Origin of the sequence: uncultured Tateyamaria sp., assembly GCF_947488715.1 — a bacterium.
Lineage (GTDB): Bacteria > Pseudomonadota > Alphaproteobacteria > Rhodobacterales > Rhodobacteraceae > Tateyamaria.
In genome coordinates this window covers 1-53,409 of sequence record NZ_CANLAG010000010.1, presented here as the reverse complement: position 1 = coordinate 53,409, position 53,409 = coordinate 1, and the positions used below count along the sequence as shown (strand labels likewise).

Sequence of the window (53,409 nt, the reverse complement as noted above, 5' to 3'; positions counted from 1 at the left end):
CGGGGGTAAGACGGAGCCTTGCGCCCTTGCGCCCAGCGCCGACTGGTCAGGTTTTCCCGACCTTGCCAGGCGGCGTTCGATCCCGCCACTTTGCAGGTAGGCAAGAACTCCACGAGCATCACGACGCCTCCGAAAGACAGGCAATGGATGATGGAGAACATGAACTGTGCTCTTTACCCCAACTCTGCATGGGAACGGCCCCGCCAGTCTCTCGTTCTATTGCCGACGCAACCTCGAGGCTGGGCGTTCGCAGACCAGACGAGAGCTGAGAGAGGTAGGCTCCGCTGATGCCAACACGCTCCGCAAACTGAGATCGGACCTGTGTCTTGAGGAAATCGGACAGAAGTGACATGCTCTGCATTTAGCTAATAGCTAAAGTCTTTTCAACAAGGAATTCGCCATTTGCAAATTCAACCCAACGCGCCGGGCTGCTATCAGCTTAGCATGCAGCTACAAATTCGTATCCGAGAGCTAAGAAACGCCAAGAGCTGGACGCTCGAAGAGATGGCTGGAAAGATAGGCATCTCAGCACCCCACCTGTCGGAAATCGAGCGCGGCAAAAAAAACCTAAACAACCACCTGATCGAGCGCATAGCGTCGGTTTTGCAGATCGAACACCACGAGCTTTTTGTGGATGATCAAAACCTGTCCGACGAGCTCGCGGAGGTTCAGTCTATGTTTGATGAGTTGAGCTCGGAACGTCAAACCCAGCTTCTCGAGTTCGCTCGCTTTCTTCGAGCGCAGCAAGACTCCGTAGATACCGAAGAAGATGTTGGCGGCACTGCGGGCTGAGCTTCAAATACAATTCTTCTAACTCGGCACTGGCCATAAAAAACTCCTGAACAAAGGCATTTTGCCACCTTGGCGAGTGTCGCTGTTTCGCGTCAAATCTCTTTTTTAGCCAATAGGCAATATTGCAAGAACTCAATCAGTTACTTGCCACAGCCTCTTGCTAAGGTTGCAAATTTGACTATAAAAAGGGGCATGTTTGATCTTGATCCATCCGACAGTCGCCCCACGTCGGTCCTCGCCGCCCGATTTAGGTCGGCCTTCCAAGCATCTCCATACAAGAGCCTGCGGCGCTTGTCAGACGACTGCAATTGCGCACACTCGCAAGCCCAGAAGATATGGTCCGGTGGCTTTGGTGACAGCAGTCACGGACCTGGCGTGATCTCGCTCTGGCGTTTGTGTACCGCGTTGGGGATCGGGTTAAACGATCTACTCCCACCTCCGCCTTCAACCGTTGACAGGCCAGGCGTCGGTGCATTCTTTTCAAGATACCAAGGCAATGAGACACCGATAGGGAACTTTGCCGACATCATCGACTTCTGCGACACTTACAGAAAACCGATCCGAGGCAAAACACGCCTGCAAAAGGTTGGGCCACGCTCATACTTAGCCGAGAAGGCACAGACTACAGATGCGGTCGTCCTTCAACTGGAATACGAATCGTGGCCGTTAGACAGACGTCGTCGCATATTTGAGTGGCATCGTAGAGCATGGTCAGCTGGGGCGACTAGCGAGCCAGACGGCACATTTATGGCGCTCTATCCTTCAAGCCCCCGCGTGATGCGCATTCCGCTACTTCGAGCGGCGTGCCGAGTTGTCGACAACTCCGAGCCGCTGCTTCTTATCTACTGCGAACCCCTCCCACTGCGGCAGGAGCTTGGCAGCATCGGCCAAGAGTGACGGTAGGCGTTCACGACGGGTTTGCATGATCCATTCTGGATTGCCGTCCTGGTAGATGCTACGGTCTGTTTCCCAATCGAAAGGCTCTCCTTCCAGGAAACCATAGCTGGCGCCTTTTGCCCGATCCTTAGCTCTCAAAAAACAGTAGTGGATGTTCGAACCGAAGTCCGTGAACGCTCGGTAGTGGGCATATGCAAACGTCAAACGTATGATTTTTCCGCCATCTGTGGCCAAGCCATTGCGCATGTTCGCTTTGAGATCGCCGAAGTACGCTGCCTTTCCCCAATGGCGACCTGCGAAAATGCTGAAGGCTGTCCTGGTGACCTGAACCCCAAAAATCACATGCAGCGAGCGAATGAGAAAGGCCTGCGCATCTTCATCGACCAAGTCGTCCATGCGAACAGCAAACCCCAGGATCGGGAGACCGTCCTTGGTGGCAAAAATCCAGAACGAGTTGGCTCTGGTCAACAACAAGCTCGCAGGATCCCCTGCCGGTCCCAAGTCCTTGTCGAGCTGTGCGAATTCGCCCCGGATTTCCTCGAAATTCTGTGACACCTGCAACTCGACGCCCATAGAACGAAGCTCTGCTCGACAGCCCACTGCGATCATCTCGAGTTCATCGTGCCGCATCTTTGACAGTCCCTGTTTCAATAGGCTTGCTGCTTGGAACCGTATCACCAAACCTCGATCAACTGTAGCCAAGCGCACAACATCAAGTGAGCAGGGTTTAGCCATTCCCATACTGAAAATCTCGTAATTAGCTATTAGCTAATTATTGTATTGCACGAAGATTAGCTATTAGCTAATACTGGCTTTCGAACACAGGAGGCCGCGATGCAGCACACCAACTTGATTTCAGGACAGACGCCAGATGGCGAGCACTCCCAGCACGGCAATGGCGAGGAACACGGTCAGGGCGGGATTGATGTAGATTGTCTCGATCATGAGGCGAAGGTCTCTCAGATGTTTCATTTTGCTCTTTCTTGGGTTGGGCGGAATGAAGCGAGTGACGGTGCTGATAACACCTTCGCTCACCCCGCGGGCGTGTCGTGCCCCCACGATGCCCCGCGGGTTTTCTCCTATCCTCTGGCGGTTTCCCGCACTCTGCTGGGGGCAACCTCATGAGCAGATCGCACCTCACCAACGTCCAAGCTGCCGCCCTGATCGACGCGCACAAGTCGATCAACCATGGGGGCTTGAAAGAAGTTTCCGCCCATCGCGGCACCGTTTGGGTCGGCCAGCACCCCGACTGCACCCAAGAGCACTCGAGCATAGTGGTGACCTGGTTGCGCTACGCCTGCCTCCTCGATCGGAGCGGACGCAAGCCGACACGCACAGCCATCATCACAAACGAAGGTCTCCTCGAGATCGACATGTTGGGGGCGGAGGCATGAGCATCTCTGTGAACATCGACACCATCCAAAACACGGTCACTCTCTTGCAGATGGTACCAGAGGGGAGCCGGTTGCTGGCGCTTCAGAACCTCTGCCAGAACAACGGCGGGCGTTGGGACTATGCGGCGGACCTGCCGACGCCCCATCGACCCTGCCTCTACGAAATTCAGGTCTTTGGTGTACCGGCGATGGCAGAGGACAGACAGGACCTGCCCCGGAACTGGCTGCGCGCCGCCTCAAACATCCTCGAAGCCGCGGGCATCACGCCGCCCGAGCCTGAGCGCCCACGCTGGGAGGTGGTGTCATGATGATGTTCCGCACCCGCTGGTTACCTGCCACCGCGTCTGAAATCACCACTTCGCCGCGCGGTACGCCTGCGCCCCCGAGCCTTGTGTCCTCGGCTTTGGGGGCGTCTTTTCCATTCCCCGAGATCGGCGATGAGGTCCGGTTTCAACGCTCTCCCACACACCACCCCGAGCGGGGCTTTGTCCGGGGCCGCGAGTTCGGCACCCGGGGGATTGATGTCGTGGACATGCGCGGCAAAGCCCTGCGGCTGCCCGCCGGTCAATACGAGCTGGTGTTGTCATGAGCGCTGGGAACGAACTGCCGACTACCACTCACGGACGGCAAGCGTCGCCGGTTGCAGGGTTCGCCCTGTCCGGCGACGTACAGAGCTTCGAGTGCCCACTCTGGCCCGAATGTGGCTGTCCGGGCGGCACGGTTCACCCGGATTGCCCAGCGCGCGGCGGCGACATCGAGGATGACGGGTTTATCACGATCTATCCCCCGATCGGGGGTGTGGCATGATGCGCATTCTCGTCGGATGTGAAACCTCGGGCATCGCGCGGAAGGCGTTCGCCGCATTGGGACACGACGTGTGGTCCTGCGATGTTGAACCAGCCGAGGACCGGTCAAACCGCCACATCGTTTGCGACATACGCGGCGGCATCCTCGAGGAGGGCTGGGATTTGCTGGCGGTTATGCATCCGCCCTGCACCCGCCTTTGCCGGTCGGGGCGTCGGTGGATGTCTGGCGCGGGAAAGTGGACGCCGCCAAAGAAACTGCCGAAGGGCCGCTCTTGGACCGACCTCAAAGAAGAGTTCGAGCTGGGGGTCAGCGTCTTCACCGCTTGCTGGGATGCGCCGATCGAGCGGGTCGCGATCGAAAACCCGGAAATGAATGACCTTGCGCGCGATCGTATGCCCGAAGATCTGCCGGCCCCGCAGATGGTGCAGCCCTTCTGGTTTGGCGAGCCACAGTACAAGTCAACGGGCTGGTATCTCCGCGGCCTCCCGCCTCTTCGCGAGACAGAGCGGCTGACAGAACCAGAGCGAGAGAGCCTCGAATGGCGGCCATGGAACAAGGTCCACCGTATGCCACCTGGGCCAGAGCGCGCCCGCCTACGCTCTCGCAGCTTTCCGGGGATGATGCAGGCCGCGGCTCAGCAATGGGCGGGCTCTGTCATGCTGGAGTATGCCGCATGAGCTGGGCGGACTTTCAACACCACTGGCGCGAGACACAAGTCGGGATCCTGAACCTGCCGACAGACGAGCCAGACGAAGCCGAGCTCGTCGATCAGGTCGTTGAGGACATGGCCGAGCTCTTCAACAAGCGGGCGGATCGGTCGCCAGACGCACCAAGCCACGAGGGTCGCGCATGACCACACCAGCCACATTTCGACCTAAACAAAGCGTCGGCGTCGTCGGCGTGAGCTCGAAAACGCTCTATCGGTGGGCCAAAGCCGGGTACATCCGCATCTACAAGAAAGGCGGTTGCAGCTTCTTCAAGACTGATGAAGTGGTCGCACACATCGAAACCGCTGGGGGATAGATTGGGGGATAAAACAGGGCATCCAGCACAACCCACTGTTTTGTCACATTCTCTGGTGCGGCCGAGAAGACTCGAACTTCCACGGGTGTTACCCCACAGCGACCTCAACGCTGCGCGTCTACCAATTCCGCCACGGCCGCACGCCTTGACTTGGTTTTTGCGTCTTAGCCCTGAAAGACGCAGATGCCAAGACCGAAATCTCAAAGAAAAACCGGAGCCGTGGGCAGCTCCGGTATCTTTGTGGCAATGAATGCGCTTACTCGCTGATAATGCCGAATGTGGGCAATGCGGCAGGCTGCACAGTCGGTTGGGCTGGTGCAAACCCGGATTGGTTGGTGCCGAGGCTCAGTGACGCCTTGCGCAGCAGTTCCGTGCGTTCTGGCTGACCGGGGGCGAACACTGTCGGCTGACCCTGATCCACAGCGCGCAGCCCTTCGGCATACCAAACACGTGCTGCGTCAACACGTTGGGACGTGCCAAACCCTTGCGCCAGATGGTGGCCCATCAACTCGCCATACACGTGCTGCCCCATCGCATAGAGCATCAAGGCAGAGCCGAGCGCGACATCCATGTCATCTGTCCGATACCCAACACCCATGCAAATCTGGGCCGTGCCCTGCAATTGCGCTGGTGACATGCCGGTTGTCAGAATGAACCCGGCCACGTCGCTCACGACTTCGCCCTGCGGTTTGAGCGCCAGCGCGGCAACGTGTTGCTGCATGGCGGGACCAAACTGTTTGCACTGGGTCGCGATCTGATCGCTTGTGAACCCTTGCACCTTCGAAATCATGTCCTCGCTCTTGGCGATGGCGTAGGTCCGGGCGAGGCAAAATTGTTCGTTCAACGCGACGTTTGGATCCGTCATGGCAGCCGCAGTCGTGAACCCGCCGTTCGAGTTGGTCAGCAACGACACCGTGTTGCAGTGCGATGCCAATGACTGTTGCGCCCCACCGCCAAGAAAGTTGGGCAAAGCCGTCGTTGCAGTTTCTGTCACCGTAGGCGCTATGGCCGGATTGACCGCCTGGGGTGCGGCCGCAATCACTGTTGTGGTCGTTGTGGTGCCGACTGCAGGTGCAGCAGGTTGAGGCGCCAGCACAATGGTCTGCGCCGGAGCTGCGGGTTGCCCGGCAAGTTCGGCACGGTAGTTTCTCAGCAGGCCACGCGTGCCTTCGGGATTGGCCGCGATCTGTTGCGTGACCGAGTAGCCACCGGCCTGTGCCCGGTTGTACGAACTGATGAGCAAGTTTTGCTCAAATGGGGTCAACGCGCCGGTCGAAGGATAGCCCAGATAAGCCTGGTAAGACGCAATCGCATTGCGCGAGCGCTTGCCCAATTGACCGTCGACCGAACCTGCATTGAACCCGAAATAGTTCAGCGATGCCTGTATCTCGCGCCCCTCCTGGGTCGATGGCAGGCGTGGTTTGTAGGTCTTCTTTGACGAATAGGAGCGCGTCGCCGCTTTCTTGCGCTGGTTCTGCTTGGTCGCAGCGTGTCCAACAAGCCCGCCGATGATCGCTCCGGCAACAAAATCGCCCGCATCTGCGCTGACGCGCGTCGCCGGGACAATTGCGACCGACATGGCAAGAACGGACGCAGCAATGGTCTTGGTCAGCATTAAATTCCCTCCAAAAAATATGAAAACAGCCTACCACCAACGCGAGATTCGCAAAGTCTCTAATTCCTTACCTTTGACTGGGCGCATGTTTGTGCGGTGGGCGGTTGAAAACCGTTCCGCCAGAGGTGATGTAAACGGCAACCCTTCGCATCCAGGACAAACCGATGACCGATACCGCCCCCGTCATTCAGATCGACATTGTGTCGGACGTCATGTGTCCATGGTGCATTGTTGGCTACCGGCAACTGGAACAGGCGCTGGCCAACACCGGTATGGGCGCGCGTGTGCGCTGGCATCCGTTCGAACTGAACCCGAATATGCCCGCCGAAGGCCAAAACCTGGCCGAGCATATCACCGAGAAATACGGTTCAACCGCCGAGCAATCGGCGCAAACGCGGGCGCATCTGACGGCTCTGGGGCAAAGCCTTGGCATCACCTTTGCGTTTTCGCCGGACAGCCGGATCGTCAACAGTTTCAAAGCCCATCAGCTTCTGGACTTTGCCCTGTCGCAAGGTGTGCAGCATCCGCTGAAACTGGCATTATTCGACGCCTACTTTGCCCACCAAAAGGACGTGTCCAAGGACGACGTGTTGCTTGATGTGGCCATCTCTGTCGGGCTGGACCGCGCCGCCGCCTCGCAGATATTGGACAGCGGAGAGTTGCAGGAAAGCGTGCGGGAAAAGCAGCAATTTTGGACGTCCCACGGCATCTCTGGCGTGCCGAGCATGGTGTTTGGCGGCAAATATCTGGTGACCGGCGCGCAGGGCGCCGACACCTATGCCGAGCTGTTGCAAAAGGTCGCCGCCGAAGAGGCGGCCTAGGCCATCGCCGCCTGCAAGGTTCGGCGGCTGCGCACACCGGCCCACACCAAACCGGCGATCCCCAGCGAAATGACCACGTAGCCCGCGTCTGGCATTTCCGGGAAAATCATCCGGTTGGTGGTGCGTCCGGGCAGAAAGTTGAACAACCCGGCAACACACAGCCCGCGCCAATACAGCGACCGCATCACGATCTGATGCATCGCGACCCGCCGCGCGAGGATGTGACGCATGCCTTCGTAGAGCGACCAAAGCGCAAAGAGCGACAACAGGTGGATCGGGCTGAACGGACCAATCACTGCAAAACTGTGAATGCCGAACGACGACAACGCAGTTATAGCCATCGCAATAACCCAGACATATCCCTGCACTTTGTGCCCCCTGCCCTTGCGCCGTCCATAAAGCGCGAATGGTCCCAACAGCAGCGCAAGGCATGCGGCACCAACATGCAACTGAACAATCGGGCTGGCATCCAAGAGAGGGAGCAAGGTCATGGTGTGGGTCTTTCCTGTTGCGGTTTCAATTGACCCTCAGCTAGACAAGCATCCACCGGCTATTCCATTGTGTTTGCGTGAAAAAGGGGCCTGCTTCGTGAATGACGGACAACCGCAATTCGCGCTTCGTGAATGGCGGACGCATATGGCGCATCCCGTGACACTGACCGCGTTGATCGGTGTGGGTTTGATCCTCGGGCTGGCTGGCCCTTTTGGCACGGACACCCGTTTGCGCTTTGCGCCGCGCGTTTTGTACTGGCTCGTAACCGTTGCTCTGACCTACGGCGTAGGCGCGTTCTGCGACCTCGCGCTGCGTGGCCTGTTGTCAAAGCGCCAAGTGTGGCTGCGCGTCCTGATCACAGCTGCGGTCAGCGGGATCGGCGTCGCCCTCGTTGTGGCGGCCATTAATTTCGTGGCGTTCGGTTGGATTCCCACTCTGGAATCGCTGCCCGGCTTTTTGGGGCCCGTCATTGCCATTGCCGCCATCGTGACTGCAGTTCTGACAATGATACGCCAACAGAACGCGCCACAAGTTGCCCCGCAAACGGCACTCGCTCCGGCGCAGATCCTCAAGCGTTTGCCCATCGACAAACGAGGACCTCTTGTGGCGCTTTCAGTCGAGGATCACTATGTCCGCATCCAGACCACCAAAGGCGAGGCGCTGGTGCTGATGCGGTTGTCAGATGCGATAAATGAGGTTGGCGACACCCTTGGCGCACAGGTACATCGGTCGCATTGGGCGGCATTTGATCAAGTCCGTGCCGCCACCCGCCTTGGTGATCGGGCGACGCTCACAATGACCAACGGCAACGACATCCCGGTTAGTCGCGCCAATGTGCCAACAGTCAAGGAGGCAGGGCTGCTGCCCTGACAGCCATGGTCGAATGGATAACGACACCGGGACTGACTGACTACCGCACTGCCGAAGCGTGGATGGAATCGCGCGCCAACGCCATTGCTGCGGGCGAAGCGGATGAATGTATCTGGCTGCTGGAACACCCGCCGCTCTATACCGCCGGCACATCTGCCAAACCTGCCGATCTGACGGACCCGGACCGATTTCCGGTCTTCGGCACACGGCGTGGTGGGCAGTACACCTATCATGGTCCTGGTCAGCGTGTGGCCTATACGCTCCTTGATGTCGGCAAACGCGGACATGACGTCCGGGCCTTTGTCAAAGACCTCGAGACCTGGGTGATCGAAACACTGGCCAGCTTCAACGTCCGGGGCGAGATTCGCGAGGGTCGCGTTGGGGTCTGGGTGGAACGACCGGAAAAGCCACCTCAACTGGATGGCTCACCCGCCGAAGACAAGATCGCAGCCATCGGTATCCGCTTGCGCAAATGGATCAGCTTTCATGGCCTGTCGATCAACGTCGAACCGGACCTGTCCCATTTTGAAGGCATTGTGCCATGCGGGATCAGCGACCATGGCGTCACGTCACTGGTCGACCTTGGACTGCCCGTTACAATGGACGACGTGGACGTGGCGCTCAAACAGAGCTTTGAGACCGTATTCGGGTCAGAAAGCCTGCTTTAGCCGATCATTCCCGCCAATGCGCGCGCCTCGTAGCCTTTCATGACCGGACGCACACAGCGGCTGGCACACATAAGAAGTTCCGGGAAGATCCGTGCAATTTCTGCCGCGACGGCTGCCTCATCGGAATCGCCGTATTCAACGGCTTCGGCATCTTCCTTGCTGAGGTGAAAGCTCTCTGTGGCGGCCCCTTCGGCATAGATGATCTCATGCCGGTCCATCAGGATATGGTAGTATGTCACCCGGGGCACCGGAGCACGGTAGATCAGATCGCCTCGCACGAGGTTGGCCGCACTGACCAACACTTCGTCCGCACCAAAGAGCATCTGAGCCCGCCAATCAGAGATCAACATGCGGTGCGCGGGCGATACGATCAGATCGCGGTCATTGTCCAAGGCGCCCGCAGAGATATGCACCGGGGCAAGGTCACCAGAGCCATCGACCGTACGGCGCAAAACAGCGCGCACCGGACGGTCACCGTTGTCATAGGTGCGCAGACGCATGCCCCGACGCAACGCTTCGACCGGCACAGGCCCATCAACCGTTTCGATCAAAGCGCCTTCGGTGAAACAGGCGACATTGGTGTTATCAAATGTCAGATCATTGGCACCCACGCCCGTCATGGTGATCGAGCCACCCAGCGCCGTGTTGTCCGAGAAGTCACCGACGGATTGGTTCAGAACACCGTCATCGGCAAGGTCCGAACGCAATTCGTGGATGTGCGAGTAGTACGCGCTCAGGTCGATGAAGTCGTTGTTGGTCTGATCATTGTCCGTGATCGACCCGCTGTTGCCAGCGTTGAAATCGGTGATGACGTCGTTGCCGTCGCCCGCGTTGAAAACATAGACGTCGTCCCCGGCACCACCGGTCAGGGTGTCGTCGCCCGTTCCGCCATTCAGCGTATCATCCGACGGTTCAATGCTTTCGACCACGAAGTTGTCGATGGCAAAGCTCTCGTTGTCCAAGGCCGAGTTCAGCGTGCTGCCGAACCCGATCTCCAACGCCGCCGGAGGGTTGTCGATGGTGATCGTCACGGCCATGATCGTGTCCACCGAGGACGAGATCGTCGATCCGGCAGCTGTCGAGGAATAGCCCAACTCGCCCGTTGCCGTATTGGCAAAGTCGAATGTGTAGGTTGCGCCGTCTGCGCCAACGAAACTCTGGCTCGCGGGTGCCGATGTGTCACCGGAGAGGTGCGAGAACCGCACTTCTTCACCATTTACGGTGATCACGAAATCCTCGCCGTCCCAACTGTCCAGCAGGAGGGCGTCAAAGTTCACTTCAACCTGATCTGCGTCCTCGCCCAGGTCGATGGTGCGTTGCGTGGCAATGATGCCATCGCCCGCGCCAAAACGGCCCAATGACGTGCCAAGGCTGGCGTCAGTCTCGGTCGAGCTGTCGGACCAGCCGTCTGTGCCACCTTCAAAATCGTCTTCGAAGAGGGTTGTGCGTTCTGATCCGCTGTCGCCCGTCAGGCTGTCGTCGCCTGCGCCGCCAAACAGGCTGTCAGAACCCGCACCACCGTTCAGAGTGTCGTTGTCGTCGCCGCCATAGAGTTCATCGGCACCGGAACCGCCATCCAGGCTGTCATTGCCAGCATCGCCAACCAGGGTATCTGTTCCGGACCCACCGTCCAGCGTGTCCGCACCACCATCACCGTCGACGAGGTCATTGCCACTGCCACCGGATACGCTGTCGTTGTCACCTTCGCCGAACAAGCTGTCGTTGCCACCGTCACCGGTGATCGTGTCGTCGCCTGCGCCACCAAAAATCTCATCGTCGCCTTCGACACCCGCAGGTGTGCCCGTGACCGAATACTCCGGCCCGGGCGGCAGCCCAATCATATCCGTGGTCAGCAGGTTTTCAGATACATTGCCCGTGTCCGGACCGCTGATCGTCGCGGCAAGCGTGTCGCCGCCACGGTTCTCCCAGTACCGGATCTGGATCGTGTATGTTTCATTCGGATCCAGCACCACATCGCCAAAGCGTGTCGTCGTTCCCTGGTGAAAGTCATTGTTCAGATAGTCCAGCATGCCGCCGGTCTGGTTGTTGAACTGAAGAGGATTGCCCTCAGAATCAAAGATTTGGATGGTTGAGCCGTCATCGGATGATGTGGTCAGGCGGTATGTCCCACCTGCCGCCACGTTCAGCGTGCTTGTATAGATGACGCCAAAGTCTTCGGGGTTGCCTGTGGTGCCACGCACCGTGTTGGTCAGCCCACCTTCGTTAAAGTCAGTGACATAGCCGGACCCTGTGCGCACACCGCTTTCGATGTCGAACGCCTGTCCGGCCGCAGAGGAAAAGTCAAAGTCGAACGTCTCAAAATGCCAGGCACCCTCAACCGGGCCGTCGCCGCTCAGGACGTCTGCCCCGGCTCCGCCGTTGATGGTGTCCGCACCAAACGCACCGGTCAGGGTGTCGGTGCCAGTTGTCCCGTTGATGACCTGATCACCCTCGGTGCCAGGATTGGTATTATCGTTCGTCGCCATGTGACTTCACTCGCTCCACAACGCTTTGCGCGCTTTCAGAGCCTGTTCATGACGGGAGAATCAGACGGTTCAGTGGACGAACCGTGCTCTCAAAGCCGCCAAATCAAGACCATTTTGTGAGATCACCCCCAATTTGGAAACGCGGCCCGGCAAACTGCATGGATCGTTTCGCTTCCGGAAACGGTTGCGGTTTATAGCCTGAGTGCAACACCGGAACTCAGGCAAAAGATGCAGAATGGTTCACACGCGACAATTCATCCCGGTTCCGATCACGATCTTCCATTGATGCGCGCGGGCCAAGACTTTAGAACCGCTCAAGAATCCGTGTGCGGACGGGAACCCCGTACGCGTTAACATCCCAAGCCAGGAGGCACCGCATGGCAGACGCAGCCATTCACGGGCACGAGCACGAAGACGATCGGGGCTTTTTCACCCGTTGGTTCATGTCCACAAACCACAAAGATATCGGTATTTTGTACCTGATCGTATCGGCCCTTGTCGGCTTTGTTTCGGTGGCTTTCACCGTTTACATGCGCCTCGAGCTGATGGATCCGGGCGTGCAATACATGTGTGCTGAAGGGGCCCGCCTCTTTGCATCCGACGACTACTGCACCCCGAACGGCCACCTCTGGAACGTTTTGATCACGGGCCACGGCATCCTTATGATGTTCTTCGTCGTGATCCCGGCGCTTTTTGGTGGTTTCGGCAACTACTTCATGCCGTTGCAGATTGGCGCGCCTGACATGGCGTTTCCTCGTATGAACAACCTGTCCTTCTGGCTCTATGTGGCCGGTACGACACTGGCGGTCTGCTCGGTGGTGGCACCGGGTGGCAACGGCCAGTGGGGTTCGGGCGTGGGCTGGGTGCTCTACCCGCCGCTGTCCACCAACGAGGCCGGTATGTCGATGGATCTCGCGATCTTCGCGGTGCACGTCTCGGGCGCCTCGTCGATCCTGGGTGCGATCAACATGATCACCACCTTCCTGAACATGCGTGCCCCCGGCATGACCCTGTTCAAGGTGCCGCTGTTCTCCTGGTCTATCTTTATCACATCGTGGCTGATCCTTTTGTCCCTGCCAGTTCTGGCGGGCGCGATCACCATGCTGCTGATGGACCGTAACTTTGGCTTTGCCTTCTTTGACCCTGCCGGTGGCGGTGACCCAGTGCTGTACCAGCACATCCTGTGGTTCTTTGGTCACCCAGAGGTGTACATCATCATCCTTCCCGGTTTCGGCATTATCAGCCACGTCATCGCCACGTTCAGCCGCAAGCCGGTCTTTGGCTACCTGCCGATGGTCTGGGCTCTGATCGCGATTGGTGTGCTGGGCTTTGTCGTGTGGGCGCACCACATGTACACGGTCGGCATGTCGCTGAACCAGCAGGCTTACTTCATGCTGGCCACGATGGTCATTGCGGTGCCCACAGGGGTCAAGGTCTTTAGCTGGATCGCCACCATGTGGGGCGGTTCGGTCGAGATGAAGACACCCATGCTGTGGGCCTTTGGCTTCCTGTTCCTGTTCACCGCGGGTGGCGTGACAGGCATCGTCCTCAGCCAGGCTGCCGTGGACCGCTACTATCACGACACATATTACGTGGTTGCGCACTTCCACTACGTGATGTCCTTGGGTGCCGTGTTCGCCATCTTTGCGGGGGTCTACTTCTACTTCCCCAAAATGACGGGCCGCATGTATCCCGAATGGGCAGGCAAGCTGCACTTCTGGGCCATGTTCATCGGTGCAAACATCACCTTCTTCCCCCAGCACTTCCTGGGCCGCCAAGGGATGCCACGCCGTTACATCGACTACCCCGAACAGTTCGCTTACTGGAATGAGTGGTCGTCCTGGGGTGCATTCCTGTCCTTCGCGTCGTTCCTGTTCTTCTTTGGTGTGATTGCCTATTCGCTGCTGCGCGGCGCCAAAGTAACCGAAAACAACCCATGGAACGAGTATGCGGACACGCTGGAATGGACACTGCCCAGCCCACCGCCAGAGCACACGTTCGAAATCCTGCCCAAGCAGGAAGACTGGGACAAACAGCCGGGCCACTAACGGCAAGGACTGATCTAAACCCAAAAAGGGCTCCGGTGGCGACCGGGGCCCTTTTTTCAAATCGGCAAAACGCGCAGGGCAGATGCTTCACACCCCGCTACTCGATACATTTTCAATCACCTGCATTCTGGTGCTGCTCGGATTGAGCGCGCTCATGTATCGACGCCACGTCTCCGCAACAAAGCACGCCTTCGCACTCGCCGGACTATGTAGGGCCGTGCTTGCGGCCTATATCGTGTCGGAAACGTTTACGCAGATCTCACCCACCGTCGAACGTCCGCCTTTTGCACTTGCAACGCGACCTCTCTCCGTAGTCGCCGAACTGACAGTCCCCCTCCTGATACTGCTCTGTCTCAGCGCCTGGCATGCGCTCACCAGCCGTTGGCTGGCAACGCCTCAACGCCTGCTCTCCTACTCAATGCACTGGATCATCATGTTTGGCTGGGTGGCCGTCAGCCTTCTGGAGCCTAACAACATCTTTGCCATGACAGGCACGCTGGCAGAGCTTCCACCAGAGGATTTTACAGCGCTCTTGCAGCAAAACACCGCCGCGATGCATTTCCATGAAAGGGCTGTTCTGGAGTATCTTGGGCTCACTGTCGCGCTCTTCGTTCTACCTCTGCTGGCCATCCTTCGCCGAACATCCTGATCCCCTTTGATCTAGCTGAACAAACTCCAGGGTTGCGGCCATGGCCGCAACAGAAATGCCGGAAAAACGGCAGCTCCACCTGCAGTGTTATGCAATATCACGCAACACATCCGGGCCATCTCCCGCCCAAGCCCCCAGCCAAACGCGCGAACCGCCGCCCACGCGCGCGCATAGGAGACAAAACACCTTCCGTGACCCGGTTCCCGCCTCATATGCCAGTTCCATAACCGCCTTGTGGACCGCGCTGCCCGAAAATTGCGACGCCAGGCCATACGCAGAAAGGAACCCGACATGTTGTCGACCAAACTCACATCCGCCGCACTTGCGGCCTCGCTCGCCCTCGTGCCCGCCACTCGCGTTGCGGCAGACAGCAAGGACTTTATCGCGGGCGCACTCTTGGGCGGCGTCGCCGGAGCGATCATCCAGAAAGAAGTGCGCAAGAAGAAAGCGCTGGAACAACAGCAGCAACAGCAATTGCGCGCCAGAACCCGCGCGCCTCAGGCGACTTATGCCCCGAAGCCGCGGAAATACGCACCGCGCAAAACGTACCGCCCCAGTATTCCAGCAACCTCCGAAGGCCGTGACATTCAATCCGCGCTGACCTATTTCGGGTTTGATGCTGGCACCGTCGATGGCCGCGTTGGCCCCAAGACGCGGTCGGCCATAACCGCCTATCAGCGCTACATGGGGTATGAAGGCACCGGGACGCTGACCAGCTTTCAAAGACACCTGCTCACATCTTCGTACCTGCGGGCAGAAGCCGGTGGCGCGACCACGCTGGGCCAGATTGCCGGTTTGCCTGACGGGACACGCGGATTGCTCAAGATCTACCGCGAAGACCTTGCATCTGGCACCACTCAGCAACGCACGCTGTCGCAGGTACCGTCGGCGGCATACACCGATCTGTAACGGGCACAGTTGACGCCCCCGCGACACCCTGTCCTTCGACATGTCGGGCGGGGTGCCTATACTTCGCCTATGCCTTATCGTTGGACCACAGAACCAGATGAACAGGTGCAAGAGCTGCGGCTCTGGCCGCACAATTCGCTGCCCCAGCACGGTATGGCCGCCTTTGTTCTTGCGACTTTTACGCTGATCCTGATCCCGGCCCTCCCCCTCTTGGGAAGTGTTGTGTTGTGGGGGTTGTTGCCGTTTCTGATGCTCGCGGTGTGGGGGGTCTATTTTGCTCTGCGTCGCAACAGACGCGCGCGCCAGATCATTGAGGTGCTGACACTGGATGACGACGAAACCCACCTGACACGCACCGAAGCCAACGGCGACGTGCAAACGTGGGATTGCAACCGCTATTGGACGCAGGTGACCAAGCACGAAGACAAAGGGCCCGTGCCGAATTACATCACGCTCAAAGGCAAAGGGCGCGAAGTCGAAATCGGTGCGTTTCTCAGTGAGGAGGAACGCCTGGCCCTGTTCGACGATCTGCAACGCGCGCTGCGGCGCCCGAACAGTGCGGCCTAAATCAGCGCAACATCCGGACTGACACACCGGACGTTACGAGGCGCAGAGGCGATCCTTGACCATCGGACCAACGGTGCCGAAATCCATCTGGCCGGTATATTTGGATTTGAGAACGCCCATCACCTTGCCCATGTCACGGATGCTGTCAGCGCCAACCTCGGCAATTGCGGCGTCCACGGCTTTGGCCCGCGCGCTGTCGTCCAGTTGTTGCGGCAGAAACTCTTCGATCACTTTGATCTCTGCCAACTCACGCTCGGCCAGGTCGAGCCGCCCGCCCTCTTCGTAAGTGCGGGCACTTTCCAACCGCTGTTTCGACATCTTTCCAAGGATACCAAGGACTTCGGCCTCACCTACGCCGTCATCTTCGCCAGCGGCGCGGGCATCAATATCCTTGTCCTTGATCGCGGCATTGATGAGCCGCAGTGTCGACAGACGCTCCGCATCCTTGTCTTTCATGGCCTGCTTGAGAGCGGCCGAAATCTTGGCGCGTAAATCCATTTTTGATGTCCATCCCCATGGGCACGTGTTGAACTTGGGACCATACTGAAAACCAATACGCGAGGCAACCCGGCTAAAATCACCTAACTGATTGTAAATATTGGGAAAGTCAAAATTCCGATCCGGCTTGACCACAGGGGCGCGCCACACTAGTTTCCGCGCAATTTGCCGCCCGTCATCACCGTTTCCTCCGCTGCCAAAGGTCCGCCCATGAACGCTGCCGCCTCCCCCACACCGACCGCCTGCCTCGCTTTGGCCGATGGCACCTTGTTTTTTGGACACGGGTTTGGCGCCACAGGCCAGACAGAGGCAGAGCTGTGTTTCAACACGGCGATGACCGGGTACCAAGAGATTATGACCGATCCGTCCTATGCCGGTCAGGTCGTCACCTTTACCTTTCCCCATATCGGCAATGTTGGCGTGAACCCCGAAGATGATGAAACTGGTGATCCGGTGGCGTCCGGCATGGTGGTCAAGTGGATGCCAACCGATCCTTCGAACTGGCGCGCTACGGAACATCTGTCGGGATGGCTGGCAGCACGCGGGCGGATTGCAATTGGTGGTGTGGACACGCGGCGGCTGACTCGTGCAATCCGCCAAGCGGGCGCGCCGCATGTGGCGCTGGCGCACAATCCGGATGGCATATTCGACACCGACGCATTGGTTGCAGCAGCACGGGGCTTTGCCGGCCTCGAAGGTATGGACCTGGCCAAGGAAGTGACGTGCGCGCAGTCCTACCGCTGGGACGAAATGCGGTGGGCATGGCCCGAAGGCTACGCCCCGCAAACAGCGGCCAAGCACAAGGTTGTGGCGATAGACTACGGTGCAAAACGCAACATTTTGCGCTGTCTTGCCTCGGCTGGCTGTGACGTGACCGTCCTGCCCGCAACCGCTACCGCAGAAGAGGTCATGGCACATGCGCCTGATGGCGTGTTCCTGTCCAATGGTCCCGGCGATCCCGCGGCAACCGGTGCATATGCAGTGCCGACGATTCAGGACATTCTGGGGCGCGACGTTCCCGTGTTTGGCATTTGTCTTGGCCACCAGATGTTGGCGCTGGCCTTGGGTGCCAAGACGATCAAGATGAACCACGGCCACCACGGCGCCAACCACCCGGTCAAGGATCTAGAGACCGGCAAGGTTGAAATCACCTCGATGAACCATGGTTTTGCCGTCGACGCACAAACTTTGCCCGACGGAGTGGTCGAAACCCACACATCGCTGTTTGATGGGTCCAATTGCGGCATCCGCGTTCAGAACAAGCCTGTCTATTCGGTACAATACCACCCTGAGGCAAGCCCCGGCCCGCAAGACAGCTACTACCTGTTTGAACGGTTCGCAGCCGCAATGGATGCCCGCTCGGGTTGAAATTACCCGAAAGCTGAACAACCTTAACGCTTCGTTAACTGGACACTTCCAAGGTGGTTCCGATCTATTTGTTCGGACCCCCTGATGAGCGATCCGCTACTGCGTCTTTCTTCACCCCGCCCTGTGCAGCGGCGGGCGCGCCCCTCATTGCCTGTGGGGCGGCAATTGGTGAATGCAGGGTTGATCACTCAGGCCACGCTGCTCGACGCACTGGCAAAGCAACACCAGTTCAATGCGCCGTTGGGGGAAATCCTTGTCGCGGATCAGCATGTGGCCCGTACCGATGTGCTGGATGCGCTCGCGGTGCAGTACGATGCCGATCGCGTGGACTTGACCCTGGATCCCCCCAGCCCGCTGATGGCACGGGCGCTTCCTGCGCGGCTTTGCCAACGCTTTGGTGTGGTGCCGTGGCGTTGGTTCGGAACAACGTTGCTGGTGGCCACGACACGGCCCGACCGGATGGATGACTTGCGCACAGCCATGGCCGGCAAGTCCATGGACATCCTGCCTGTGCTCGCCGATCAGGACCAAATCAATACGTCCATTGGCAAACTTCATGGCGCTGAACTGGCCCACCGTGCCGTCACACAGCTACCGGACGCGCTCAGCTGTCGGACGTGGTCGCCCAAGGCCGCTTTGGGCATGGGGACCATTGTTCTGGCCCTTGCGCTCTTGTGCGCGGCCATCGTCGCCTTCCCGCTCTGGGTCGCAACGCTTCTCATTGGATGGGGCGTTCTTACGCTGGCCATGACCACCACGCTCAAGGCTTTGGCGCTCATCACCCTGATGACAGACCGCGTCCCGGCCCAGCAAGAACCCCTGCCCAAAGCGCCCACAGGCCGGTTGCCCCGCGTGTCCGTCATGGTGCCTTTGTTCAAGGAAGAACGGATCGCGGAGGCGCTGATTGCGCGCCTGTCACGTCTGACGTACCCCAAGGCGCTGCTTGAGGTCGTGCTTGTCCTCGAAGCCAAGGACAGTGTCACGCGCGCCACTTTGGCCCGTACCGATTTGCCGCGATGGATGCGTGTGATCGAGGTGCCGGACGATGGCACCATCACCACAAAACCGCGCGCTCTGAACTACGCCTTGGACTTTTGCAACGGCGACATCATTGGCGTCTGGGATGCCGAAGACGCCCCCGAAACTGACCAACTGGAGAAAGTGGCCGCGCATTTTGCCCAAGCGGCACCGGACGTGGCGTGCCTGCAAGGCATCTTGGATTACTACAACTCGCGCCACAACTGGATCGCCCGCTGTTTCACCATTGAGTATGCAAGCTGGTGGCGACTGGTCTTGCCGGGGGTCGCCAAGATGGGATTGGTGCTACCGTTGGGCGGAACCACCCTGTTTTTCCGGCGGACCATCCTTGAGGAGTTGGGCGGCTGGGACGCGCACAACGTCACCGAGGACGCCGATTTGGGCATCCGATTGGCGCGCAACGGCTACCGCACCGAATTGATCCCGACCGCCACCTTCGAAGAGGCCAACGCCCGCGCCTGGCCATGGGTCAAGCAACGGTCCCGTTGGCTCAAAGGGTATTTGATCACGTATTTTGTCCACATGCGCAGCCCGCGCGCCCTGCTTGCCGACCTCGGATGGAAGCGTTTCCTGGGGCTTCAGGCCATGTTTCTGGCCACGTTCTCGCAGTTTGCCGCCCTGCCCCTGCTCTGGAGCTTTTGGCTCCCCACCTTTGGGTTGCCGCACCCGGTGACGGCCACCTTGGGGTCATCCATCGTATGGCCGCTGGCCTTTTTCTTTATCGCGACGGAGTTGCTGAACATTTTCATCGGTGTCTTGGCCACGTCCGATCGCGACCGGCGCCACCTGATCCCATGGGTCCTGACGATGCCGCTGTACTTCCCACTGGGCGCTCTTGCGAGCTACAAGGCGTTGTACGAACTGGTGACTGCGCCGTTCTATTGGGACAAGACCCAACATGGCACGGCCCAGACCTAGCCGTCTTCTTTGCGGGCCTCGGCGTCTTGCTTGAGGCGCGTCATGAACGCCACCGAGATATGATCGCGCAACGCGGTGCCCGCCTCGGCTTCGTCCTTGGCCTCAATGGCGCGAACAATGGCGTCATGTTCGCTTTGCGCGATACTTGTCCTACCAACAGCCGCCAAGGACGTGGTCGCCATCAGCGCCATGGTACGATGCACAAGGTCAAGCTGTTGCACCAGATACCGGTTGTGCGACGCAAGATGGATTTGTTGATGGAAACGGCGGTTCGCGCGCGCCATCGCCACGGGGTCCCCGATCAGTGCATTGTCCTCTTCGACCATGTCGCGCAGGATACGCACTTCTTCGGATGTCGCATGCCGCGCCGCCAGAGAGGCAGCCAAGCCTTCCAACTCGCGCCGCACCACGTAAAGCTCGGACATCTGGTTATGGTCCAGCGACGCCACGATCAGGCTGCGACCATCACGCGACAAAAGCGATTGTGTTTCCAGACGCTGCAATGCTTCGCGCACGGGTGTGCGCGACACGCCGAACCGGTCCGCCAGCTCACTTTCGACCAACCGGTCACCCGGCCGATACGTTCCGATGTCGATAGCCTCTAGGATCATCGAATAGGCATCTGTGTTGTTAGGGCGTGGGACAGGCATGCGGGCCTCGCAAGTCGTTGAATTATATTACTCTAGGGCGGGCCGCGCCGGACACGCAACCCCAGCCGCTTGCACCGCGCGCACAGCACGCCTAAGCAGTGGGCATGTCAGCCGATGATTTTGCACATGTCCGCGCCTGGGTGTTTGATCTGGACAACACGCTTTACCACCCTTCTGCGCGCCTCTTTGACCAGATCGAAGCCCGCATGACCGCCTATGTCGTGGCTACGCTGGGCGTTTCCCCAGCCGAGGCAGACCGCCTGCGCAGTCAGTACTGGCGCGAACACGGAACGACCCTTGCGGGATTGATGCGCGAACATGATCTAGATCCCCTGCCCTATCTCGAGGACGTGCATGACATCTCGATGGATCACCTTGTCCCCGATCCTGAACTCGCGTCCCACATCCGCGACCTGCCCGGCCGGCGTATTGTCTATACCAACGGTTGCGCGCCCTATGCCGAACGCGTGCTGGCCGCGCGTGGCCTCTCTGGACTGTTTGACGCCGTGTACGGTGTGGAACATGCGGATTTCCATCCCAAGCCGGATCAGGCGGCCTTTGACCGTGTGTTTGGTCGCGACGGCATCGACACGACGGTCGCGGCCATGTTCGAGGACGAGCCCCGCAACCTCGCCGTTCCACACGCCATGGGCATGAAAACCGTGCATGTCGCCGAAACCTCGAAGCCTGCGGATCACATCCACTATCACACCGATGACCTGACCCAGTTTCTGGCGACGCTGTCGGGGTAGGACAGGATGCCGCCTTGGCCGCGGCGCAACATGCCATAAGTTGACGGTCAAACGGAGGGTTCCATGTCAGAGATCACATCCTGCGATATTCTCGTGTCCGGCGGCGGCATTGCCGGTTTGACCGCAGCGGCCGCATTTGGGACCGCTGGTTTTTCGGTCATCTGCGTCGATCCCACGCCCCCCATTGTGGATCAAGACACGGATGGTGCCGACATGCGCACCACCGCCATGCTGCAACCAGCACGCACATTGCTGGAGGCGGCGGGGCTCTGGGATCAACTGTCACCGTATGCAGCGCCGCTCGAAGTAATGCAGATCGTCGATGCGGGCGGTCAGGATGGCACCGCGCGGGAAATCAAGGCGTTCCGTGCGTCGGACGTGTCCGATTTGCCCTTTGGGTGGAACCTGCCGAACTGGCGTTTGCGCCGCGCAATGGTCGACCGCCTGAATGCCCTGCCAAACGTCGACTTTCGCCCCGGCGTCGCAACGCGCAGCCTTCTAGGGCGCACCGCAGAGGCCCGCGTTGGCCTCACGGACGGCAGCCGCGTGTCCGCCCGCCTTGTGATTGCTGCGGATGGGCGCGCCTCGCCGATGCGCACAGCGGCAGGCATCGATGTCACCACACGGCGCTATGGTCAAAAGGCGCTGGCCTTTGCCGTCACCCACCCGATCCCCCACGAAAACGTCTCAACCGAGGTGCATCAAACCGGCGGGCCGTTTACCCTTGTGCCTCTGCCAGACCGCGACGGCATACCCTGTTCGGCTGTGGTCTGGATGGACGATGGCCCGAAATCTGTGCGGCGAATGTCTGCCGACCCTGTCGATTTCGAGGACGAGATGAGCACCCGCAGTTGCCACATCCTCGGCCCTTTGAAACTGGCATCGCGCCGGACGATCTGGCCCATCATCAGCCAGATCGCATCACAATTGACTGGAACCCGCCTCGCCTTGATCGCTGAGGCGGCGCATGTCGTGCCACCCATCGGCGCGCAAGGGCTGAACATGTCTCTCGCCGACACCAGCACCTTGCTGGCCCTCGCGACCGCCCAACCGGACAAGCTCGGCGATGACGCAATGCTGGCCGCGTACCAAACGGCCAGATACGCCGACATTCGCAGGCGCGTCACCGGGGTGGACCTGCTCAACCGCGCCAGCCAGGCGACATCCGTGTTTGCACGCGACGCCCGTGCGTTTGGTTTGAACGCGCTGCACCAGGTCACGCCGGTGCGCAAAACCCTGATGCAATTGGGACTGGGTACCCGTCGTGCCGGTTAAGGCACGCACGTTAGGCTACAGAACCTGATCCACCACGCGGGTCAGGCGCGCAACCGTCGAGTCAACGTCATACAACTTGTCCAAACCAAACAGCCCGATGCGGAAGGTCCGGAAATCAGCAGGCTCGTCGCATTGCAGCGGCACGCCAGCCGCAATTTGCATGCCTTGCGCGGCAAACTTCTTGCCGGTCTGCACATCCGGATCCGCCGTATAGCTGACCACAACCCCCGGCGCGCCAAACCCTTCGGCCGCAACAGACGTCACGCCTTTGGCCGCCAACATCGCGCGCACCGCATCGCCAAGCGCCCATTGCGCGGTCTTCAGCTTGTCAAACCCATAGGCCTGCGTCTCGCGCATCGTATCGCGGAAATCACGCAGCGCATCCGTGGGCATCGTCGCATGGTAGGCATGACCGCCGTTTTCATAGGCACCCATAATCTGGTGCCATTTCTTGAGGTCTATGGCAAAGCTGTCAGAGGTGGTGTCTTCCAAACGCGCAACGGCCCGCTCGGACATCATCACCAGACCGGCACAAGGCGAGGCACTCCAACCCTTTTGCGGCGCTGAAATAAGGACATCCACGCCGAGCGTTCGCATATCAATCCATGCACAACCCGACGCGATGCAGTCCAGCACCATCAACGCACCTACCTCATGGGCGGCGGTCGCCATCGCAGCAATATAGTCGTCGGGCAGGATGACCCCGGCACTCGTCTCGACATGAGGCGCGAAAACGACGTCTGGTTTCTCCGATTGTATTGACGCCACGACTTCGTCGATGGGCGCTGGCGTGAACGGTGATGGCGATGCATTGCCCGTCTGCCGCGCCTTGAGAACCGTGGTGCTGGCCGTCAGCCCGCCGGTTTCAAAAATCTGACTCCACCGGTATGAAAACCACCCGTTGCGAACGACCAAGACATCCGCACCGCGACCAAACTGGCGCGCCACGGCCTCCATCCCAAAGGTGCCGCCACCCGGAACCACCACAACCGCGTCGGCTGCGTAGACGTCCTTGAGCATGGATGAAATGTCGTTCATCACCCCCTGAAAGGCAGTGCTCATGTGGTTGAGCGACCGGTCCGTGAAAACGACCGAGAACTCTTCGAGACCCTGCGGATCTACAGTATCAAGCAATGCGGGCATGTCGGTGTCCTTTCCTGTTTGGTTTGGACATAGCGCCTGCGCGCGCCCACGACAAAGCCTATCACAGTATACTTTCGCCGCGATGCGGCAGCGCGTGACGCCAATGGGAACAGTTTTCAGCCGATGGGACCCGGACGGCGCTCTTCGCTCAGCAATACGTTGGCTTCAACCTCACCCGCCCCCGGCAATGTCATGATCCGGCGCCGCAACACGCGCTCAAAGTCCGGCAAATCCCGTGCCACAACACGCAACCGGTAATCATACAGCCCCAGGACATGTTCAACCGTCTGCACCTCTGGAATGGCAGAAACCGCGCGTTCGAAGTCTTCGAGGCTCACGCGCCCTTTGGTGGCCAGTTTGACGCCTAAAAACACCGTAACGCCAAAACCCAGCGCCTCCGCGTTCAGTCGCAGACGTTGTCCACCGATCACGCCTGCATCGCGCAAGCGTTTGATGCGACGCCACGCGGCAGGTTGTGACAAACCACATGCCCGGCCAATGGCCCCTGCCCCTTGGCTTGCGTCCTCTGCCAGCAATCGCAAAATTGCGAAATCCACCTCATCCAATGACATCATAGGGGCAATGCCGGATCGCTCTTGATGCGCGCCACATGCATCAGCGCCTCGATGTCCGCGATATGCGGCAACGTCAGAATGCGGCTGCGATAGAGGTGCTGATAGTGGGACATGTCCCGCGCAATCACCGACAGACGCACATCGACACGGCCCAAAAACGTCTGGATCTCGATCACCTCGGGAACCTCTCGCGCCCCCGCAATGAAATCGTCAAAGGCGCGGCCCTGCGTCTTGTCCAGCGTCACGCGCAACGACACCTCCACCGCGTAACCCAATGCCGCCCAATCGATCACCGCCTGCACACCGCGCACCACTCCCGCCGCACGCAGTTTGCTCTGCCGCCGCGCCAACTGTCCCGGACTGACCCGCGCCCGCTCTGCCAGCTCTGCTGGCCCAAGCGACGGGTCCGCTTGCCATTGCCGCAGAATGCGTCGATCGACCTCATCAAGCATGATTTTCCCAAAATTTCTGATTTAGGTGAATGATAAACCTTTCATTGTTCCAAAAATATGTAAATGGCAACGCTGAAAACGGCCCAAACCCGTCGTATAACGCCGCCCAGACACAAACCCCGGAGGAAACACCATGCGCGTGTATTACGACCGCGATTGCGACATCAACCTGATCAAAGACATGAACGTGGCCATCCTGGGCTACGGCAGCCAGGGCCACGCCCATGCACTGAACCTGCGTGACAGCGGTGCGAAAAACGTGGTCGTCGCCCTGCGCGAAGGCTCGCCTTCGATTGCCAAAGCCGAAGGCGAAGGCCTGAAAACCATGGGCATCGCCGAAGCCGCCGCTTGGGCCGACCTGATCATGTTCACCATGCCCGATGAATTGCAGGCCGAAACCTACAAGAAATACGTGCACGACAACATCCGCGAAGGTGCTGCGATTGCCTTTGCCCACGGCCTGAACGTGCACTTCGGCCTGATCGAACCCAAACCCGGCATCGACGTTGTGATGATGGCGCCCAAAGGCCCTGGCCACACCGTGCGTGGCGAATATGTCAAAGGCGGCGGCGTGCCCTGCCTCGTGGCCGTGGACAATGACGCATCCGGCAAAGCGCTGGAAATCGGCCTGTCCTACTGCTCCGCCATCGGCGGCGGTCGCTCCGGCATCATCGAAACCAACTTCCGCGAAGAATGCGAAACCGATCTCTTCGGCGAACAGGCCGTGCTCTGCGGTGGCCTCGTGGAACTGATCCGCATGGGCTTCGAGACGCTGGTCGAGGCAGGCTACGCCCCCGAGATGGCCTATTTCGAATGCCTGCACGAGGTGAAGCTGATCGTGGACCTGATCTACGAAGGCGGCATCGCCAACATGAACTACTCGATCTCGAACACAGCCGAGTATGGCGAATACGTCTCCGGCCCGCGCGTCCTGCCCTACGACGAAACCAAGGCCCGCATGAAAGCGATCCTGACGGACATCCAAACAGGCAAGTTCGTGCGCGACTTCATGGCGGAAAACCAGGTGGGTCAGCCGTTCTTCAAAGGCACCCGTCGCATCAACGACGAGCACCAGATCGAAGCCACGGGCGAAACCCTGCGCGGCATGATGCCGTGGATTTCCGCAGGCAAAATGGTCGACAAGGCCAAGAACTAAAGTCTGTAGGCTGCGCTTTCACGGCGCGCCTTCCCTCAGGCGCCCTTCGGGGCGCCTGTTTTGTTTCGCAGCGGCCGCATACCGCTGGCCCAGCACGAAATCCCAGCCTGTATCGTAGTTGCCGCGCTTGTCTGCCGCCTCATCGCCCCAGACCTCCCAACCGCTATGGGTCAGCGTCACGCGGGAACCCCCGTCCGGCAGGTCGTCAAACACGACATCCACACGCGTCGGGTTGTCCGCATTGTTACCCGGATGCCAGGTCATCGCCAATTTGCGGCCCACCTCAAACTCCAGGACCTCGCCCCAATCCGTGCGGGTGCCGTCATACATCGTCTCGTAGACCGCCCCGCCCACCTTTGGCTCGATCGTCACGGCCAATGCCGCCTTGCCTGCCGCGGCAGAGGCCGCATGTCCGTCCAGCGGCCACCAGGCCGCGATACGATTGACAAATATATCAAAGGCTTGCGCAGCATCACACGGCAGGTCGAGCGTTTTGATGATTGGGTCAGTCATGGCGTTGCCCTTCCGTATTTTGAACTTCGGCGGCAAATCCTGCCATCACATCGTCCCAGAATTGATCAAGATACGCGCGCAGATCGGCGATCCCCGCCGCGCGAACGGAATAGATGCGGCGCGTGCCCTCGGCGCGTACCTCTACCAGGCCTGCGTCAGACAGAACCTTTAGGTGTTGCGACACCGCCGGTCGGCTGACCGGCAAACCCTGCGCGATTTCAGAGACAGAACTCGGCTTGCGCGCAATGCTTTCGAACACCCTCCGGCGGGTTGGATCCGACAATGCCGTGAGCGATTCTCTGTAAGTCATTACTTACGGTAAGTCAGCATTTACACAAAGTCAAACCGTGGGAAACGCCTCGTCGAATGCGACCTGGCCTGTGGCGGACATGATCACCGCACGGCTTTTGGGGTCACGCCGCAACCAACCGCTGTCTTCCATCCGGGTCAACATCGCGCGCCCGAGGCTGCCTGCCAGATGATTGCGCCGCTCGGACCAATCAAGGCACGTGCGGCACAGCTTGGTCCGCCCGGCCCTCAACCCATTGATATCAATTCCGAACTCACCCACAAACGTGACCCCCAGCGGCGTCAGCGTCACGTCTTCGCCCTGTTCCACCAGAACGCCTTGGGCCAACAGGCTGCGATACATCTGCACCCCCAAGCGCCCCGCCAGGTGGTTGTAACAGACCCGCGCTGTCTGCATCTGCGCATCGCGGGGGCCCGTGCGCACGCGCGTTGCCCCGCGCCGCGCTGCAAGGCCCATCAGCGCCTCCAGCACCTCTGCCACATCCGCGCCTGCAAGCTGAAAGTACTTGTGCCGCCCCTGCTTGCGCGGGCTCAACAACTCTGCGTCCACCAGTTTCGACAAATGCCCGCTGGCCGTGGACAGGCTCACGCCCGCCTCTTCAGCCAGTTCGGAGGCTGTCAGCGCCCGGCCATCCATCAGCGCCGTCAAGATGTTCGCCCGCGCCGGATCGCCGATCAGCGACGCGATGTGGGATATGTCAGGACCTTCTTTCATAGTTTGATCATAACCGAAGCATTCCCGCATCGCCAAGTGCTATTCATCGCCCATCACGAAAGGAACACCCATGCTCACCTGCATCATCCAATACCAGATCGACCCGACCAAACGCGCGGCCTTTGCCGAATACGGCGCCCGCTGGGGCCAGTGCATCCCCCGCTGCGGCGCGGACCTCGTGGGATATTTCGCACCCCACGAAGGATCATCCACCCTGGCCTACGGCATCTATCACATTGAAAACCTTGCCGCTTACGAAGCTTACCGCGCCCGCCTCGCCGCTGACCCGCTGGGGCAAGAGAATTACCTGTTTGCACAATCCGAGAAATTCATTCTCAAAGAAGACCGGACATGGCTCAGGAACGTGTCCACCCCCAAGGGAGACACCGCATGATCGCCGTCATCTTCGAAGTCTGGCCCAAGGACGGCCACCGTACGCCCTATCTCAATCGCGCGGCGGCGCTGAAACACCATCTCGCGGACATTCCCGGCTTTATCTCGGTCGAACGTTTTGAGTCGCTGATGGAGCCGGGCAAGCTTTTGTCCCTGTCGTTTTGGGAGGACGAGGCCGCGCTGGAACATTGGCGCAAGCTGCCGGAACACCGCGATGCTCAGGGCGCGGGCCGCGACATCCACTTTGACAATTACCGGCTGCGCGTGGCGGGTGTGATCCGCGACTATGGCATGACCGAGCGGGATCAGGCCCCGGCGGACAGCAAGGCCTTGCATGACTGCTAACCCCGAAATCACGTGGTCCAGTTGGGCCATGGTTGCCACGCTGGGCCTGACCTGGGGTGGCACATTTCTGGTGACAGAAATCGCGCTGACCGGCATCACGCCATTCTGGCTGGCTGCCGGTCGGATCGGGTTCGCCGCAGTTTTGATGATCGTCATCTGGCGCGCGCTAGGCCTACGCCTGTTTTCCGAACAGGCTTCGCGCAGCACCCTGCTTGCCGTCATCGCCATCGGCGGGTTCAGCACGGCAATCCCCTTCATGCTGCTGGCTTGGGGTCAGCAATATGTCACGGGCGGGTTTGCGGGGGTGTCCATGGCCTCCGTCGCGCTGATCGTGCTGCCCCTGTCGCATTTCTTAGTCCCCGGAGAGCGGATGACCTGGCGACGCACGCTGGGGTTCGTGATTGGCTTTGTCGGAGTGTGCATTCTGATCGGTGGGCAGGCCTTTGAAAGCTCCGGCGCATCACTGGAAACCGCGGGGCGGCTGGCCTGTGTCTCCGCTGCATGTTGCTACGGCATCAGTTCGGTGTTGATGCGCCGCCTGCCTGCAGTGGATCCTATCGGCCTCTCCACCGTCCTGCTGCTGATCGCCGCCATCATCACCATCCCGCTGGCCATCATCATCGAAGGGCCGCCGCCGCGCCCTGATACCCAAACCCTTGTGGTGATTGCCTTTCTCGGCCTGATCCCCACTGCAGCTGCCAATATGCTGCGCGTTCTGGTAATCCGCAGTGCGGGGCCCGTATTCATGTCACTGACGAATTATCAGGTGCCGTTGTGGTCAGTGCTGCTGGGCGCGTGGTTCCTGTCGGAACCCCTGCAGCCCAGCCTTTTGCTGGCGATGAGCCTGATCCTCGCCGGTGTCGGGCTTAGCCAATATGGTGCGCTGCGACGGCTGTTCCGCCGCAGCGACACGCCTTAGTACTTGCCCAGCTTCATGCGGGTTTTGTCCAGCACCTTGCCATTGGCATCGACGGCCTTGACCACGGCCTCGTAATTGTTGCCGCGCCCGCCGGAACAGGGCGGCAGGTAACCTGGCGAGGCATAGTTGCCGGTGCTCTTGGCGGCCGCGATCACTTGAACGCCTTTGGGCATCCGCGTGGACATGCCCGGCACAGCAGGGAAATTGCCCGATGTGCCGTTGACCGCATATCCGATTGTCCCGTGACCGCCATTGCGCGACAGCGGCTTATAGCTCTTGTCATTGTACTCGACGATCAACCAAACGGCACCGGCTGGAATGCCCGTGGCCTGAAACGGCGGGGTTGATCCCTTGCCACCATCAAGGACGCAGTTCTGGCCCGCTGGCACTTTCTTGCCGTCCCAAGGCGACGAAACCTTGGCCTTCAGATCGGCAAATGCGGCGCCCGCGCTCAGGGCAAGAACGGACAGAGATAGGGAAAGGATTTTCATTGGAAACACTCGGGTTAGGATAAGACCCCCCAACCCTACAAGCCCTGAGTGTGGATGCGTCAAGAAGAAACTGCGGCCTCCACGGCCTGAACCACGTGGTCAACGCTCGCATTCAATACGGATTCGTCTTCACTTTCAGCCATGACACGGATCAAAGGTTCGGTGCCGGACTTGCGGATCAGCAAACGACCGTTGCCGTTCAACTGCCCCTCGGCATCGGCGATGGCCGCCTTGACGCTGTCCATGTCCAGCGGGGCCTGCCCTGCGGCAAACCGCACGTTCTTGAGCAATTGCGGCACCGGATCAAAGACGTGCAAAACCTCGCTCGCCTTCTTGCCTGACTGAACCAACGCCGCGAGGAACTGCAAGCCCGCCATCAGACCGTCACCCGTGGTCGCATAGTCCGTCATCACGATGTGACCTGACTGCTCTCCCCCAAGGTTAAAGCCGCCGGACCGCATCCGCTCCACGACATAGCGATCTCCGACGCCCGTACGTTCCAACCGCACGCCCTGCCCTTGCAGGTATCGCTCAAGGCCGAGGTTTGACATGACCGTCGCCACCAAAGCCCCGCCTTTCAGGCGCCCTTCAGCAGCCCAGCGACCCGCCATCAGCCCCATGAACTGATCTCCGTCGCCCACACGACCCTTTTCATCCAGCAGGATCACCCGGTCCGCGTCGCCGTCCAGACAGATCCCCACATCCGCGCCATGGGCCACCACCGCCTCAGCAGCCGTTTGCGGGTGCATCGACCCGCAGCCATCGTTGATATTGTGACCGTTCGGGGACACACCAACCGGAATGACAGTCGCCCCCAATTCCCACAGCGCTTCAGGCGCGACCTTGTAGGCAGCCCCATTGGCACAGTCGATGACGACCTTCAGGCCGTCCAGACGCATCTGCCGGGGAAAGGATGACTTGACCCGTTCGACATAGCGATACCGCCCGTCATAAACGTGTTTGGCGCGACCGATGTCACCGGCAGGCACCGGCTCAACGCCATCTGCAACCAATTTCTCAATCTCGGCCTCAGCCGCATCACTCAGCTTGAAACCGTCTGGGCCGAAGAATTTGATGCCGTTGTCATGGGCATGGTTGTGGCTGGCCGAGATCATCACACCCAGGTCCGCCCGCATGGACCGGGTCAAAAGCCCAACGGCAGGCGTCGGCACAGGGCTGAGCAACAGAACATTCATGCCCGTACTGGTCAGGCCCGCGGTCAGCGCGTTCTCGAACATATAGCCGGACAGACGCGTGTCCTTGCCGATCACCACGCGGTGCACGCTATCGCCGTCGCGACGAAAGTATCGCCCAACGGCGGCACCAATCCGCAACGCCATCTCTGCTGTCATGGGGGATGTGTTGGCCGTGCCGCGCACGCCGTCGGTACCGAAAAGCTTGGTCATGTCAGCGGTGTGCCACAGCCGCCCGCCAGAGTGCAATGGCCTGCACATGTTCGGCCACATCATGCGCACGGATGATCTGTACCCCCTGGGCGATTGCTGCCAGTGCCACAGCGACCGACCCAGGCGCGCGATTTGCGGCATCGGGCGCGCCGCCCAAGGTGCCAATGAACCGCTTGCGCGATGCCCCCAACAAAACCCTGACGCCCAGTCCGTGAAACAGGCTGAGCCGGTTCAACAGCGCCAGATTGTGATCCAGCGTTTTGCCAAAACCGATCCCCGGATCGGCGATGATGTTGCTGCGCGGCACACCTTGCTCTTGCAGCCATGCGATGCGGTCAGCCAGAAAATCATAAACGTCCAGCAATACGTCATCATAGCGCGGATCATTCTGCATCGTCTGCGGATCCCCCTGCGCGTGCATCACGCACACCGGCACACCGCGCGCGGCACAAAGCGGGGCCAATTCAGGGTCAAAGGTGAACCCGGACACGTCATTGACCACGCTCGCCCCCGCATCCAGCGCAGCCTGCGCCACAGCCGCCTTGCGCGTGTCGATGGAAATGGGGCCTGAGTGTCCCGCCGCGCGCAGTGCACCGATCACCGGTGCCGTGCGCGCGATCTCTTCTTCGACATGCACAACTGCTGCCCCCGGCCGTGTCGACTCACCGCCGATATCAAGGATATCCGCACCGTCCCCCGTCAGGGATTGCCCGTGTGCAACCGCTTTGGCCAGCGTGTCGTGGCGGCCACCATCCGAGAAACTGTCGGGTGTTGTGTTCAGGATGCCCATAACCTCCGGGCGATCCCACGGCCCTTCAAACCGGCTCAGGTCATCCTGCGACATTGCACTGACTGGCAAAACTTCGGGCGGCGCGTCGCGGGACAGAACCTCGACATGGGAAAACCAGCACCAGCCACAGACAACCGCATCGTCGGGTCGCGCCGGGCCTACCTGCATCAACGGACGCACATACCGCATGGGATCAGAGCCGCGTCTGGCCGACGGGTACCGCGCGCACAGTCACGGGCGCGCTTTCCGGTGCATCCGCGCCAATAACCAACATCTCGCGCGCGTCAAATGTGGCCGCAAACCAGCAGGCCAGCGCCACCGCATCCGCGCCCTTGGCAGATGGACCATCCACCGCGTCGAGCACAATTTTCGACGGCGCCCAGATACAGATCTGCCCGTTGCGCATGGCCCAGTCCAATTCCGTCCGCGTGTCCACCACCTTGCAACGTCCGTCCCGCGCCGCCAGTACCCAGGCGTTTTGCTCGATGGCCAACAGATCGACTCGCCGTTGCGCCAGCGGATGCCCCGCCTCGGGTGCCACACTGTCCGCCGGTCCCACGCAAAAGATCAGCGGGCGGCCCATCTGTTCCAACTGATCTATCCAGCCCCCCAGATGCGGTGCCGCGATAGCGTCGTTTGACAGAAATACCAATTCAGGGTGCGGCGCGTCCTCTTCGATTGCATCGACATCAACGGGGCGTGCCGCCGTGCGGCTGCGCACAATCTCGACACCTAAGGCACCCGGACCACGGTCCAGCTTTTCCACCCGCACAAAGGCCCGCATCGCTTGCGGCTCAAGCAGAATGCGGTCGGCCACCCGTTCGGCCAGCGTCTCGAGCAGGTTGAGCCGCTCGTCGGCCAGTTCAAACGCAATCGCTTCGGTGACCTTGTCATAGCTCAGAATACGATCCACGTCGTCGTCGATGGGGCCGGTCAGCGGGCGCACTTCAACCACGATGTTGAAACAGATGCGTTGCGTCACACCCCGCTCGGCCTGAAAAGCGCCGATCTCTACTTCGACGGTGTGATCACGCACGGAAATGCGGTCCAACGGACCAGCAGTTGCCGTGGCTTCGGACCGCTCGGACGGGTGCGCAAAAGCAAGACGGATTTCAGACGTCATGTGACATCACCCTTTGCAAGAAGAACTCGACGGTCGTTCTAGCGCCCGTCCGGCATATGCGACAGGGCCAAAGACGCCGTCTGGACGCGCGAAAACGTCAACGGCCAGGCCGTCTGATCTCAGTTGGACGCCGTGCGGAACGTGTGCCGGTAAAAGACATGCACGCCGATGGCTGCGGTCTTGGTATAGACCCTGCTCCACTTCGGGCGCACGGCCGTGGTGTGGTAATGCGTGGCACCGTTCGTCAGATCAGGCGCACGACCGTCCAACACGGTGCGCGCGACCTTACCCACTTGCGCAAAGGCGCGCGGCTCGTGGATCGTTTCAGGCGCGCCATCACAGGTGTAGGTGAACTGGCACTGATACTTGCGGCCCGTGCCCTGGTTGATCACACCGCAAACAGATGACGGAAACCGAGCACTCTTGACCCGGTTCATGATCACTTCGGCCACCGCAAACTGGCCCTTGACGGTTTCGCCCCGCGCCTCGAAATACAACGCCTCGCTCAGGCACCGCCACTGCGGGCCACCATTTGCCTTGGGCTGTGCATTCAACCAGCTGCGGGTCAGCGTGACACCCTTGGGCGCTTGAGGTGCTGTCACCAGGTCGTTCAAACGCGGCGCGGGCACCGCGTTCAGCCCGCGTTCTTCCGCCTTGCGCAGCGCGTCGGCGGTGCGGCTGCCCGGCGTCTCAGCCGCAACAAAACCAGCCGTACACGCAAAAAGAGACAGCGCCGCGACGCTTTTCAGAAACCGTTGCATGGAAACCCCAGGATCATGTCAATCCGGGCCAAGTAGTGAAAAAATGCCGCTTCGTCCAGTTTTCGCCCGGTTTCTGTGCACATATCCGCCATGCACAGGCGTATGCGCCCACGCCAAAACACCCGTCTCACCACAAAATATGCGCAGTTCTACCCGATCTTGTGGCCGATCGCCAATTGCGCTGCGGCTAAACGCGCCACCGGCACACGGAACGGAGAACACGACACATAGTCAAATCCCGCGTTCCGGCAGAAGGCGATTGATTCGGGGTTGCCCCCGTGTTCGCCACAGATCGACAAGGTGATGTCAGGCCGCGCGGCGCGTCCGCGTTCCGACCCCAGCTGCAACAATTCCCCGACACCTTCGATGTCCAGCGAATGGAACGGATCTTCGACAAAGACCTCTTGGCGCACATAGTCGGACATGAACCGCCCGGCGTCATCACGGCTCAGACCATAGGTCATTTGCGTCAGGTCGTTTGTCCCAAAGCTGAGAAAGCTGCAGTGTTGCGCAATTTCGCCTGCACGCAGTGCCGCGCGCGGCGTCTCAACCATGATGCCCAGCCGATAGGTGAACTCGGCCCCCATCTCTGCGGTGACCGCCGCCGCAATGGCGTCGATGCTGGTGCGGACCAGTTCAACCTCGCGTTTGGCACTGACCAGCGGGATCATGATCTCCGGCACAACCGCATCGCCATCGCGGCTGGCCTCGACCGTCGCCTCAAAAATGGCCCGCGCCTGCATCTCGTAAATCTCGGGAACGGTCACGCCGAGGCGCACACCGCGCAGGCCCAGCATGGGATTGTATTCCATCATCGCCTCGATCCGGCGCGTCACGTCCGACAAAGGCAGGTCAAGCGCATCTGCCAACTCGCGCTGGCCATTCCGGTCGGTTGGCAAAAACTCGTGCAAAGGCGGGTCAAACAGGCGGATACAGACCGGCTGGCCCTGCATGATGTTGAACAACTGAATGAAATCCGCGCGTTGCATCGGCAGCAACCGGTCCAGAACCGCCCTGCGGTCATCGCTGGTCTCGGCAAAGATCATCTCGCGCATGACCGTCAGGCGGCCGGCTTCGAAAAACATGTGTTCGGTTCGGCACAACCCGATGCCTTGCGCCGCAAAATTGCGGGCGGTTTGTGCATCAGCGGGCGTGTCGGCATTGGCGCGGATGTCGATATCGCGCTCTGCGTCGGCCCATTCCATGAGATCCTGAAACGCGTCGTCTAACGCCGCCTCTTGCATGTTAGGCGCCCCCAAAAGGATGGTGCCGTTGGTGCCGTCCACTGTGACGATTTCGCCCGCCGGGATGACCCGTCCGTCCTGTGTCACCAACTGGCCGCGACGTGTTTGAAACCGTATGTCGCTGACGCCAACCACACAGGGCAAGCCGATACCCCGGCCTATCACCGCTGCATGGCTGGTGATGCCACCGCGCTCTGTGATCACGGCTTTGGCGGCGTGCATGCCGCGAATGTCTTCTGGCGAGGTCTCGCGGCGCACCAGAATGCAGTCTTCGCCGCGCGAGGCGCTGGCCTGTGCATCCGTGGCCGAGAACACCAGCCGCCCCGTTGCAGCACCCGGACTTGCCGCAATACCGCTGCCCAAGACATTGCGTTTGGCGTGTTTGTCCACCTGACGGTGCAGCAACTCGTTCAACCGGCTGGGTTCAATGCGCATCAGCGCCTCTTGGCGCGGGATGATCCCGTCGCGCGCCAGTTGCACGGCGATCCGCACAGCCGCACGGGAAGACCGGGCCACGCGCACCCCATCAAGGATCCGCAACTGGCCATTTTCGATCGTAAACTCCACCTGCATCTCTTCGCGCAGCTTGGTGCGCATCAGGCGGGCATGATCGACCAACTGCGCAAAGCAGTCTGGCACCAACTCTTCCAGCGATGCGCCGCGCGCATCGCGTGAGATGTAAAGGCTGGACGCATCGCTGCGCAGGGCATCGCGGCCCTGGCTCTGACGCAGATAGCGGCCCGTGATTTGCGGCATGCCGGATTGCGAAGATACCAGTTGCAGAACACCTGCACCGCTTTCGCCCTGCCCGATGCCAAAGGCCATCTGTTGCACGACAAGACCCAGACCCGCATCCGCCGGCGCGCCCTTGGCCTGTCTCAGCAAGCGGGCCGATGTGCCTTCCCAGGCGCGGGCCATCGACTTGAGAACGCCCGCCAATTGTTCGGCGCGGGTCGAAGGAAACGGCACCTCGGTCTCGTCCTCATAGGCGCGCAAGACAGCGGCAATCGCGTCGGTCCCTTCGCCCGCAACATCGTCGAACATGTCCGGGTCCAGACGGTCCACATGTATCGCGTAAGACTGCACAAAGCGCGTATACAGTGCAGAGGCCGCATCCGTCCCCAACGTGCCGCACAAGACCTCATAACGCGCGTCGTTCATGCCAATGTTCAGGATTGCGGACGGCCCACCCCAATCCGGGTCCTCAGAGGACGGCCGCACACAGAGAAGCGCATCCACAGGAAACTGGCTGAGGATCGCGTCGATGTCGGGCAAATGACCGCTGGCAATGGCGTAAACCGCGTCAAAGGACAGCGCCACAGTTGTCGGCACCGGCAAATCCAGCCGGGCCAAGCGTTGCAGACATTTTGCACGGCCGCCATGGGTACCAGTGGCAATCGGGGCCGTCGGGGTCACCAGCGTGGTGTTTGGGTTATTCTGCACTGCGGCGTTCCTTTCGCGCCGCAGCATAGACACTACCGTTGACGTGACAAGCGTAGATGTCTGCGAGGGGTGATCAGGGGGGCCAGCCCCCCCGGCGCTTTTGCGCCGCCCCCCGAGGTATTTGAAGCGAAAGGAAGGGTTAACCCTCGATCTTGGTCAGGTCTGCCACGGACAGGCACAGCGTGCGGATGCGGCTGAGCAAGTTCAGCCTGTTGCGGCGCACCGTCTGGTTGTCGGTGTTGATCTGGACGGCCTCGAAAAACCCGTCGATGGGACCACGCAGGCTGGCCATGGCAGACATCGCAGAGGTGAAATCTTGCGAGGCCATCGCAGGCGCAATCCGAGCCTCAGCAGCATCGAGCGCCTCGAACAGTGCTTTTTCCTCGGCCTCTTCGGCGAATTTCGCGTCAGCGCCATAGGAGTATTCAACGCCATCAGCCTCTTCGGCCTGGGTGAGGATGTTGTTGGCGCGTTTGAAGCCCTGGATCAGGTTTTCGCCGTCGTCAGTTTTGAGGGTTTCGGACAGCGCGCGCGCCCGTTTCACTAGGAGGGTAAGGTCGTCATTCCCCTCCATCGCGATGCAGGCGTCGATGATGTCGTGTCGGATGCCTTGATCGCGCAGGTAAACTTTGAGGCGATCGTGAAAGAAGGCGCACAGGTTTGGCCCCACGGACGCAATCACCCCTTCGGCGACTTCAATCTGGCGGGCAAACTGTTTGGCTTTGTCACCTGTCTCCGTTTTTTCGGCGGCGCGCCATTGATCCAGTTTCAGGACCACCTGCAACGCGTTGTGAGTCATGCGGTCCAGCGGCACACGCAGATCATTGTCCAGAACCAACCGGATGACACCCAGTGCTGCACGGCGCAGGGCAAAGGGATCCTTGGAACCGGTGGGCTTTTCATCAATCGCCCAAAAGCTTGTCAACGTATCCAGTTTGTCAGCCAACGCGACCGCGACTGAGACGGGTGCAGTTGGCACATCATCCGATGGGCCCAGCGGTGAATAATGTTCTTGCGCCGCAGCTGCGACTGCTTGATCGCCACCTGATGCTTCGATGTAATAGCGCCCCATAAGCCCTTGAAGTTCCGGGAATTCATAGACCATTTCGGAGCTAAGGTCCGCCTTTGCCAAGCGAGCAGCGTTTTCGGCCAGATCAGCGTCCGCACCGACCACCGGTGCCAATGCACGGGCGAGCGTGGCGATACGGCTGATGCGATCCGCTTGGCTGCCCAACTGCCTATGGAACGTCACGTTTTCAAGCGCTTGCGTCCAGACACTCATGTCCGATTTCGCCACGCGCAGATCGTTTTCCCAGAAGAACTTCGCATCCGCCAAACGTGCGCTCAGCACCTTTTCGTTGCCCGCCAGGATTGTCGCACCGTTGTCCGCGGTTTCGCGATTGGCCACGGTGATGAACCGCTCGATCCGGCCCGTTTTCGGATTGCGCACGGAAAAGAACTTTTGATGTTCTTTCATCGACGTCTGCAACACCTCTGGTGGCAGCCCCAGAAAATCATCTGCGATCCGACCCATCAGGACCACGGGCCACTCCACAAGCCCCGCCACTTCGGCCAACAGGCCCGCATCTTCCACCACCTCGAGGCCGCTGGCAAACGCGGCGTTGGTCGCGTCATTCCAGATCGTCTCTGCACGTGTAGAGGGGTTCAGAACGACGTGCGCGCGGCTGAGCTTGATCTCGTAATCCTCGAAGGACACAACAGAAAGCCGGCCCGGCGACATGAAACGATGCCCCTCCGTCGTGTCGCCAAACTGGATGCCGTCGATATCGCCTGAAACCACTTCGGCACCTGCTTCATCCGTCAGAATGCACAGGATCGACTGCAACGGACGCACCCATTTCAGGCTGCCGGTCCCCCAGCGCATCGACTTGGGCCATGGGAAATTGCGCACCGTCTGTTCGAGTACCTCCGCCACGATATCGGCGGCTGGACGCCCTGCTTTCTCGATCACGGCGAACAGCACATTGCCCTTGGGTGTCTCGCGTTCCTCGACCTGATCACGGGTCAGCCTGGCACCGCGCAGGAACCCTTCGATCGCCTTTTCGGGGGCATCGGCCTTGGGACCCTTGCGTTCCTCACGCGTGGTCGGGGATTGCGCCAGCAGACCCTCTACCGTCAGGCACAAACGCCGGGGCGTGGTAAAGGCCGCAGCCGAACGATAGGTCAAACCGGCCTCTACAAGACCGTTCGTGACCAGCTTTTGCAGGTCCTCGCCTGCGCGTTTCTGCATCCGCGCCGGGATTTCTTCGGAGAAGAGTTCGATCAAAAGGTCAGGCATTATTCGGTGTCCCGTTTCGGGCATTCTTCGCCCACAATCGTGCCGTCATAGGCTTTTTCGCCGCAATCGTTCAGCTCGTGCCAGATATAGCCGCGCCCGTCCTCGGTGATCGCGACAATCCGGTCCACGCCGAAATGCACGTTCTTCTGGCCGAGAAATGTCAGCGCAGTTCCTGCATCAATCTCTGCGCCCAGCGCTTCGGCGTCAAAGCACTCGAACCAGGGCGGTGCGTTTCGCGGTGCGACAGGTTCGAGACCGACAAAGGTCTCGGTCAGCATGGCCAGCGACGCGTCTGTCTCGAAGCAAGCGCGGAACCGGATCGGCGAGCTGTCAGCGTCGATGGCCTGCAATGCCTGCACAAGCAGCGGCTCGGGCGAGCCGGACACTATCGACACCATTTCAATCTCGTTCGGGACGTCAAAATCCACGTCCTCGTAATAGCCATAGACTTGCAGGTAATAGAGACCTGCACCCGCGATGATGCCAGTGAGCACGAGGACAATTCCTATGATTTTACCATTCATGCGTCTTGCCCAAAGCAAAGGACGTTGCCGTCCGGATCGGTCACTTCAATTTCACGCATGTTGTAAAATGTGGTTTCCGGGCCTTTGAACGGTTGCTGCAGCGTGGTCAGCTTGGCGATCATCGCATCCAGGTCGGGGCAGTAGAAATACCCGCGCCACCCGTCCCAGGCCGCTTCCGGCCCTTCCCAGCTGTGCAGAAAGACGCGCGCGCCGCCGGCCACGAAGATGCCGAAGCCGGTCACCGGTTCACCCGCCTCGTTCACCACGTCGAACCCCAGCACGTCCATATAGAATGCTTTGGCCCGCTGATAGTCAGAGACGCGCAACACAGGGGTCGCGTTGAGATAGGTCATGCCGCGTCCTCGGGGCGCCAGCCCCCGGCCCGCGTTTGCACAAAGGCGTCGGCGCATTGTTTGGCCAGCGCCCGCACGCGCCCGATATAGGCCTGACGTTCCGTGACAGAGATCACACCGCGCGCATCCAGCAAGTTGAACATGTGCGACGCCTTGATGCACTGGTCGTAGGCCGGGTGTGCCATGATGATCCGCTTGCCCGTCTTGGGGTCGACATGCTCCTGCGCCAGGATTTTCTGGCATTCCGCCTCGGCCTCTTCGAACTGGCGCAACAGCACGTCGGTGTTGGCCACATCGAAATTCCAGCGGGCGTATTCCTCTTCGGTCTGTTTGAAGATGTCGCCATAGGATAGCGGAATGGGCGTTTGCGGGTCGTTGAACGGCATGTCCATGACGTGATCGACGCCCAGAATATACATCGCGAGCCGTTCCAGCCCATAGGTCAACTCTCCCGAGACAGGGTGGCAATCATGCCCGCCAACCTGCTGGAAATACGTGAACTGCGACACTTCCATGCCGTCGCACCACACTTCCCAACCCAGGCCCCACGCACCCAGTGTCGGACTTTCCCAGTCATCCTCGACAAAGCGGATGTCGTGCAGGGCCATATCCACGCCAATGGCCGCAAGCGAGCCGAGGTACAGCTCTTGCAGGTCCGGCGGGCTGGGTTTGATCAGAACCTGGTACTGATAGTAATGCTGAAGCCGGTTGGGGTTTTCGCCGTACCGCCCGTCCGTGGGTCGTCGCGATGGCTGCACATAGGCTGCAGCCCACGGCTGATCCCCCAGCGACCGCAGGGTCGTGGCGGGGTGAAAGGTGCCTGCCCCAACTTCCATGTCGTAAGGTTGCAAAATAGCGCAGCCTTTCGTCGCCCAATAGGTCTGTAGCCGCAGGATGATTTCTTGAAACGAACGCGGGGTCGAAACGGTGTCGGACATGGGGCAAGGACCTTTGGCAGATGCGCGCCTTTCCTACGTCTCGCCCCAAGCGAGGTCAATTGCGCGCGATGTCTCTTTTTGGGGGTATTCCCCCATTTTCATTGCAGCGGTTTCCTGCTTATCCTTAGCCGCAGAAAAACAGGCACAAAGACCAATTCAAGGGGAAGTCGGGTGATGATCAAAAAGCTGGTATTGGCGTGGGCTGTTCTGGTGATGACGGTGGGGCTGTCCAGAGCTCAGGAAGAAGCCGTGTGGATCCAGGTCGAGGCACAGCCAAACCTTGCCACTGCCACCCAACGCGCCCGCGACTATGCCGCCGCATTGCCGGACGTGAATGGGTTTTCGCTGGGCGGCGGTTGGTACGGTGTGGCCCTGGGCCCCTATGCCCGCACGGATGCGGAACAGGTGCTGCGCGTCTACCGGTCCGAAGGCGTGATCCCCCGCGACAGCTACATCGCGCTGTCCTCCAGCTTTCGCCAGCAATTCTGGCCCGTGGGTGCCAATGTCCTGAACCGCGGCGTCGTGCAGGCACCGACCGGCACAACGCCCGCACCCGCCCCTGAAACGCCCGTGGTGGAAACCCCGGCCCCGCCCCCGCCCGACGAAACACCCGCACAGGCCCAGCGCAGCGAACGCCAGCTGTCTCGCGCAGAACGCGAACAGCTCCAGATCGCGCTGAAATGGGCGGGCACGTACCAGGGGGCCATCGACGGTGCCTTTGGACGCGGCACGCGCAACTCCATGGCCGCATGGCAGGAACGCAAGGGCTTTGACGTTACTGGCATCCTGACGACCAAACAGCGAGCTGTCCTGCTCAAGGACTACAACTCGGTCCTTGATGGACTGGGTCTTGAGACCGTGCGCGACGACACTGCTGGCATCGAAATGATGCTGCCCACGGACGTGGTGCAATTTGACAAATATGAATATCCCTTTGCGCATTACACATCTTCGGGTCAGATCGAGGCGACCGTGCTGCTCATCAGCCAGGCAGGTGATCAAACCACGCTCTTTGGCCTCTATGACATCATGCAGACGCTGGATGTGGTGCCACTGGACGGCCCGCGCGAGCGCAAGAATTCCTCCTTTGTGCTGGTCGGCGAAGACGCCAATCGCGTGTCCGAAACCCGCGTTGCGCTGGAAGACGGGATGATCAAGGGCTTTACCCTGATCTGGCCTGCGGGGGACGAAGAGCGTCGCACACGGCTGATCGATGAAATGGAAAAAAGCTTCGTCCGCCTCGCCGGTGTTATCCCACCCGAGGCCAGCACCCCGGAACAGGCCGTCGACCTGATCTCAGGCCTCGAAGTGCGCAAACCGCGGCTGTCGCGGTCAGGCTTTTTTGTAGATCGGCGCGGCACGGTGCTGACCACCGCAGAAGCGGTGCAAAGCTGCACGCGCCTGACGTTGGACACGGAAACCGAGGCCGAACTGGCAGTTCTTGATGACGCGCGCGGCGTTGCTGTGCTCAAACCCACAAGCGCGCTTGCTCCGCTGGCGGTGGCCCGGTTCAGCGACCGCGCCCCGCGCCTCAACTCCGAGGTGGCGGCTTCTGGCTATAGCTTCGAAGGTGTGTTGGGCGCGCCGTCCATGACCTTTGGCACCCTCAGCGACGTGCGCGGGTTGGGTGGCGAAACGGATCTCGCGCGGCTGACGATGGAGACCCTGCCTGGCGACGCCGGTGGCCCTGTGTTGGACAGCGGCGGCGGCGTGCTGGGCATGCTGTTGCCAGAGGCACAATCCGGCCGGGCGCTGCCCGATGGTGTGCGGTTTGCACTGGACCGGGAAACCCTGCAGGACGTATTGGCGCAGGCCGGTATGGCCGCAGCCATCACCAACAGCGGCACCCCCATCGACCCCATTGATCTGTCCACCGAAGCGACGGGCATGACCGTGCTCGTCAGCTGCTGGGACTGACGGCAATTCGTTAAAATTGGGCGCATGAACCTGGTGGCCGTTAGCCTCGTGTTAACGGCAAGATCAGCATTGTGACACCGAGGCGTGGGAGCGCTGTCAATGTTTTCAGTGATCGGAGTGTGTCATGTTCAAATCTATTCTCAAAACCGCCGCGATGGTGGCAACCGTCGGCATGGTTATGGCCCCGGCCGCACCGGTACAGGCCGCAGTGGCAAAACCGCCCGTGTCCTATCAGGGCCAGTGGTGGGTTCATCCGCTGGGCTGTGAATACAGCCGCGCGGGCCGGCCTGGCGAAACGATGTGGTTTTTGATCGTGAACACCCGGAAAAAAGGTTGCCCAGCCTATATCGCCGGCAACACCTGGGGCGGCATTTACCGCGCTGAGGGTTCCAAATCCTGAGCCAGGGTTGGGGGCTCTGCCCCCGGCCTACGGCCTCCCCCGAGGTATTTTGGGCGAAAGGAAGATCGGTTTAGCCCGTGATGTCTGGCGTCAGATAGATCAAAGTTGGGCCATCGGCGTCAAAGGCCGCGCGGACAGTGTCTTGCATATCTGTCAGTGTCTGAGGTGCTGCGGCCCGTGCGCCAAATGCCTCGGCGAGTTTGCAGAAATCTGGGTTGCGGGCGATGACCGCATTCGGTGCAATCTGGGCGCGCACCATGCTTTCCTCGATCTCTTTGAGCTTGCCGTTGTCCCAAAGAATGATGGGCAATGGCAGGCCAAGTTCCACCGCAACGCCCAGTTCCTGCATAGTGTAGTGAAAGCCGTAATCCCCGATGATCGCCATCGTGGGCAGACCTTTGCGCGCAATGGCGCCGCCAATGGCCGCAGGCGTTGCATAGCCCAGCGTGCCGAACCCCGTCGGGTGGTGCCAATGGCCGGGACGGTCCATGTCCCAGACCTCTTTGGCGGTGTAGGCAAATTGTGTCATGTCAGAGTAAATCATTGTGCGTTGGGGCAGGCAGTCGCGCAGCGCGTCACACACCGGGACGATACCGGGACGTTCGGCGTTGACCTCTGCGCGCCAACGGCTGCGGAAGCCTGCCACCAAATCCGCCGACCAGCTTGATGCCGGTTTCCCCGTCATGTGGGTCGCCAGATAGGCCAAAACCTCAACACCATCCGTCAGCAATCGCGTGTCCTGAGGGTGCGCGCGCGCAAGCACTTCGGGGTCGATATTGATATGGATCGCGCCGGGACGGTGGCCCGCCGTTGCGCGCCACAGATCGCCTTCGGATAGGTCGGTGCCCAGAAACACCACGCAATCGCTGGCATCCAGCAGCTTGGCGCTGTCGGGTCGGGCAAGATGGGATCCAAAGCTGAGCGGGTGGTCGGGCGGCACAAGGCCACGACCGGCATAGGTGGTAAACGCAGCCGCACCGCAGTTGTTCAGCACGGCTTGAACCGCCTGCTCAAGGCCAGGCATCGCGACTCCGCCCCCCAGGACGAACAACGGGCGTTCGGCGGCCATGAGGCGTTTGGCGATGTGACCAAGTTGCCGGGTATCAATGCCCGGTGGTGCAGTACGCGGTAACGGCACGATCACGAACTGGTCGGGCTTTGGTTGCGCGTGATCCGGCCTGTGTCGCACAGCGGGTGCCGCCTCCGCTTCGAGCTGAGCAATCGGGACCTGAATGTGTTTGGGACGTTTGCGGCGGGTGGTAAACTCTGTCAGCGCCCGGTCTACCAGCTGATACGCCGCTTCAGCCGTCCGCGCCTCTTCGGACCAGTCGCAAACCGTCTCAGCCGCCGCGCGTTGGTCCTTCATCTGATGCAATTGCCCGCGCGTGGCCACAGTTTCATCGAGACAAGACGACAACACCAGCAACGGTACGGAATCCGAATAGGCCTGCCCCATCGGCGTCATGATATTGCACAGGCCCGGCCCCGTGATCACATAAGCCACCCCCGGCTTGCCGCTTGCCCGCGCGTACCCGTCCGCCATGAACCCCGCACCCTGTTCGTGGCGCGCAAGCACGTGGGTGATCCCCGCCTCTTCGATGCCGCGGTACATTTCCTGATTGTGGACACCCGGAATGCCAAAGATCACGTCGACACCACGGTCCTTGAGCATATGTGAGATTTGCGCACCCAGCGGGCGGGTTTGGGTCATCAGGCTCTCCAGAATTGCAGGGTAAACATCACGTAGACGGCCATCAGTTCGAGCCGCCCAATCAACATGGCCGCAGAAAGCAACCACTTGGCCGTATCATTCAGCCCGGCGAAATTGCCCGCCGGACCGATCTCATCGCCCAGACCGGGGCCGATATTGGCCAATGCCGTCGCAGCCCCGGACAGCGCTGTGACAAAATCCAGCCCTGTCATGGCCAGCCCAACAGCCAGCAAACCAAGCGTGACCGTGAAGAACATGAAAAACGACATCACCGAATTCAGCACGTCCTCGCCCACCGGGCGCCCGGCATAGCGGGGCGTGAAAATGCCATGCGGGCTGCGTGTCTTTTGCAGTTGCGCGCGGATCGAGGCAAAGAGAAGCTGGTAGCGGAACACCTTGATCGAACAGGCGGTGGACCCCGCGCAGCCGCCAATCAAACCGGTGAAAAACAGAACCGTAACCGCGAAACTGCCCCACTGCATATAGTCTGCATTCGCATAGCCGGTGCCAGTCATCAGCGAGACTGTATTGAACAGCGCCGTCCGCACAGCACCCTCGCCCCACGCGCCTGTCTGCCACAGGTTCCACATCGCAATCAGCGAGACGATGCAAAACGCCGTGACCAGAAACACATGGATCTGCGTGTCGTACAGCAACGGGCGCGCGGTGCCCGCGCTCAACTGCACAAACCGTACAAAGGGCAGCGCGGCCAGGATCATGAACATCGTGGCCACGTAGGACGCGGCTGGCCCAAAGGCCGCAAACGAGGCATCGTAATTGGCAAATCCACCCGTCGCGATGGTGGTCATCGCATGCACTGTGGCGTCGAAACTGCCCATCCCCGCCGAGATATAACAAAGGGTGCAAATCAGCGTCAGCGCCACGTATATCACTGAAATTCGGCTTGCGATCTCGGTGGCACGCGGCAGGATTTTCCCAAAGGTATCAAACCCTTCGGTGCGGAAAATCTGCATGCCCCCCACACGCAACTCGGGCAGGAACACCATCGCAACAACGATGATGCCAATCCCGCCCAGCCATTGAAGAATACCGCGCCACAACAACAGCCCCTTAGGCAGGTCGTCCAGCCCCGAAAAAACTGTGGACCCCGTTGTTGTCAGGCCCGACATGGCCTCAAAAAATGCGTCGACGAACCGGGCCTCGGTGGCGCCAATGACAAATGGCAACGCGCCAAAGATCGGCAATGCCAGCCAAACGCCTGTCGTCAAAAGGAACGTCTGCTGGATGGTCAGACCTTCGCGCACGCCATTGGCGCAGCTCAACGCGATCATGCCCCCAGTCAGGATGGTGATCAGCGCGCTTTCCGCAAAGACGGGCCAGTGGTCGCGCCCCTCAGCCAGGTCAACCAGCAGGGGCAGCAGCATCGCAATGCCAAGCACCGCAACAAGCAGGCCGATCACATATCCAACTGGGCGCAGATCCATCATTGCGCCCAGCGTTGAAGCCCTATCGCGGGGGTGTCAAGCCGCCGCAAAGCAGCCGTTGCGGCAAATCTTTGCACCCCGCGCATGGCAGGGTGCGAAAGCACAGTTCAGATGTGCATCAGGTCGCGGAACACATAGGCCGGGATGTCTGCACGGCGCAGGTTCATCGCCTGAAGCTCTTCGTCGGACTTGGCGTTCAGCGTCTCAATGCGCTGCATGCGCGCGTCCATTGCCGCCGACACTGTCAGGGCGCGGCTGACCATTGTGAAAAAGTCGGAAATGCTGTTCCAGACAGTGTTCAGAACAGATGTGTTGGGGTGTGTGACATAGGCCATCGGATACCTCGTGGGTTTAGAATTTCATGTCCTCCCGATGCCTTAAACATAGAATGCCGCAGTGCAGAATACCAATGCCCATCCTGCATGGCGGGGTTGCAGTGACCGTGTGAACACTTTGTTTACCTTGGATTTCCAATCCCGGCACATCCGCTCAACTGCACAATGCAAAAGGCGCGCCCAACAGGCACGCCTTTGTCTCTCACACCAACAGTGGTCGCGGTTCAGCCCACGTGGAACAGCGTCGCGAACATCTTGGGATCGATGCTGTCATTGGCAAATGTCTCGCCCTCGATCAGGACAGACACCGCGTCATGGCTGTGCAGGCTTTCCTGATGGCTTGCGACCACCCGGAAATCACCCACGCGCACATCTGCCAGCAATTGCTCACAGAACAGACGCGCCGCATCCTCGACAAAAATCGGGTTGGCTGCGTTCAATTCCGCAAATGCCTGCTCGTCCTCGCGTTTGACCATCACCTGCGTCTCGGTCGGCACCGCGCGGCGGCACGCCTCGATCAGGTCCTCGAACCACAGCACGTCGGCATCATCATCCAGAACCACGGACACCCGCGCGACCGACCGCTGCGAATGCGGCGTGGCCAGTTGCCCACGCGTGGCACGCGCATGTTCGGACAACTCCAGCGAACAGGGGCAGGTCGACGAATAGACATAGTCGAGGTGCATGATCTTTTTGCGCACGCCCGCCTGTTCGACCAGTTCCAGCGCGATGTCATAGTACTGATACCCCGACAGGCCCGACCGCAGGCTTTCCACACGCATCGGAAACGAGAACCGCATCTGGATGCGCGCGTCAAAGCTTTCGAGGTCGCTCTTGTAGTCGTCCAGCGCCGCCTCGATCACCTCAAAGCTGAATGTCTGATCCGCGTGTTTGTAAAACGACCGCATGATCCGGGACATGTTGATGCCCTTCTTGTCCGCCTCAAGGCTGACCGTGCCTGTAACCGACGTCTCTAGCGTCAGCGCGTCGCCCGACCGGGTCTGCACCCGCAGCGGCAGGCGAAAGTTCGAGATGCCGACGTGCTGGATCTGCTGCTTGGCGCCACGGATCAGGCTGGACGGACCGTTTTGCAGGTCAGGCAGCGTGTCCTTGTACTCACCATCCACCTTGAACTCGGACGGATAGGCGCGCGCAAAGGACGGATAGTCCACCGCGTCTCCGCCCGGCACCAGTCGTGCCACGGACGGGTCCAGCTCAAGAATTTCGGTTGTCGAGGCGGTTTTGGCCCAGCGGCGCAGCACATCCAGTGCGGCCTCGGCGTCATCGCGTTCGGGTATTGAGGTAATGTCGGGCGTATGAATGTTCATAAAGTAGCCCCCCTTTTTGTCTGCGTGTGGTGAGTATGTAAGCCACCCCACCACACATTTCCAATATTGCTAACGATTACGTGTGGAACTGCAACTTGGATGACAAATAGTTTGGACTGTTGACGGCCCGTGTCACCACGGGCCAAATTGGCATTATACTGCCTTTTCCAAGGCTTGCAGGACGTCCGCCACCAGATCATCCGCATCCTCAATGCCCACCGACATGCGTACGAGGCCGGGCCTGATGCCCAGCGCGTCCTTCTGGTCTTGCGGCAAACGTTGGTGCGTTGTGGTCGCTGGATGGGTCAGGATCGACTTGGCATCGCCCAGGTTGTTCGAGATCACCGGGATCGTCAGCGCATTGAGAAAGCCAAAGGCCGCCGCCTGCCCGCCCGCTAGATCCAGCGACAGAACCGTGCCGCCCTTGCCGCCCAACTGGCGTTGCACCAGATCGTGCTGGGCGTGCGAGGCATGACCCGGATAGATCACCCGCGCCAACGCGCCATGTCCCTGCAACGCCTCGGCCAGTTGCAGCGCCCCGGCCGCCTGCGCGCGCACCCGCAGGTCCATGGTTTCAAGACCTTTGAGCATCACCCAGGCCGTGAATGGCGACATCGATCCGCCCGTATGCTTCATGTACGGCTCGACCGTCTTGCGGATAAAGTCGCGCGTGCCGAGGATGATACCGCCCAGCGCGCGGCCCTGCCCGTCAATGTGCTTGGTCGCGGAATAGATCACGACATCCGCACCCTGCGCGATGGCATTGGAAAAGACCGGCGTGGAAAACACGTTGTCCACCAGCACGGTCGCACCCACCGCATGGGCCAGCTCTGACACAGCGGCAATATCCACCACTTCCAAAGTGGGGTTCGAGATGCTCTCGAAGAATACCGCGCGCGTGCCTGGCGTGATCGCCGCGCGCCACTGGTCCAGATCGGTGCCGTCGACAAATTCCACCTCGACCCCGTAGCGGGTCAGCACCTCTTCGAGCACGTATAGGCAAGACCCAAAGAGCGCCCGCGACGACACAACCCGGTCGCCCGCCTTGAGCATCGACGTCAGCGCACCCGACACCGCCGCCATGCCCGACGCAGTGGCAAATCCGTCCTCTGCCCCTTCCAGCAGCGCAATACGTTCCTCGAACATGCGCACCGTCGGGTTGCCATAGCGGGCATAGATGAACTCATCCTCGCCGGCCTCTTCAAACCGCTGTGCTGCGGCCTCTGCACTGTCGTAGACAAACCCTTGGGTGAGAAAAATCGCCTCGCTGACCTCACCATATTGACTGCGGCGCGTGCCGCCATGCACTGCGCGGGTCCGCGCATTCCAATCCTCGGACATCACTCTCTCCGTCATGGGCCTGAAATGGGGTCAGGCCACAAAAAACCCCCAGACGCGGGTCAAGCGAAAGGGGGGCTTTCATCCTGACCTTTTAGCGGAATTTTCCGACACAATGCCCATGGGCACCGCCGGTGTGGCCCGCAATCCGGTAACAAATCGCCACGGGTCAGGGGATACGCAAGGCGGTGTGGCGCGTCAACACCGTCACGGTGCTGTAACTTTAAATTCATCCGCGCGTCATACGCCTGACCCATATGGGCCCCACTAGATGTGGTAGGAGGTGGTGCAATGCCGATCCTGAGACTGAACGCAGGGCCCGAAGGGCTCCGCCTGCATGGCTCGCCCGCTTCGGCACGGTCCGCCCTCGCAACCGCGGCCTGCGGCACGGGGCCGATCATCATCATGGTGCACGGTTTCAAATATGACCCGGACACGGTGCGGTTTTCGCCCCATACATCCATCTTTGCCCACGCCAAGCACCCGGACCGCGATGGTGACGTCCAATGGCTGCGGCACCTGGGCTTTGGCGCGGGCAACCCGGACGAAGGGCTGGCGGTGGCCTTTGGCTGGCGCGCGCGCGGCAACCTGTGGCGCGCCGTCCGCTCGGCACACGCCGCCGGACGCCATCTTGCAGAGGTCATCGCCGACCTGCACCGCCGCGCCGCACAGCGCCCCATCCACGTCATCACGCACTCCATGGGGTCCGAGATTATCTTTGAGGCGCTCCAGACCCTGCCCGCGCACAGCGTCCAACGGATCATCACCCTGACCGGCGCATCCTATGCCAGCCGCGCTCAGCAGGCGATGACCACCGCCGCCGGGCACACCGCCGAGCTGATCAACATCACCAGCCGCGAAAACGACCTCTTTGACTTTGCATTCGAACGCCTGATCCCCGCGCCCCACCCCAAAGACCGCGCAATGAGCGCGGGCCTCACACTTTCCAATGCGGTGACCGTGCAACTGGACTGCCTGCGCACCCTGTCCCTGCTCACGGGGTTTGGCGGCCACATCGCACCACCACAGCGCCGCGTGTGCCATTGGTCCGGCTATACCCGCCCCGGCGTGATGCGGTTTTACGCCCACGCCCTGCGCCGTCCCGACGCCGTGCCGCTCGAGGCCCTGCGCCTTGTGCTGCCGGCAACGACAGCGCCCAGATGGTCACGCATCTTTGCACGTCCGACCCTGTCCCTGCCCTTGCCCAGCGCGCACAAAACGGCATCATGACCCCGCACCAAGGGGACCCCCATGATCGACCTGTATTTCTGGCCCACGCCAAACGGATGGAAAATCTCCATCGCTCTCGAAGAATTTGAACTGCCGTACCAAACGCACCTGATCGACATCGGCGCAGGGGATCAGTTCAAACCCGACTTTCTGAAAATCGCGCCCAACAACCGGATGCCCGCCATCACCGACCCCCATGGCCCGGACGGCGCGCCCATTTCCCTCTTTGAAAGCGGCGCGATCCTGCAATACCTGGCGCGCAAGACCGGGCGGTTCGGCGGCGCCACCGAACGCGACCGCATTGCAGTGGACCAATGGCTGATGTGGCAGATGGGCGGCGTTGGGCCGATGGCCGGGCAGACGCACCACTTCCTGAAATACGCGCCACAAATGGGCCACGACATTCCCTACGCCAAGGACCGCTACCGTGGCGAGACATCGCGCCTATATGGCGTACTCGATCGGCAACTGGCCGACCATGAGTATGTGGCGGGCGACTATTCGATTGCGGATATGGCAATCTGGCCCTGGGCATCCCTGTGGGAGGGTCAGGAACAGACGCTGGACGACAAACCGCACCTTGCGCGCTGGCTCGACGCTGTGGGCAACCGCCCCGGCGTTCAGGCGGGCCGAGCGTTGCACGCGGACAAACGCAAAACCACCCATGACAAGGACAGCCAGGACCGCCTGTTCAAACAAAAGGGGTAAAGAACCGGGGGCGCAGACGCTTCAGGCGTCTTCGTCCTCTTCTATCAAGTATCCCTGCAAGCTGCTGAACTGCCAAAACAAAAAGGCCATCAGAGCAATAGGGAAGCCAAAGGTCTCGATCTTGACCCATACATCCGTCGACATGGTGCGCCACACCAGTTCGTTGGCAACAGCAAGGCCCGCAAACATCATGCACAGCCGCCGGGTCAGGATCATCCAGCCCTCATCCTGCATCGGCATCGTGTCTTTCAACACATAGGCCAGCCAGCTCTGCCCGCGCAGCAACCCGATGCCAAGCAACAGCGCAAACAGCCCGTAGACAATCGACGTCTTCATTTTAAAGAACCGCTCATCATTGAACCACGCGGTAAGCGCGCCGAAAAAGACGACCATAAAGGCCGTGAAAATCTGCATCCGGCTCAACTTGCCCGTCAGCGCCCATAGGACCGCCATCGCAATCAGCATGATCGGCACAAAGATCAACGTGGCCACGATGAACCCGGAGTACTCGGCCCCGCCCATCACGTAGGTGTTGTCGCGGATGCGCAGGTAGATCAGGAAAAAGACCAGCGGCGGGCCCAGTTCCAGAACTTGTTTGAGGATCGGGTTAATGTCGCGTGCGTTGCTCATGGATGCCTCTTATCCGCCCATCTCGACGATCACCGCGCCCAGCGCGATCAAGGCCATCAGGGCAATTCTGCGCGGTCCTACCGTTTCTTTCAGCACCAGCCAACCAATAATGGCGGCAAAGACAGTCGAGGTCTCGCGCAGGACCGCCGCCTCGCCCACCTTGTCCAGCCGCGTGGCCAGCATGATCGCCCCGAATGACAGCGGCGCCACCAGCCCCCCTGCCAGCCCGCGCAGCATCAGCGGCCCGATGTCGGGCCGGTCCGTCATGCGCCGCCAGCGCAGGTAGGCAATGGGCGGCATGCCCAGCCCGTCGATCAGGAAAAACCACGCCAGAAAAGTGAACGGGTCGGCCGTCGCGCGGATGCCGTATGCGTCGTAGGTTGTGTAGGCCGCCACAAAAAGGCCCGTCAGAACCGCCAACCCCAGCGCCATGTTCAGCGTGTCACGTTCGGTCTCGAGATAGCGCAGGTTATAGACGGCCAGCCCAAAGATCCCCGACAACAGCACGCCCACGCCCAGCCATTGCACCGCAGTGAAGGTCTCGGAAAACAGGAAGTACGCGCCAATCACTGCAAAGAGCGGCCCGGTGCCGCGCACGACCGGGTAGACAACCGTATAGGCCCCTTTGGAATAGGCCCAGGCCTGCAAGATTTTGTACCCCATGTGGATCAGGAAAACGACGGCAAAGATCGGCCACATATGCGGCTCGGGCCAGGGCACCACGAACAGCACAAAGGGCAGCGCCATCGTGCCATAGGAGATGTCCACCGCGCCGCGCGTCAGCCACGGATCGTGCCGCCCCTTTTGCAGCGCGCCGAACACCGCGTGCAAAAACGCGGCCATGATCGCAAGGCCCAACGCGACCGAATGGCCCGTTTCTGTGCCTTCAATGCTGATCAGCCATTCGGTCATTCAGCATCTGTCCCCGCGGGGACAGCTGGAACCCGTTGTAATCGCGCACTATTCATTTTCGAGGCCGGTCAGTGCGGCGGCAAATTCCTCAGGATCAAAGGGCGACAGATCGTCGATCTGTTCGCCCACACCAATCGCGTGGATCGGCAGGCCAAACTTGTCGGCCAGCGCCACCAGCACGCCGCCCTTGGCGGTGCCGTCCAGCTTGGTCATCACGAGGCCGGACACGTCCGACACCTCCTGAAATACTTTGACCTGCGCCACCGCGTTCTGACCCGTGGTCGCGTCCAGAACCAACAGGGTGTTGTGCGGCGCGCTTTCGTCTTTTTTCCGGATCACACGCACGATCTTGGCCAGCTCTTCCATCAGGTCGCCCCGGTTTTGCAACCGCCCCGCCGTGTCGATCATCAAAAGGTCAGCGCCATCTGCCTGCGCACGGCTCATCGCCTCATAGGCGAGGCTGGCCGGGTCCGACCCCTCGGGGGCCGTCAGAACCGGGACGCCCGCGCGGTCGCCCCAAACTTGCAGCTGTTCCACGGCAGCGGCGCGGAACGTGTCACCCGCCGCGATCACCACGGATTTGCCCGCTGCGCGGAACTGGCTCGCCAGCTTGCCGATGGTCGTTGTCTTGCCCGACCCGTTGACGCCCACCACCAGCACGACCTGCGGTGTCTGGGGATAAAGCGGCAAGGGTTTGGCCACAGGTTCCATGATGCGCGCGATCTCTCGCGCCATCAGTTCCTTGATCTCCTGCACGGACAGTTTCTTGCCCATGCGACCCTCAGCCATGTTGGCGGTCACGCGCAATGCGGTGTCGACACCCATGTCGGCGGTGATCAGCAACTCTTCGAGTTGTTCGAGCATGTCATCGTCCAGCGTGCGCCGCATGACAGGTGCCGCGTCGCGACGTCCCAACAGACGGCCCAGAATGCCGCGTGAAGGCTGTTTCGGCTCTGGCTCTGGCTCTGGCTCTGGCTCTGGCTCTGGCTCTGGCTCTGGCTCTGGCTCTGGCTCTGGCTCTGGCTC

Annotated in this window: 58 protein-coding genes and 1 tRNA gene; 27 read left to right on the top strand and 32 right to left on the bottom strand. The window is 60.4% G+C overall.

Features of this window, described 5'->3' with window-relative positions; all coding sequences use genetic code 11:
* Positions 1-118 precede the first annotated feature (118 nt).
* On the bottom strand, positions 119-352 hold the full coding sequence (locus Q0936_RS20420) for a helix-turn-helix transcriptional regulator (protein WP_366865265.1): 234 nt from the start codon (positions 350-352) through the stop codon (positions 119-121).
* A gap of 50 nt (positions 353-402) precedes the next feature.
* On the opposite strand from Q0936_RS20420, the gene Q0936_RS18260 reads away from it, so the two are divergent.
* Positions 403-792 carry a helix-turn-helix transcriptional regulator gene (locus Q0936_RS18260; protein ID WP_299378335.1) on the top strand — a complete coding sequence of 130 codons (390 nt, stop codon included), beginning with the start codon at positions 403-405 and terminating at the stop codon, positions 790-792.
* A gap of 789 nt (positions 793-1,581) precedes the next feature.
* Here Q0936_RS18260 and Q0936_RS18255 read toward each other — a convergent pair.
* Complete coding sequence (locus Q0936_RS18255) at positions 1,582-2,319, bottom strand: hypothetical protein (RefSeq protein WP_299297469.1); 738 nt, start codon at positions 2,317-2,319, stop codon at positions 1,582-1,584.
* A gap of 491 nt (positions 2,320-2,810) precedes the next feature.
* On the opposite strand from Q0936_RS18255, the gene Q0936_RS18250 reads away from it, so the two are divergent.
* Genes Q0936_RS18250 through Q0936_RS18220 form a run of 7 tightly spaced genes read left to right on the top strand, consistent with a single transcriptional unit; the run spans position 2,811 to position 4,913 of the window.
* The gene (locus Q0936_RS18250) at positions 2,811-3,083 is read left to right on the top strand and encodes a hypothetical protein (RefSeq protein WP_299297470.1); all 273 of its coding nucleotides are present in this window, start codon (positions 2,811-2,813) and stop codon (positions 3,081-3,083) included.
* Positions 3,080-3,391: a hypothetical protein gene (locus Q0936_RS18245; protein ID WP_299297471.1), complete on the top strand. Its 312-nt coding sequence runs from the start codon at positions 3,080-3,082 to the stop codon at positions 3,389-3,391. The genes Q0936_RS18250 and Q0936_RS18245 overlap by 4 nt, the downstream gene beginning before the upstream one ends.
* Positions 3,388-3,672, top strand: coding sequence for a hypothetical protein (locus Q0936_RS18240; protein ID WP_299297472.1), 285 nt, complete (start codon positions 3,388-3,390; stop codon positions 3,670-3,672). Before Q0936_RS18245 ends, Q0936_RS18240 begins: the two co-directional genes overlap by 4 nt.
* Entirely contained in the window at positions 3,669-3,890 is a 222-nt protein-coding gene (locus Q0936_RS18235; protein ID WP_299297473.1) for a hypothetical protein, read from the top strand. The genes Q0936_RS18240 and Q0936_RS18235 overlap by 4 nt, the downstream gene beginning before the upstream one ends.
* Positions 3,887-4,567: a hypothetical protein gene (locus Q0936_RS18230; protein WP_299297474.1), complete on the top strand. Its 681-nt coding sequence runs from the start codon at positions 3,887-3,889 to the stop codon at positions 4,565-4,567. Before Q0936_RS18235 ends, Q0936_RS18230 begins: the two co-directional genes overlap by 4 nt.
* Positions 4,564-4,743: a hypothetical protein gene (locus Q0936_RS18225; RefSeq protein WP_299297475.1), complete on the top strand. Its 180-nt coding sequence runs from the start codon at positions 4,564-4,566 to the stop codon at positions 4,741-4,743. The genes Q0936_RS18230 and Q0936_RS18225 overlap by 4 nt, the downstream gene beginning before the upstream one ends.
* On the top strand, positions 4,740-4,913 hold the full coding sequence (locus Q0936_RS18220; protein WP_299297476.1) for a helix-turn-helix domain-containing protein: 174 nt from the start codon (positions 4,740-4,742) through the stop codon (positions 4,911-4,913). Before Q0936_RS18225 ends, Q0936_RS18220 begins: the two co-directional genes overlap by 4 nt.
* Before the next feature lie 53 nt (positions 4,914-4,966).
* Here the strand turns inward: Q0936_RS18220 and Q0936_RS18215 are convergent.
* A tRNA-Leu gene (locus Q0936_RS18215) sits at positions 4,967-5,053 on the bottom strand.
* Between the two features lie 116 nt (positions 5,054-5,169).
* Complete coding sequence (locus Q0936_RS18210; RefSeq protein ID WP_299297477.1) at positions 5,170-6,528, bottom strand: peptidoglycan-binding domain-containing protein; 1,359 nt, start codon at positions 6,526-6,528, stop codon at positions 5,170-5,172.
* 164 nt (positions 6,529-6,692) lie between these two features.
* Between Q0936_RS18210 and Q0936_RS18205 the strand changes: the two genes are divergently transcribed.
* Positions 6,693-7,349 (top strand): DsbA family oxidoreductase, encoded by a 657-nt coding sequence (locus Q0936_RS18205; protein WP_299297478.1) that lies wholly within the window; start codon positions 6,693-6,695, stop codon positions 7,347-7,349.
* On the opposite strand, the gene Q0936_RS18200 is transcribed toward Q0936_RS18205, so the two are convergent.
* Positions 7,346-7,840, bottom strand: a complete 495-nt coding sequence (locus Q0936_RS18200) for a DUF2306 domain-containing protein (protein ID WP_299297479.1) — start codon at positions 7,838-7,840, stop codon at positions 7,346-7,348. The genes Q0936_RS18205 and Q0936_RS18200 overlap by 4 nt on opposite strands.
* Positions 7,841-7,937: 97 nt before the next feature.
* Between Q0936_RS18200 and Q0936_RS18195 the strand changes: the two genes are divergently transcribed.
* Positions 7,938-8,711: a LytTR family DNA-binding domain-containing protein gene (locus Q0936_RS18195; protein WP_299297480.1), complete on the top strand. Its 774-nt coding sequence runs from the start codon at positions 7,938-7,940 to the stop codon at positions 8,709-8,711.
* A gap of 5 nt (positions 8,712-8,716) precedes the next feature.
* Positions 8,717-9,379 carry a lipoyl(octanoyl) transferase LipB gene (gene lipB / locus Q0936_RS18190; RefSeq protein WP_299297481.1) on the top strand — a complete coding sequence of 221 codons (663 nt, stop codon included), beginning with the start codon at positions 8,717-8,719 and terminating at the stop codon, positions 9,377-9,379.
* On the opposite strand, the gene Q0936_RS18185 is transcribed toward lipB, so the two are convergent.
* Positions 9,376-11,865 carry a Hint domain-containing protein gene (locus Q0936_RS18185; protein ID WP_299297482.1) on the bottom strand — a complete coding sequence of 830 codons (2,490 nt, stop codon included), beginning with the start codon at positions 11,863-11,865 and terminating at the stop codon, positions 9,376-9,378. The genes lipB and Q0936_RS18185 overlap by 4 nt on opposite strands.
* A gap of 377 nt (positions 11,866-12,242) precedes the next feature.
* On the opposite strand from Q0936_RS18185, the gene ctaD reads away from it, so the two are divergent.
* From ctaD to Q0936_RS18165, 4 genes are all read left to right on the top strand, one after another.
* Positions 12,243-13,913, top strand: a complete 1,671-nt coding sequence (ctaD, locus tag Q0936_RS18180) for a cytochrome c oxidase subunit I (protein ID WP_299297483.1) — start codon at positions 12,243-12,245, stop codon at positions 13,911-13,913.
* Between the two features lie 82 nt (positions 13,914-13,995).
* Positions 13,996-14,562 (top strand): hypothetical protein, encoded by a 567-nt coding sequence (locus Q0936_RS18175; protein WP_299297484.1) that lies wholly within the window; start codon positions 13,996-13,998, stop codon positions 14,560-14,562.
* 291 nt (positions 14,563-14,853) lie between these two features.
* Positions 14,854-15,471 carry a peptidoglycan-binding domain-containing protein gene (locus Q0936_RS18170; protein ID WP_299297485.1) on the top strand — a complete coding sequence of 206 codons (618 nt, stop codon included), beginning with the start codon at positions 14,854-14,856 and terminating at the stop codon, positions 15,469-15,471.
* 69 nt (positions 15,472-15,540) lie between these two features.
* Positions 15,541-16,038 carry a DUF2244 domain-containing protein gene (locus tag Q0936_RS18165; protein ID WP_299297486.1) on the top strand — a complete coding sequence of 166 codons (498 nt, stop codon included), beginning with the start codon at positions 15,541-15,543 and terminating at the stop codon, positions 16,036-16,038.
* 33 nt (positions 16,039-16,071) lie between these two features.
* On the opposite strand, the gene Q0936_RS18160 is transcribed toward Q0936_RS18165, so the two are convergent.
* Positions 16,072-16,536 (bottom strand): GatB/YqeY domain-containing protein, encoded by a 465-nt coding sequence (locus Q0936_RS18160; RefSeq protein ID WP_299146263.1) that lies wholly within the window; start codon positions 16,534-16,536, stop codon positions 16,072-16,074.
* 210 nt (positions 16,537-16,746) lie between these two features.
* On the opposite strand from Q0936_RS18160, the gene carA reads away from it, so the two are divergent.
* Together carA and Q0936_RS18150 are read left to right on the top strand one after the other, a co-directional pair.
* On the top strand, positions 16,747-17,904 hold the full coding sequence (gene carA, locus Q0936_RS18155) for a glutamine-hydrolyzing carbamoyl-phosphate synthase small subunit (protein ID WP_299297487.1): 1,158 nt from the start codon (positions 16,747-16,749) through the stop codon (positions 17,902-17,904).
* Between the two features lie 84 nt (positions 17,905-17,988).
* Entirely contained in the window at positions 17,989-19,860 is a 1,872-nt protein-coding gene (locus tag Q0936_RS18150; RefSeq protein ID WP_299297488.1) for a glycosyltransferase, read from the top strand.
* On the opposite strand, the gene Q0936_RS18145 is transcribed toward Q0936_RS18150, so the two are convergent.
* Positions 19,857-20,510, bottom strand: coding sequence for a GntR family transcriptional regulator (locus Q0936_RS18145; protein ID WP_299146260.1), 654 nt, complete (start codon positions 20,508-20,510; stop codon positions 19,857-19,859). The genes Q0936_RS18150 and Q0936_RS18145 overlap by 4 nt on opposite strands.
* Before the next feature lie 104 nt (positions 20,511-20,614).
* Here Q0936_RS18145 and Q0936_RS18140 point away from each other — a divergent pair, with 104 nt between their 5' ends.
* Positions 20,615-21,262, top strand: a complete 648-nt coding sequence (locus Q0936_RS18140; RefSeq protein ID WP_299297489.1) for a pyrimidine 5'-nucleotidase — start codon at positions 20,615-20,617, stop codon at positions 21,260-21,262.
* Between the two features lie 63 nt (positions 21,263-21,325).
* Complete coding sequence (locus Q0936_RS18135) at positions 21,326-22,537, top strand: UbiH/UbiF family hydroxylase (RefSeq protein ID WP_299297490.1); 1,212 nt, start codon at positions 21,326-21,328, stop codon at positions 22,535-22,537.
* 15 nt (positions 22,538-22,552) lie between these two features.
* On the opposite strand, the gene Q0936_RS18130 is transcribed toward Q0936_RS18135, so the two are convergent.
* The 3 genes from Q0936_RS18130 to Q0936_RS18120 form a co-directional block, all read right to left on the bottom strand.
* Positions 22,553-23,680 (bottom strand): aminotransferase class V-fold PLP-dependent enzyme, encoded by a 1,128-nt coding sequence (locus Q0936_RS18130; RefSeq protein ID WP_299146257.1) that lies wholly within the window; start codon positions 23,678-23,680, stop codon positions 22,553-22,555.
* A 116-nt stretch (positions 23,681-23,796) separates the two neighbouring features.
* Complete coding sequence (locus Q0936_RS18125; protein ID WP_299297491.1) at positions 23,797-24,255, bottom strand: Lrp/AsnC family transcriptional regulator; 459 nt, start codon at positions 24,253-24,255, stop codon at positions 23,797-23,799.
* The gene (locus tag Q0936_RS18120) at positions 24,252-24,707 is read right to left on the bottom strand and encodes an Lrp/AsnC family transcriptional regulator (protein ID WP_299146255.1); all 456 of its coding nucleotides are present in this window, start codon (positions 24,705-24,707) and stop codon (positions 24,252-24,254) included. Before Q0936_RS18120 ends, Q0936_RS18125 begins: the two co-directional genes overlap by 4 nt.
* Before the next feature lie 133 nt (positions 24,708-24,840).
* Here Q0936_RS18120 and ilvC point away from each other — a divergent pair, with 133 nt between their 5' ends.
* The gene (gene ilvC / locus Q0936_RS18115) at positions 24,841-25,863 is read left to right on the top strand and encodes a ketol-acid reductoisomerase (RefSeq protein ID WP_299146254.1); all 1,023 of its coding nucleotides are present in this window, start codon (positions 24,841-24,843) and stop codon (positions 25,861-25,863) included.
* Positions 25,864-25,881: 18 nt separating this feature from the next.
* Here ilvC and Q0936_RS18110 read toward each other — a convergent pair whose 3' ends face one another.
* Genes Q0936_RS18110 through Q0936_RS18100 form a run of 3 tightly spaced genes read right to left on the bottom strand, consistent with a single transcriptional unit; the run spans position 25,882 to position 27,400 of the window.
* Positions 25,882-26,376, bottom strand: coding sequence for an SRPBCC domain-containing protein (locus Q0936_RS18110; RefSeq protein WP_299297492.1), 495 nt, complete (start codon positions 26,374-26,376; stop codon positions 25,882-25,884).
* Positions 26,369-26,686, bottom strand: coding sequence for a metalloregulator ArsR/SmtB family transcription factor (locus Q0936_RS18105; RefSeq protein ID WP_299297493.1), 318 nt, complete (start codon positions 26,684-26,686; stop codon positions 26,369-26,371). Before Q0936_RS18105 ends, Q0936_RS18110 begins: the two co-directional genes overlap by 8 nt.
* Before the next feature lie 30 nt (positions 26,687-26,716).
* Positions 26,717-27,400 carry a winged helix-turn-helix domain-containing protein gene (locus tag Q0936_RS18100; RefSeq protein ID WP_299297494.1) on the bottom strand — a complete coding sequence of 228 codons (684 nt, stop codon included), beginning with the start codon at positions 27,398-27,400 and terminating at the stop codon, positions 26,717-26,719.
* 70 nt (positions 27,401-27,470) lie between these two features.
* Here Q0936_RS18100 and Q0936_RS18095 point away from each other — a divergent pair, with 70 nt between their 5' ends.
* From Q0936_RS18095 to Q0936_RS18085, 3 genes are read left to right on the top strand one after another with little or no spacing between them, the layout of a single operon-like run.
* A complete protein-coding gene (locus tag Q0936_RS18095; RefSeq protein ID WP_299297495.1) occupies positions 27,471-27,794 on the top strand; it encodes an NIPSNAP family protein in 324 nt (107 codons plus the stop codon).
* Positions 27,791-28,138 (top strand): antibiotic biosynthesis monooxygenase, encoded by a 348-nt coding sequence (locus Q0936_RS18090; RefSeq protein ID WP_299297496.1) that lies wholly within the window; start codon positions 27,791-27,793, stop codon positions 28,136-28,138. Before Q0936_RS18095 ends, Q0936_RS18090 begins: the two co-directional genes overlap by 4 nt.
* A complete protein-coding gene (locus Q0936_RS18085; RefSeq protein ID WP_299297497.1) occupies positions 28,128-29,057 on the top strand; it encodes a DMT family transporter in 930 nt (309 codons plus the stop codon). The genes Q0936_RS18090 and Q0936_RS18085 overlap by 11 nt, the downstream gene beginning before the upstream one ends.
* On the opposite strand, the gene Q0936_RS18080 is transcribed toward Q0936_RS18085, so the two are convergent.
* From Q0936_RS18080 to Q0936_RS18035, 10 genes are all read right to left on the bottom strand, one after another.
* On the bottom strand, positions 29,054-29,548 hold the full coding sequence (locus tag Q0936_RS18080; RefSeq protein ID WP_299297498.1) for a hypothetical protein: 495 nt from the start codon (positions 29,546-29,548) through the stop codon (positions 29,054-29,056). The two genes, Q0936_RS18085 and Q0936_RS18080, sit on opposite strands and share 4 nt — an antisense overlap.
* A gap of 59 nt (positions 29,549-29,607) precedes the next feature.
* Complete coding sequence (gene glmM, locus Q0936_RS18075) at positions 29,608-30,954, bottom strand: phosphoglucosamine mutase (RefSeq protein WP_299297499.1); 1,347 nt, start codon at positions 30,952-30,954, stop codon at positions 29,608-29,610.
* Position 30,955: 1 nt separating this feature from the next.
* Positions 30,956-31,933 carry a dihydropteroate synthase gene (gene folP, locus Q0936_RS18070; protein WP_299297500.1) on the bottom strand — a complete coding sequence of 326 codons (978 nt, stop codon included), beginning with the start codon at positions 31,931-31,933 and terminating at the stop codon, positions 30,956-30,958.
* Positions 31,934-31,937: 4 nt separating this feature from the next.
* A complete protein-coding gene (locus Q0936_RS18065) occupies positions 31,938-32,867 on the bottom strand; it encodes a dihydroneopterin aldolase (protein ID WP_299297501.1) in 930 nt (309 codons plus the stop codon).
* Between the two features lie 119 nt (positions 32,868-32,986).
* Positions 32,987-33,628 (bottom strand): cell wall hydrolase, encoded by a 642-nt coding sequence (locus tag Q0936_RS18060; protein WP_299146243.1) that lies wholly within the window; start codon positions 33,626-33,628, stop codon positions 32,987-32,989.
* Positions 33,629-33,777: 149 nt separating this feature from the next.
* Complete coding sequence (locus Q0936_RS18055; RefSeq protein WP_299146242.1) at positions 33,778-36,342, bottom strand: putative PEP-binding protein; 2,565 nt, start codon at positions 36,340-36,342, stop codon at positions 33,778-33,780.
* 112 nt (positions 36,343-36,454) lie between these two features.
* Complete coding sequence (gene glyS, locus Q0936_RS18050; RefSeq protein WP_299378331.1) at positions 36,455-38,614, bottom strand: glycine--tRNA ligase subunit beta; 2,160 nt, start codon at positions 38,612-38,614, stop codon at positions 36,455-36,457.
* A complete protein-coding gene (locus Q0936_RS18045) occupies positions 38,614-39,138 on the bottom strand; it encodes a DUF6446 family protein (RefSeq protein ID WP_299297125.1) in 525 nt (174 codons plus the stop codon). The genes glyS and Q0936_RS18045 overlap by 1 nt, the downstream gene beginning before the upstream one ends.
* Entirely contained in the window at positions 39,135-39,491 is a 357-nt protein-coding gene (locus Q0936_RS18040; protein WP_299297128.1) for a glyoxalase superfamily protein, read from the bottom strand. Before Q0936_RS18040 ends, Q0936_RS18045 begins: the two co-directional genes overlap by 4 nt.
* Positions 39,488-40,429, bottom strand: a complete 942-nt coding sequence (locus Q0936_RS18035; RefSeq protein WP_299297129.1) for a glycine--tRNA ligase subunit alpha — start codon at positions 40,427-40,429, stop codon at positions 39,488-39,490. The genes Q0936_RS18040 and Q0936_RS18035 overlap by 4 nt, the downstream gene beginning before the upstream one ends.
* A gap of 174 nt (positions 40,430-40,603) precedes the next feature.
* On the opposite strand from Q0936_RS18035, the gene Q0936_RS18030 reads away from it, so the two are divergent.
* Both Q0936_RS18030 and Q0936_RS18025 read left to right on the top strand, forming a co-directional pair.
* Positions 40,604-42,346: a serine protease gene (locus Q0936_RS18030; protein ID WP_299378328.1), complete on the top strand. Its 1,743-nt coding sequence runs from the start codon at positions 40,604-40,606 to the stop codon at positions 42,344-42,346.
* Positions 42,347-42,470: 124 nt separating this feature from the next.
* Positions 42,471-42,746 (top strand): hypothetical protein, encoded by a 276-nt coding sequence (locus Q0936_RS18025; protein ID WP_299146236.1) that lies wholly within the window; start codon positions 42,471-42,473, stop codon positions 42,744-42,746.
* 70 nt (positions 42,747-42,816) lie between these two features.
* Here the strand turns inward: Q0936_RS18025 and Q0936_RS18020 are convergent, their stop codons facing one another.
* The 5 genes from Q0936_RS18020 to metZ all read right to left on the bottom strand — a co-directional run bounded on the left by Q0936_RS18020 (position 42,817) and on the right by metZ (position 48,906).
* Positions 42,817-44,457, bottom strand: coding sequence for a thiamine pyrophosphate-binding protein (locus tag Q0936_RS18020; protein ID WP_299293452.1), 1,641 nt, complete (start codon positions 44,455-44,457; stop codon positions 42,817-42,819).
* Complete coding sequence (locus Q0936_RS18015) at positions 44,457-45,905, bottom strand: TrkH family potassium uptake protein (protein ID WP_299293455.1); 1,449 nt, start codon at positions 45,903-45,905, stop codon at positions 44,457-44,459. The genes Q0936_RS18020 and Q0936_RS18015 overlap by 1 nt, the downstream gene beginning before the upstream one ends.
* Positions 45,906-46,009: 104 nt before the next feature.
* Positions 46,010-46,237: a hypothetical protein gene (locus Q0936_RS18010; protein WP_299146233.1), complete on the bottom strand. Its 228-nt coding sequence runs from the start codon at positions 46,235-46,237 to the stop codon at positions 46,010-46,012.
* Positions 46,238-46,461: 224 nt separating this feature from the next.
* Complete coding sequence (gene folE2 / locus Q0936_RS18005) at positions 46,462-47,565, bottom strand: GTP cyclohydrolase FolE2 (RefSeq protein WP_299293458.1); 1,104 nt, start codon at positions 47,563-47,565, stop codon at positions 46,462-46,464.
* 153 nt (positions 47,566-47,718) lie between these two features.
* Complete coding sequence (gene metZ / locus Q0936_RS18000; RefSeq protein WP_299293463.1) at positions 47,719-48,906, bottom strand: O-succinylhomoserine sulfhydrylase; 1,188 nt, start codon at positions 48,904-48,906, stop codon at positions 47,719-47,721.
* 288 nt (positions 48,907-49,194) lie between these two features.
* On the opposite strand from metZ, the gene Q0936_RS17995 reads away from it, so the two are divergent.
* Positions 49,195-50,133: a DUF726 domain-containing protein gene (locus Q0936_RS17995; RefSeq protein WP_299293466.1), complete on the top strand. Its 939-nt coding sequence runs from the start codon at positions 49,195-49,197 to the stop codon at positions 50,131-50,133.
* A 21-nt stretch (positions 50,134-50,154) separates the two neighbouring features.
* Positions 50,155-50,841, top strand: coding sequence for a glutathione S-transferase N-terminal domain-containing protein (locus tag Q0936_RS17990; RefSeq protein WP_299293469.1), 687 nt, complete (start codon positions 50,155-50,157; stop codon positions 50,839-50,841).
* A gap of 21 nt (positions 50,842-50,862) precedes the next feature.
* Here Q0936_RS17990 and Q0936_RS17985 read toward each other — a convergent pair whose 3' ends face one another.
* The 3 genes from Q0936_RS17985 to ftsY all read right to left on the bottom strand — a co-directional run.
* A complete protein-coding gene (locus Q0936_RS17985; protein WP_299293472.1) occupies positions 50,863-51,471 on the bottom strand; it encodes an inner membrane-spanning protein YciB in 609 nt (202 codons plus the stop codon).
* Positions 51,472-51,480: 9 nt separating this feature from the next.
* On the bottom strand, positions 51,481-52,383 hold the full coding sequence (locus Q0936_RS17980; RefSeq protein ID WP_299378325.1) for an EamA family transporter: 903 nt from the start codon (positions 52,381-52,383) through the stop codon (positions 51,481-51,483).
* Between the two features lie 48 nt (positions 52,384-52,431).
* Positions 52,432-53,409: signal recognition particle-docking protein FtsY (gene ftsY / locus Q0936_RS17975; RefSeq protein ID WP_299296462.1), on the bottom strand; the 978-nt coding region annotated here is incomplete at its 5' end.

Excerpts from the sequence above, each read along its gene's own strand:
- Q0936_RS18025 (WP_299146236.1), top strand. The coding sequence starts at position 42,471 with ATGTTCAAATCTATTCTCAAAACCGCCGCGATGGTGGCAACCGTCGGC.
- glmM (WP_299297499.1), bottom strand. The coding sequence starts at position 30,954 with ATGACCAAGCTTTTCGGTACCGACGGCGTGCGCGGCACGGCCAACACA.
- Q0936_RS18125 (WP_299297491.1), bottom strand. The coding sequence starts at position 24,255 with ATGATGTCATTGGATGAGGTGGATTTCGCAATTTTGCGATTGCTGGCA.
- Q0936_RS17995 (WP_299293466.1), top strand. The coding sequence starts at position 49,195 with ATGCCGATCCTGAGACTGAACGCAGGGCCCGAAGGGCTCCGCCTGCAT.
- Q0936_RS18170 (WP_299297485.1), top strand. The coding sequence starts at position 14,854 with ATGTTGTCGACCAAACTCACATCCGCCGCACTTGCGGCCTCGCTCGCC.
- Q0936_RS18255 (WP_299297469.1), bottom strand. The coding sequence starts at position 2,319 with ATGCGGCACGATGAACTCGAGATGATCGCAGTGGGCTGTCGAGCAGAG.
- Q0936_RS17990 (WP_299293469.1), top strand. The coding sequence starts at position 50,155 with ATGATCGACCTGTATTTCTGGCCCACGCCAAACGGATGGAAAATCTCC.
- Q0936_RS18035 (WP_299297129.1), bottom strand. The coding sequence starts at position 40,429 with ATGTCCGACACCGTTTCGACCCCGCGTTCGTTTCAAGAAATCATCCTG.
- Q0936_RS18015 (WP_299293455.1), bottom strand. The coding sequence starts at position 45,905 with ATGATGGATCTGCGCCCAGTTGGATATGTGATCGGCCTGCTTGTTGCG.
- ilvC (WP_299146254.1), top strand. The coding sequence starts at position 24,841 with ATGCGCGTGTATTACGACCGCGATTGCGACATCAACCTGATCAAAGAC.
- Q0936_RS18165 (WP_299297486.1), top strand. The coding sequence starts at position 15,541 with ATGCCTTATCGTTGGACCACAGAACCAGATGAACAGGTGCAAGAGCTG.
- folE2 (WP_299293458.1), bottom strand. The coding sequence starts at position 47,565 with ATGAACATTCATACGCCCGACATTACCTCAATACCCGAACGCGATGAC.
- Q0936_RS18055 (WP_299146242.1), bottom strand. The coding sequence starts at position 36,342 with ATGCTGCGGCGCGAAAGGAACGCCGCAGTGCAGAATAACCCAAACACC.
- Q0936_RS18110 (WP_299297492.1), bottom strand. The coding sequence starts at position 26,376 with ATGACTGACCCAATCATCAAAACGCTCGACCTGCCGTGTGATGCTGCG.
- Q0936_RS18090 (WP_299297496.1), top strand. The coding sequence starts at position 27,791 with ATGATCGCCGTCATCTTCGAAGTCTGGCCCAAGGACGGCCACCGTACG.
- Q0936_RS18235 (WP_299297473.1), top strand. The coding sequence starts at position 3,669 with ATGAGCGCTGGGAACGAACTGCCGACTACCACTCACGGACGGCAAGCG.
- Q0936_RS18175 (WP_299297484.1), top strand. The coding sequence starts at position 13,996 with ATGCTTCACACCCCGCTACTCGATACATTTTCAATCACCTGCATTCTG.
- Q0936_RS18065 (WP_299297501.1), bottom strand. The coding sequence starts at position 32,867 with ATGACGTCTGAAATCCGTCTTGCTTTTGCGCACCCGTCCGAGCGGTCC.
- Q0936_RS18040 (WP_299297128.1), bottom strand. The coding sequence starts at position 39,491 with ATGACCTATCTCAACGCGACCCCTGTGTTGCGCGTCTCTGACTATCAG.
- Q0936_RS18120 (WP_299146255.1), bottom strand. The coding sequence starts at position 24,707 with ATGCTTGATGAGGTCGATCGACGCATTCTGCGGCAATGGCAAGCGGAC.
- ctaD (WP_299297483.1), top strand. The coding sequence starts at position 12,243 with ATGGCAGACGCAGCCATTCACGGGCACGAGCACGAAGACGATCGGGGC.
- Q0936_RS18045 (WP_299297125.1), bottom strand. The coding sequence starts at position 39,138 with ATGAATGGTAAAATCATAGGAATTGTCCTCGTGCTCACTGGCATCATC.
- Q0936_RS18250 (WP_299297470.1), top strand. The coding sequence starts at position 2,811 with ATGAGCAGATCGCACCTCACCAACGTCCAAGCTGCCGCCCTGATCGAC.
- lipB (WP_299297481.1), top strand. The coding sequence starts at position 8,717 with ATGGTCGAATGGATAACGACACCGGGACTGACTGACTACCGCACTGCC.
- Q0936_RS18080 (WP_299297498.1), bottom strand. The coding sequence starts at position 29,548 with ATGAAAATCCTTTCCCTATCTCTGTCCGTTCTTGCCCTGAGCGCGGGC.
- Q0936_RS18150 (WP_299297488.1), top strand. The coding sequence starts at position 17,989 with ATGAGCGATCCGCTACTGCGTCTTTCTTCACCCCGCCCTGTGCAGCGG.
- folP (WP_299297500.1), bottom strand. The coding sequence starts at position 31,933 with ATGCGGTATGTGCGTCCGTTGATGCAGGTAGGCCCGGCGCGACCCGAC.
- Q0936_RS20420 (WP_366865265.1), bottom strand. The coding sequence starts at position 352 with ATGTCACTTCTGTCCGATTTCCTCAAGACACAGGTCCGATCTCAGTTT.
- Q0936_RS18240 (WP_299297472.1), top strand. The coding sequence starts at position 3,388 with ATGATGATGTTCCGCACCCGCTGGTTACCTGCCACCGCGTCTGAAATC.
- Q0936_RS18185 (WP_299297482.1), bottom strand. The coding sequence starts at position 11,865 with ATGGCGACGAACGATAATACCAATCCTGGCACCGAGGGTGATCAGGTC.
- Q0936_RS18140 (WP_299297489.1), top strand. The coding sequence starts at position 20,615 with ATGTCAGCCGATGATTTTGCACATGTCCGCGCCTGGGTGTTTGATCTG.
- metZ (WP_299293463.1), bottom strand. The coding sequence starts at position 48,906 with ATGTCCGAGGATTGGAATGCGCGGACCCGCGCAGTGCATGGCGGCACG.
- Q0936_RS18220 (WP_299297476.1), top strand. The coding sequence starts at position 4,740 with ATGACCACACCAGCCACATTTCGACCTAAACAAAGCGTCGGCGTCGTC.
- Q0936_RS18205 (WP_299297478.1), top strand. The coding sequence starts at position 6,693 with ATGACCGATACCGCCCCCGTCATTCAGATCGACATTGTGTCGGACGTC.
- Q0936_RS18210 (WP_299297477.1), bottom strand. The coding sequence starts at position 6,528 with ATGCTGACCAAGACCATTGCTGCGTCCGTTCTTGCCATGTCGGTCGCA.
- Q0936_RS18100 (WP_299297494.1), bottom strand. The coding sequence starts at position 27,400 with ATGAAAGAAGGTCCTGACATATCCCACATCGCGTCGCTGATCGGCGAT.
- Q0936_RS18010 (WP_299146233.1), bottom strand. The coding sequence starts at position 46,237 with ATGGCCTATGTCACACACCCCAACACATCTGTTCTGAACACTGTCTGG.
- Q0936_RS18245 (WP_299297471.1), top strand. The coding sequence starts at position 3,080 with ATGAGCATCTCTGTGAACATCGACACCATCCAAAACACGGTCACTCTC.
- Q0936_RS18145 (WP_299146260.1), bottom strand. The coding sequence starts at position 20,510 with ATGCCTGTCCCACGCCCTAACAACACAGATGCCTATTCGATGATCCTA.
- glyS (WP_299378331.1), bottom strand. The coding sequence starts at position 38,614 with ATGCCTGACCTTTTGATCGAACTCTTCTCCGAAGAAATCCCGGCGCGG.
- Q0936_RS18160 (WP_299146263.1), bottom strand. The coding sequence starts at position 16,536 with ATGGATTTACGCGCCAAGATTTCGGCCGCTCTCAAGCAGGCCATGAAA.
- Q0936_RS17980 (WP_299378325.1), bottom strand. The coding sequence starts at position 52,383 with ATGACCGAATGGCTGATCAGCATTGAAGGCACAGAAACGGGCCATTCG.
- Q0936_RS18230 (WP_299297474.1), top strand. The coding sequence starts at position 3,887 with ATGATGCGCATTCTCGTCGGATGTGAAACCTCGGGCATCGCGCGGAAG.
- Q0936_RS18085 (WP_299297497.1), top strand. The coding sequence starts at position 28,128 with ATGACTGCTAACCCCGAAATCACGTGGTCCAGTTGGGCCATGGTTGCC.
- Q0936_RS18225 (WP_299297475.1), top strand. The coding sequence starts at position 4,564 with ATGAGCTGGGCGGACTTTCAACACCACTGGCGCGAGACACAAGTCGGG.
- Q0936_RS17985 (WP_299293472.1), bottom strand. The coding sequence starts at position 51,471 with ATGAGCAACGCACGCGACATTAACCCGATCCTCAAACAAGTTCTGGAA.
- Q0936_RS18060 (WP_299146243.1), bottom strand. The coding sequence starts at position 33,628 with ATGCAACGGTTTCTGAAAAGCGTCGCGGCGCTGTCTCTTTTTGCGTGT.
- Q0936_RS18200 (WP_299297479.1), bottom strand. The coding sequence starts at position 7,840 with ATGACCTTGCTCCCTCTCTTGGATGCCAGCCCGATTGTTCAGTTGCAT.
- Q0936_RS18095 (WP_299297495.1), top strand. The coding sequence starts at position 27,471 with ATGCTCACCTGCATCATCCAATACCAGATCGACCCGACCAAACGCGCG.
- Q0936_RS18130 (WP_299146257.1), bottom strand. The coding sequence starts at position 23,680 with ATGCCCGCATTGCTTGATACTGTAGATCCGCAGGGTCTCGAAGAGTTC.
- Q0936_RS18105 (WP_299297493.1), bottom strand. The coding sequence starts at position 26,686 with ATGACTTACAGAGAATCGCTCACGGCATTGTCGGATCCAACCCGCCGG.
- Q0936_RS18135 (WP_299297490.1), top strand. The coding sequence starts at position 21,326 with ATGTCAGAGATCACATCCTGCGATATTCTCGTGTCCGGCGGCGGCATT.
- Q0936_RS18020 (WP_299293452.1), bottom strand. The coding sequence starts at position 44,457 with ATGACCCAAACCCGCCCGCTGGGTGCGCAAATCTCACATATGCTCAAG.
- Q0936_RS18030 (WP_299378328.1), top strand. The coding sequence starts at position 40,604 with ATGATCAAAAAGCTGGTATTGGCGTGGGCTGTTCTGGTGATGACGGTG.
- carA (WP_299297487.1), top strand. The coding sequence starts at position 16,747 with ATGAACGCTGCCGCCTCCCCCACACCGACCGCCTGCCTCGCTTTGGCC.